We start from the raw sequence: 54,462 nt of genomic DNA, 5'->3' as shown, positions 1-54,462 counted from the left end.
CGTTGATCACCCAGTGAGGCCCAGGGTCTGCGGCCCCCTCCAGGTCGTACACCCCCGCGCCGATGTAAATCTTGCCGCCCACGGGTGTCAGGTTCAGGCCCAAAAGTGCATTTGCCGCCGCTTGCAGCGGGTTATCGCAAGGCTGTTCGCCGTCCGCCAGCGGGTTGCAGTCCGCCGGTGTAAAGGCGTACGTCATGCCGTCCGCCGTAAAGAAAGCCCCGGGGTCGGGGTAAAAAACGGCCTCAGCGTCCATCTCTCCGCCGGGGGGTTCGCTTTGCGCCTGCACCGGGAACTGCGGCAGAAAACTGACCCACACCAGCACAGCTGCCAACAGCCATCGCATCGAAGTGAAACGGGATTGCATCAAAATGCCTCCTGAACCATCCAACCTGAATACGCCGTTACGATTTTCCCCCAGCCAAAAAACATCCTTATAATCTTACCCAAAACCACCCCCGATGACAAATCGAAAGCGGGCAACAGATCGTCTGCCGGCCCTGGGGGTCAGGCGAGCGGTAAATAAATCGGACGCAGCCCGGTGACGGACTGCGCCCGACCGCCCATCTCAGATGCAGTTTACCAGCCGCTGCACACCCCGGGTTTGTAATCCAGGGTGGTTGCGAGACTGAACAAGCGGATATTTACATATGTGCTGGGATCCAGGCGCGTGTTGCCGTCCATCATCCCATTCACAATCTTCACCAGAGCGGCGCCGGTATCCGTTTGCAGACCATCCGCCGGGTTGCCCGTGACCACCGCACAGGTCAGCGTCACGGGAGCGTCCGGCCCGCGCAGGAAAAGCCCCGGGACGTTGCTGTTTTTGCCGTTGCCGCGCACCGAGAGGTAGCTGGCGCTGAAGGATTGGGCGTTGACCACATCCATGCCCAACATGGCGTTGTTGTCAAAGTAGTTCTGGCCCAAGGTGCTCAAGATCTCCACCTTCGCCGTCATATTCGGCCCCCCATTATCGGCGATGACCGCGCCGCTGCCCAGCGCAGAATGAGAAGCGGATACCCCGTTCATCAGCACCGGCCCGCTGGTGCGCAGATCCAACCCATTGACCCCATTGCCGTCAAAATGGGAAGACAGAATCGAAAGGTCCAGTTTGGCCGTGTCGGAATAATTCGTTTGCGCGATCAGCCCTTTTTCAGAGTTGGCGTCCGCGGCTGCATTTTTCAACAGCATTCTCCCGCCTGAGATGGCCAAAATGCCGGTACTGTTATTGGCGTTCGCCTGAACATTGGTGATTTGGAAGTCCTGCGTGGTTGCCCCTATGGCCTGCACGCCGAAAGAATTATTTTGGCCGGCATCCACACCCGAAAGAACCAGTTTGCTCACCCCCAACGCGGCCAAACCCATAGCACCGTTTCTCACAAACCGGTTATCCCCCGGCTTGCCGGTCAGCTGGAAGGGGGCCGGTTCGATATATTCAACCTGCATACCGTATGAGGTATTGTTCGAAGCCGAAATCTTCTTGGCCTGAACACCGCCGGTCGTAGCCACTCTCAAACCATAACCGCCGCTGTTGCCGTTGAAGGTGCTTTGCTGAAGGGTCACCCACCAGCCCGTAGGGTTAACCCCGTTGTTCACCAATTCCATTCCCAACGCCGAGTTATTCGATGCTTCCACCTGGCTGATCTGCGTGCGGCCCAGCGTCGAGATGCTGACCCCCGGGCCGCTGTTCCCGTTGAACTGGCTGCGCAGGATGCGCAAGGAGCCGCCTGCACCAGCGGTCACCAGCGATGCCCCCACGCTGTTGTTCTTGTTCACCCGTACATCCGCAAGGGTGGTCGCCCCACCTGAAATAATGATCAGCCCCGGATGCGACTGGCTGTCGGTGATGCTGCTGCGCATGACCGTCACAGCGGAATTCGGCGCCGTGATTTGGAAACCCTGGCTCCGCACCGCGTTCACGCCTGTCATCGCGACCTTGGAATTGCTCATGATGAAGGAAGGGCCGTCATTATTGGCCAACGTGTTGGCTCCCAGGCGGTTGCTGATTTGGATAGGCAGTGAGCCAGCCATATTATCCAGCGACATCACCGGGGATCCTTGGTTAAATTCGCTGCGCATGCCGTCCACCAGGATGCGCCCGGCGGATTGCACCATCAGGCCTCCGCTGTTGCGGATCCATTGGCTGCGGAAAATATTCACCGGTGCAGGTGATTCGGGATTAATGTTCATCACCATCAATCCCATGCCGCTATTATTCGCAAAGACACTGCGGTCCACCGATACCGCACCAAGGGTGCCGATCTGCACCCCCGTACCCTCATTACGGGTAATGTTCACCGCCGTCAGGGAAACTTTCGGGGCCGAATCCGGCCGGCTTTGAATCACGATCCCGCCCCCTCCATTCATATGGCTGGAGACGTTCAGCAAAGTTACCGGCTCACCGGCAACCAAAAAGAGCCCCTCGCCCGTGGCGGCATTCAAATGGCTGGCGGTCATCTTCAATCCGCCGGTCACGTCGGCAAAAATGCCGCTGCCGCTCGCCGCGCAGCCGTTCACCAGCACCTGCGACGCCGCCACCGATCCCTGGTGAGCGCCAATCGAAATACACGTGCCGGGGCTGTTGAGCACCTGCACCCGATCCAAGGTGATCAGCCCGCTGGTATTGCCGGTGGCGAGGCTACCCCCTTGGATCAGCAGATTCGATACCGTCAGCGCGCCGAGGTTAGACAGGCTGATATTGCCGCGCAGCTCGGTGGTCGCCGCTCCGCCCAGGGCCGAACCCATGCCCACCAGCGTCAGCTTTGGCGGATAGGCGGTCCAAATGCCCCCATCAATACTCCAATTCGACGCGGGGTTTGTGGCCGCCGCCAGGTCGTACACCCCCGCACCGATGTAGATCTTGCCGCTTGCGGGGGTCAGGTTCTGGGCCGTCAAAAATTCCACAGCTGCCTGCAGCGGGTTGTCGCAGGCCTGCTCGCCCGCCAGGGATGGGTCGCAGTCCGCGGCAGTAACCGCGTAGGCCGTGCTGCCCACCTTAAAATACGCGCCGGGGTCGGGGTAAAAACCGGCCTCAGCCTCCAGGTCGCCGCCGGGGGGTTCGCTTTGCGCCTGCGCGGGGAACTGCGGCAGAAAACTGACCAGCAGCACAGCCGCCGCCAGCCACCGGATCAAAGTGAAACGAGATTGCATAACCACGCCTCCTGAATCAAAAAGCCCATGTGCGCCAATACAATTTCCCCCGGTTAAAACCGCTGCTATGATCTTACTCAAAGATCCCCCGGCTGACAATCGAAAACCGGCCTCAATCCCGCCCCTGCAGCTCTGAGAATAGGCAAGAGTCAAAAATCGGGCGCAGCCCGGTGACGGACTGCGCCCGATCCTGAATTCTTAGCGCAGCTTACCAGCCGCTGCACAACCCGGGTTTGTAATCCAGGGTGGTCGCGGGGTTGGTCAAGCGGATATTGGCATACAAGCTGGGATTCAAACGCGTGTTGCCGTCCAGCATGCCGTTGACAATCTTCACCAGAGCAGCGCCGGTCTCCGTCTTCAGGCCGTCCGCCGGGTTGCCGGTGACCACCGCGCAGGTCAGCGTCACGGGGGCATCCGGTCCGCTCAGGTAAACCCCAGGCTGGGTGGTGTTCCGGGCGTTGCCGCGTGCCGAAAGGTAGCTGGCGGTGAACGACCGGGTGTTGGTCACCTCAATGCCCGACACGGCATTGTTGTCAAAGTAATTTTTGCCCAACGTGCTTAAAATTTCCACCTTCTCCGTCACGTTCGGGCCGCCGTAATCGGTGATGGCCGCGCCGCTGCCGACCTGGGTATGAGAAGCGGAAACGCCGTTCAGCAGCACCGGCCTGCTGGTGCGCAGGTCCAGCCCCAGATCAATATTCCCATCAAAATGGCTGGAAAGGATCGAAATGTCCTGTTTGACATCTGCCGAATAGTAGGTGCCGGTGAACAGACCTCTTCCGTTGTTATCGGCGGCGATGTTTTTAAACAGCATTCTCCCACTTCCGGTCGCATAAACGCCAATAAAGCTGTTGCCGTTCGCCTGAACGTTGGTGAATTGGAACTCCTGCGCTGCGGGGCCGTCCACCCGCACGCCCATCACGTTGTTTTGACTGGCGTCTACCCCAGAAACCACCAGTCTGCTCATCCCCACCGCAGACAGCCCCGTACCGAGGTTGCCCACAAACCGGTTGTCCCCCGGCTTGCCAGTCAATTGAAAGGGAACCGGGGCACTGAATTCAACCTCCATGCCGAATGTATTGTTGTCCAAAGCCGAAATCCTCCTGGCCTGAACACCGCCGTTCGAAGTCACTTTCAAACCAGAGCCGCCGGCGTTGGCGTTGAAGACGCTCTGCTGCACCGTCACCCACCAGCCCGTGGGGTTACCCGCGGTATTCACCACTTGCATCCCTAATCCCGCGTTATTCGAAGCTTCCACCTGGCTGATCTGGGTACGCCCCAGGGTCGCAAGGCTGATCCCCAGGCCGTTGTTCCCGTTGAACTGGCTGCGCAGAATGCGCGTGGGGCCGGCAGCGCTGGTGATATTCAGAAACGCTCCATCGCCGCTGTTGCGGTTCACCCGCACATCCGAAAGGGTGGTCGCCCCGCCCGATGTGATCGTCAGCCCCGGATAATCCAGACTGTAGATGATGCTGCTGCGCGCCAGCGTCACCGAGGAATTCGGCGCGGTGATCTGGAGGCCCTGGCTCCTCACCGCGTTCAGGCCGGTGACCGAAACCTTGGAACCGCTTTGGATGATGAAGACGCCGACGTTATTCAACAAGGTATTGGGGCCCAGGCGGCTGCTGATCTGGATGGGCTGCGTGCCGGCTGTATTCAACAGCGCAATGTTCGCGCCTCCGATATTGGCTTCGCTGCGGATGCCGTCCACCAGGATGCGCCCGGCAGATTGTATGTAGATACTTGAGCTGTTGCGGATCCATTGGCTGCGCAGAAGGGTCACCGGCGGAGCCGAACCAGGCTCGATGTTCAACACCACCAAACCCGTGGAGCTGTTATTCGCAAAGTTGCTGCGGTCCACCGATACCGCGTTGGGGGTGGCGATATGCGCGCCGACACTCGTATTGCGGGTGATGCTCACCCCCGTCAGCGAAACGCGCGGGGCGGTATCCGGCCGGTTTTGAATGTACAGCCCATACCCTGCGTTGATATGGCTGGAAACGTTCAGCAGTGTCACTGGTTCCCCGGCGATCAAATAGATTCCATCGCTCGCAGCGGCGTTCACATGGCTGGCGATCATCTTCACTCCGCCGGTCACATCCGCAGAAAATCCGTCGCCCCCCGCCGCGCAGCCGTTCACCAGCACCTGCGACGCCGTCAATGACCCCTGGTGGCCGGCAATCGAAATACAGGTGCTGGGGCTGTTGAGCACCTGCACCCGATCCAAGGTGATCTGCCCGCTGGTGTTGCCGGTGCCGATGCTGCCCCCTTGGATCAGCATATTCGACATCGTCAGCGAGCCGAGGTTAGATAGGCTGACATACCCTTGCAGCAGCGTGGTCGTTGCCCCGCCCAGGGCCGAACCCATGCCCACCAGGGTCAGTTTGGGCGGGTAGGCCGTCCAAACGGCGCCGTCAATGTTCCAATTGGGCCCAGGGTTAGTGGCTCCCCCCAGGTTGTACACCCCCGCGCCCAGGATAATCTTGCCGCCCGCGGGGGTCAGGTTTTGGGCCGTCAAAAATTCCACCGCCGCCTGCAGCGGGTTATCGCAGACCTGCTCGCCTGCCGTCAGCGGGTCGCAGTCCGCGGCGGTAACCGCATAGGCCGTGCTGCCCACCTTAAAGTAAGCGCCGGGGTCGGGGTAAAAAGCGGCCTCGGCGTCAACTTCTCCGCCGGGCGGCTCGCTTTGTGCCTGCACCGGGAACTGCGGCAGAAAACTGACCCACAGCAGCACAGCCGCCAGCATCCATCGGACCCAAATCACACGGGATTGCATGAGATCACCTCCTGATCACCTTACCCTTAATCACCAATACGATTTTCCCTCTGATCAAAACCTATCCTCCTAATATTACACAAAAACACTCCGATTTACAAATCAGAGTCTGCTCAAGCCGCACGGCCCGGTCTCGCGTTGGCCGGGGTTAAAAAACAGCCGCTGGCGTAAGATGCGCCAGCGGCCGTTCATGGATTAGTTGACGGTCTAGTCTTCCTCAGGGGTCCAATTTTTCAGCATGGCTTCCACCGAGCGGGTCATCTCATACGAGAAGGGCGCCACATACTTGCGGAAAAACAGGCTCTGGGCAATGTTCTCCACACCTTCAGGGAAGGCATGGCCGCTGGGTCGGGCCGCCATCAACGGCTGGAACATGGCTTCCTGTTCCTCCGGCCCAAAGCGGCGGTAAGTGTTGCGGTGCAGGATGAATTCCTCTGGAAAGCGTGGAATCCGCCGTTGGTGGGTCAGCGGGGCGGGATGGCCAAAGCACACCATCGTCACCGGGAAAGTATAGCGCGGCAGGTGAAACAGCTCGCGGTGGATCTCATAATTTTCCAGAATGTCGCCGATGTAGCACGAGCCAATTCCCAGCGACTCGGCCGCGATCACCGCCGTTTGAGCCGCGATGAGGGCGTCGCAGCTCGCCAGGAACAAATCCCCCGGCCCCGGCATGCGAAATTCCTGGCCCACAGCCGCACAGCGTTCGCGCACACCGCCGTGAATAAAAGCGTCAAACCAGCGCTGGTAATCGGCCAAAAATACCAGCACCAGGGGGGCCTTGGCGATGAAGGGCTGGTGGTCGCAGGTCTCCACCAGGCGCTGCTTCACGGCCGGGTCGTCCACCTCGATGATTGCGTACAGCATCTGGTTGCCCGCCGTGGGCGCCCGATAGGTGGCCTGCAAAATCGCCTGGCGCTCTTCAGGGGTGATGGGCTGCTCCGAAAAGGCACGCACAGAATGGCGGTTGGCCAGCAGTTCAAGCGTGGAATTCATGCGGTCAAACTCCTTTATGGTAGGTTTGAAGAAGGATAGACTACGCCCGTACGCATCAATCCTCGCCAGGCGCGGAGGCTTTCCAATTGTCTGCCAGGGCTTCCAGCCGCTCCAGGCGTTGGGTCGTGCGCAGCGAACGCTGCATCAGGCGTCCCGCGGTGAAGAGCAGCAGGCTCAGCGCCACCGTCCACAGGGCTGCCGCCACCGCAGCGGTGGTGAGGGCCGGCCGCAGCAGGCCCATCAGAATCTGGCTCAAGGCTTCACCCCCCAGAACAAACAGGCCCATCAGCCGGTTGGGCAAAGAGGCGGCAAACTGCACCAAACCCCACACCAAAACAGCCCCACCCGCCAGGTTAGCCCCCGCGAAGCCGTACAGCACCCAGGCCAACACCTCCATCAGCGCATCAGAAGCTCTGCGTGAACCCGCCATGCTTACACCTCCTGACCCTGCTCCACCGCAGAGGGCTGCGCCGCGCCTTTTTGCGCCCGCTCGCGCCGGTCCACGCGGTACGCCAACACAGCCAGCACAGCCGAAACCACAATCAACCCGGCGGCGATGCGGTAAGTGCCCGCCACGGCAGCCGCCATGGCCAGGGGCGGGGCAGTTGTGGCGTCCGTCCCCGCGGGCAGCCCGCCCAGGGCCAGCGCCTGTGCGCTGAACAGGGCTGCCATCAGCGGCAGGCCGGTGGTGTTGCCCAGGGTGCGCGAAAGCACCATCAGCCCCGAGGCGATCCCCAGGCGTTCTTTGGGAACCGATCCCATGATGGCGCTGTTATTGGGCGATTGGAACATGCCCATGCCGATACCGACCGGGGCCATGCGCACAATGAAGCCCCACAGGCCCACCTCCACCGTCAGGGTAGACATGGCCAGGCAGCCGCCGATGATGATCACCAGACCGATCAGGCTGATGACCCGCGAGCCAAAACGGTCCGAAAGCCAGCCCGCCACCGGCGCCACCACCCCCATCGCCACCGGAAAAGACATCAGCATCAGCCCCACCTGTTGGGCGGGGTAGCCTTTCACCAGTTCCAGGAAAAAGGGCAGCACAAACGAAGCCGGCAGCACCACAAACACCAGAAAAGCCATCAGCAAATTCAGGCTGAACAGGCGGTTGCGAAACAGGCTGAGGTCAATCATGGGCTGGTCGCGGCGCGATTCCACTGCAATGAGCGCGGTGAATCCCAGGGCCGCCGCGCCCAGCACCCCCAGCGTCAGGGGAGCGCCAAAGCCCACCCGCTGCCCCAGGGTCATGCCGAAGGCGTAGCAGGCCAGGGTGATGAATAAGATCACCGCCCCCGCCGGGTCAAAACGCTGATTGGGCCGCGGATTGGAAGGAGCCACAAAGCGCGTCACCGCCAGGAAGGTGAGGATGCCCACGGGCACATTCACCAGGAAAACCGCCCGCCAGCCCACCAGGCCGATGAGCAGCCCCCCCAGGGGCGGCCCCACGGCGATGCCGATGGAGACGATGGAACCCATGATGCCCAGCGCACGCCCGCGCTCTTTGGCTGGAAAAGCCTCGGTCACCATCGCCATGCCCAGGGCCTGCATCATCGTGGCGCCCAGGCCTTGCAGGGCGCGCGCACCTATCAGCCAGCCGATGTTGTCGGCCAGCCCGCACAGCAGCGAGCTCAACGTGAAAAGCACCAGGCCGGTCAGGTAAATTTTGCGCTTATCGAGCATATCCCCCAGGCGCGCCGCGCTGAGGATCAGGGCGGTGAGCACCAGGGAATAGGACAGCACCACCCACTGTACGGTGGTGAAATCGGTATGAAAAACCTCCACCAGGGTCGGCAGGGATATGTTCACAATACTGGAGTCAAGGGTGGCCATGAAAACCCCCAGGCCCAGCCCCGAAAGGGCAAACCATTTGCGGTTGTCCGCCGGTGCGGAAGACGTCACTTGCATAGCACCTCTAAAGGGAAGGATAGGCCCATTATACGCCCAAACCCGGCCGGTTCCTGAAAAAATACCGCTTCCCCCAATCCAACCAGCCGCGGGGCTTACACCGGGGTCAGCAGCGCATCTTCTTCCCGCGCCTCCCAGGCCGCGCACAGCTGCCGCCAGCTTTGCTGGGCCTGGGCGGCCTCCACCGGCTGAAAGCGCACCCGTCCGCGCCCCGGCGGGCACTGCACCAGCAGCGGCAGGCTGGCGCGAGCCACCACCGCGATTTTGGTGTAGCCGCCCGTGGTTTGGCGGTCGGCCAGCAGCACAATTGGCTGCCCGTCGCCCGGAACCTGCACCGCGCCGCGCGCTAACCCTTCCGAAAGCATGTCCGCCGCGCCCGCGTGAATCAGCCTGGGCCCCGCCAGGCGGTAACCCATGCGGTCGCTGGCCGGCAGCACCTGATAGGAGGAATGGAAGAACACTTCCAGCGCCTGGGGTTGAAAGGCCTCGGCCTGCGGCCCCACCACGGCCTGCAGCACCGGCTCCAGGCTGTAGGCTGGGCGCGCACCTTCGGGCAGGCAGTCCCCCGCCCGCTCCCATGCGCCCAGAGAAGGCCGCCCCAGCGGCAGAATATCCCCCGCCTGCAGCGCCCTCCCCTGCACACCGCCGAACCCGCCGCGCAGATAGGTGGTCCGCGAGCCCAGCACCGGCGGCACATCCACGCCCCCCGCGAAGGCCAGCACCCCCCACACCCCCGGGGCGTTTTCGTCCGAAAGGGCGCTCAGCCCCACACGCTGCCCGCGCCGCACGCGCACCGCCATCCACAGCGGAAAACGGCGCCCCTCCACCACCAGGGCAAAACCTGCCCCGCCCGCAGCCGCCAGCGTATCGCGCCCGGCCCGCAGCAGCGGCCCCGCCCCCACACATTCCAGCGCGGCCGCATCGGGCGGGTTGCCCACCAGCCGGTTGGCCGCCGCCAGGGCAAATTCATCCATCGCCCCGCCCACCGGCACGCCAAAACGCTCCAGGCCCCAACGCCCCGCGTCCTGCACGGTGGTCAGGGTTCCCGCGTCCAGCACGCCCAGGCCCGCGGCGATCGCTTGAGCAGACATACGAGATTAAGCCGCCGGGTTCTGCTGCTGTTTTTTCGCCAGGCGTTCGTCAAAGCGCGCCTGATCAATAATAAAGCGCTCGTGTTCGCCCTCAGCAATTTTTTCCACGACGTCCCAGGCTTCCACCTTAAAGCGCGTGCGGCGGCCGTCCACTTCCAGCAGTTCAGCGCGGAAGCGCACCGCCATGCCCACCGGCGTGGCCGCCAGGTGGCGCACGTTCACCACCACCCCCACGCTGCTTTGCCCGGCCTGCAAATGCGGCAGGAGCACCTGATGGGCGGTGCGTTCCAGGTAGCCGATCATGCGCGGCGTACTCAGCACCAGCGGCAGGGTTTCGCCGCCCGAAGCGCGCGCGGTGTCCGTTTCCTGCACAATCAGGGTCGTTTCATGGGTCATTCCAAGTTCAAGGGGCATGAGGGTTCCTCCACAAAGGGTCAATTTGAAGAGATTATATCATCCGCGCTCGCGCAGGCGGCTGTGCAGTACCTGATCCACCCACTGCCCCTGGCGCAGCCAGGAGCGGCGCAAAACGCCCTCTTCCTGAAAACCCAGGCGCAGGGCCACCTTGCGGCTGCGCTCATTATCCGCCGCGCACAAAATCTCCAGCCGTTCCAGGCCCAGGTCGTCAAAGGCATGGGCGATGACCGCCTGCAGGCACTGCGTCACCAAGCCGCGGCCCTGGTAGTGCTGCCCCACCCAATAGCCCAGGCTGGCCTTGCGGTCGTTCCAATCCACACCGTGCAGGCTGACGCAGCCCGCCAGCGCCCCTCGCTGCCAAATCCCCGCGCGGAAGCCCTGATTGGCCGCCAAGCGGTCTAACCCGGCCTGAATGTACTCGCCCACATCCCCCTCGTCGAAAGGCTCCGCCAGCCAGGGCAGCTCCAGCCCCAGATGCTCGCGGTTCTCGGTAAAAAACGCGCACAGTTCCGCCGCGTGGCGCCGTTCGAATAATCGCATGACAATATCGGGTTCGATTTTAAACGTGAACACAGTCCCTCAACCCTTTCTGCTTGGAATCAGTCCTCCGCGCCGCTCAAGGCGCGGGCGGGCTTTTTTTCTTCGGTTTCGCTTTCAAGGCCGCTTTTTGCAGGTTTTCCTGCACGCGAAATTCCACGATGCGGCGGATCAGCTCCAGCGGCAGGGGCTGATCCAGGGGGAACTGCACCGAGCCTTTGGCGTTTTTGTACCCGGCCAGGGCCTCTTGAAAGGCTTCAATGCCGCTGGGGGTGGGGTACACACCGATGTGGGCTTTGTGGGCAGCAAAGTGGATCAAATTCCCGTGCAGGGTAAAGGTGGGCATGCCGTAGGCCATCCTCTCCTCGGCCTGCGGCGCCGCTGCGCGGATGGTTGCGCGCAGCTCCTGCAATACCCGCTGCACCGCCTCTGGAAATGAGGCGATGTAATCATCTATATTGTCAAAACGTACGGATGCGTTTTCCATTTTCCCTTTCCTCAGCGCTGCGCGCCGCGCAGCATGGCTTCCCAGGCCTGTTCCACATCTTTTTGGGTGATGCGCCAGTTGGTCAGCGAGGCGCGCACCGCCGGCACGCCTGCGTAGACCGTGGGGGTCAAATACACGCCGCCGTCCGCCTGCAGCCCGCGCAGATAGCGGCGCACACCTTCCATCGGAACGCAGCCCGCCCCGTCTGCCAGGGCAAAGCACACCCCGTTCAGCCGCACCGGCGCCAACAGGTGAAATTCCCGCGCCCCCTCAATCTGCGCTCCCAGCCACTGCGCCAGCGCGCACAGCCGTTCCACCATCTCGGCGTATCCCTGTTTCCCATAGGCGGTCAGCGTGAACCAGCTGGGCAAGGCCCGCAGGCGGCGCGAATTTTCCGGCGTGAGGTGAATGTATTGGTCCGCGCGCACCTGCGCATCCAGATAGGCCGCCGCGTTTTGGAAAACCTCGGCCTGCAAATCGGTGCGGCGGGTGAACTGCATGGCCGCGTCGTAGGGCACATTCAGGAACTTGTGAGCGTCAATGGTGATCGAATCGGCGGCTTCCAAGCCCTCCACCAGCGGCGCATAGCGCGGCGAACAGGCCGCGAAGCCGCCAAAGGCCGCGTCCACATGCAGCCAAAAGGGGTAGCGCGCGCGCAGCGCGGCTGCGGCTCGCAGGTCGTCAAAATCCACCGTGTTCACCGTGCCGGCGTTGGCCACCACCACGCAGGGCCGCCCCTCCTGGCGCTTCAGGTGCTCTTCCAGGCGGCCCACGTCCGCGGCCTCGCGCCCCGGCAGGCAGGGTGTCAGCGTCAGCGCCTCGCGCCCCATCCCCAGCATGGCCAGGGCTTTATACACGCTGGAATGCGGGCAGGCGCTGAACACGCGCAGCGGTTCCAGGCCCCACAGCCCCTGCGCAGCGCAGTCCACCCCCAGCTGATGCCCCGCCCATTGGCGGCCCAGGGCCAGCCCCACAAAATTGGCCATGGTGGCGCCGGTGACAAAGGCCCCCGAAAATTCGTCCGGCAGGCCAAACAACTGGCGCAGCAGGCCGATGGTTTCCAGCTCAATCTGCGGGGCGATGCTCTCATCCGACCCCACCGTGTTCTGGTCGTACACGCTCACCAGCCAGTCGCCCGCCAGGGCCGCCGGGGTCACCCCGCCGGTCACCAGGCCGTAATAGCGGGGACCGGCGCTGCCGCTGAGCCAGGGGGCAAAGCGCGCCTTGAATTCCTCCAGGCTGCCCAGCGCGCCCAGGCCCTCTTCCGGCAGTTGGGCTGCTTCCAGGCGCGGCGCGCACACCCCCGCGGGCCGCGCCTCGATCTGCGCCAAAAAGCGCGCGGCTTCGGCCAGCGTCTCCGCCAGAACGGCGTCCATCTGGGCAGCATCCTGAGCTAAAGGTGTGTGCATGTGCGTATCATAGCATGATTCCCCCGTCTCAGCCCCGCGGAGCGGCAATAAAAAATCGAAACCATTGTAAAATGAAGCCAACCCACCCGCCCATCCCACGCGGCGGCATCTGGATCGGAGCGCCCCATGCCCATACCCGAAAGCTGGCTTCCTGCGCTGGAAAGCGAAACCACCAAGCCCTATTACCAGCAGCTGTATCAATTCATCGGCGAAGAGCGCCGCAAATACAAGGTCTATCCGCCTGGGCCGGATGTGTTTAACGCCCTGCGCTATACGCCCTTCGAGCGTGTGCGCGTGGTGGTCATCGGCCAGGATCCCTACCATGACGAAAATCAGGCCCACGGGCTGTCTTTCTCGGTGCAGCCGGGGGTGCCCATCCCCCCTTCCCTGGGCAACATCTACAAAGAGCTGCAAACGGACGTCGGCTTTCGCGTGCCCAACCACGGCTGCCTGATCCCCTGGGCCGAACAGGGCGTGCTGCTGCTCAATGCCGTGCTGACTGTACGCGCCCACCAGGCCAATTCGCACCAGGGCAAAGGCTGGGAAACCTTCACAGACGCCGTGCTGCGCACGGTCAACGCCAAAACCAGCCGGGTGGTATTTTTGCTGTGGGGCAGTTACGCTCAGCGCAAGGCCGAAGGCATTGACCCCACCCGCCACACCGTGCTCAAGGCCCCCCACCCCTCGCCGCTTTCCGCCAGCCGCGGGTTCTTTGGCTGCCGCCACTTTTCCAAGACCAACGCAGCGCTAACCGCCGCCGGGCTGCCGCCCATTGACTGGCAGCTCCCCGACCTGTAACCTTCGGCGGCTAAACCTTCAGCCAGCCGCGAAAGCCGCGCACGCCGTAGTACGAATCCGCGCCGTTGTGATACACGAACACACGCCCAAAGCGGCGGTCGCCAAACAGCGCCCCGCCCAATTTGCGCACCTCCGGCGGGGTCAGCAGCCAGCTGGAGGTTTTGGTATCAAATTCTCCCAGGCTTTGCAGGTGGGCAAAATCCGCCTCGCTCAGCAGGGTGATGCCCATGCTCTCTGCCATCTCCACGGCGCTGCTTTCCGGCGGAAACTTCTTGCGACCCTCGCGCGCCTCGCCATCGTAACACAGGTTTCTGCGGCCCGCTGGGGTTTCGGCGGAGCAGTCGAAGAAGAGCATTGCGCCCGTGGCCGCGTCCGCGCCCACCACGTCCGGCTCGCCGCCGGTGATTTCCATGCCGTGCAGCGCGCGCAGCGAATCGGGCTGGGCCTCCAGGCGGGCCTGCACTTCCGCCCAGGTCAGGCCTGGGTGGCGCGCCGGGTGGCGTTCAAAACGGGTTTTCAAGGTGTTCAGCAGCGCCGCGCGCTGCGCTTCGGACCAGGTTTGTTCAAGGGGAGTGTCCATCGTTGTTTTTCCTGAGGTGTGTGCCGATCGGTTAATATCGGATGATTTTTATCTGATTTCAACTGTCTTTATTATACCCACCCCCCGGTGCTTTTCAAGGCGCAAAACGAGCGGACAACGCCATCGCGCGCTGTGCGGCACATCCGTGGAGGCTGCACAACGCGCGATGTTCACTTCATGGAGGGCCGCAGTACGCGGCACACGCTGATTACTGACCGGATGCGGCCGAAGCTGCCAGATTCTCCTTGCGCCCGGGCAGGATAATGCGCCGATAGGCAAAACTGATGGACCAGATCATCAGCAGCGCGGCAAAAACCCCCGGCGCCCAACGGCCCAAAGAACCCAACAGAAAGCCGCCGACCGACGGCGCAATCACGCGGGTGAAGGCTTCCAGCGAGGAGGCGATCCCCAGGATCCCCCCAACTTCATCCCGCCCCACCGATTTGCTGATGCTGCTTTGCAGTACCGTGTTCAACACACCGCCGGAAAGCGCCAGGGGCAGCATGACGATCAGCAGCATCCACAGCTGCGCGGTGAAGGCCCAGGCCAGCAGCGCAAAAGCCATCAGCCACAGCGCGTTGATCATCAGCCAGTTTTCCCGGAAGCGGCGGGTCAGCGCCCCAATCAATCCCGCCTGGGTGATCACCGAAAGGATGCCGACATACGCCAGCACAAAGCCCGTGGAGCGAGAGCTGAGGCCGATGGACTGGGCATACAGGGAGAAGATGGTCTGGAAAGTGGCAAAAGCCATCCCATAAAAAAGGCGCACATGCAGCAGAGGGCCCACCTTCGGGCGGTTGAGCGCCTGCAGCAAGGCGTTGAATGTGAAGGGCGGGCGTTTCTGCAGGGCCATCGCCGCGCGCTGCTCGGAGGTCAGGCTTTCGGGCAGGAAGAAAAAGATGGCCAACCAGTTCAACATGGATACACCGGCAGCCACAAAAGCCGGAACGTTGTACCCCCACTGGCTGAGCGCACCGCCCGCAGCCGGGCCGATGATAAAGCCCAGCCCAAACGCAGCGCCGATCATGCCCAGGCCTTTGGCACGGTTTTGTTCATCGGTGATATCGGTGATATAGGCCTGGGCAACAGAGATGTTACCGCCCGTCAGCCCGTCCAGAATGCGGCTTAAAAACAGCACCCCAAGGATGATCCAATTCACGGCTTGCGGCGCCGTGAACCCGGCGATCCAGCGGCCAAGCGGGGCGGCCAGGCCTAACAGCAGAAAACCCAGGAAGGTGCCCGCCACCGAAAGCAGCAGCACCGGGCGGCGGCCGATCCGGTCGGATAGGCGGCCCAACAGCGGCGCCCCTGCCAGCTGAGCCGCCGCATAAGAAGCCACCAACAGCCCCACCACCGCGGCGGTGGCGCCGAAAGATTCGGCATAATAGGGCAGCAGCGGCAGGATCAGGCTGAAGCCCAACAGATCCACAAAGACAATCAAGAAAATCGTCAGTAAGCGTGAGTTTTTCATAGGGTTTCCTATTCAACATCCCTTAAGAATATGAAGTGCGGTTGGTTTGTGGCCCGTTCAGTTTTGGCATGCCCATTTCAATTGAGCCCGGCCTGAAGGGTGAATCCATCAGCCGTCACCACAACCTCTACGCTTATACTGCGCCGCAGAAATGAAGTATAGCTTTTGTATAACCTTTTTTGCGGTCAGCACATAAAAAAACACCCCCTTTCCAGCCGGAGCGGGGGTGTTCCTAAAAAACCTGCGGATTAACTTTCCATTCGTTCCGCCAGCAGCCGGAAGGCCTGCGCCACCTGCTGCTTTTCCGCGCCGGTCAGTCGCGCGCTGAAGCGGGCAATCCATTCGTTGCGCGCGGCGATGCTCTCCGCGGCCAACTGCCGGCCCGGCTCGGTCAGGTGCACGCGCCGCACCCGCCGGTCGGCCGGATCTTCCACCCGCTCCACCCAGCCCTGCCGCACCATGCGTTCAATCAACTGGCTGGCCCCCGCCGGGGAAAGGTCCAGCACGCGGGTGAAGGCCAACACCTCACACGGCCCGCGGTAATAGAGCTGGTACAGAACGTTGATCTGCGCCATCGAGAGGCCTTTCAGGTGCATAAAGCCCATCAGATCCTGGAGCGAAATGCGCATCAGGTGCGCTGTGCCGTCCAGCAAGCTCTGTGAAAATTCTTCGGTTTCCATACGCGGCCTCTCCCTTCCGGTGCCAGAATTGACAGAAAACCTCAACAGGATTATAGTTAACACCAGTGAATAATATGTATGGATGAATTATATCCAATGGGAGCGAATATGGGTACTCTGGATGGAAAAATAGCGGTGATTACGGGCAGCACGCGCGGCATCGGCCTGGCAATTGCAGAAGCCTATGCCCGCGAAGGCGCGGCGGTGGTGATCTCCTCCCGTACGCAGGCGGCGGTGGACGCGGCCGTCCAGCGCTTGCAGGCAGCGGGATACCGGGCGGCCGGCCTGGCCTGTGATGTCTCGCAGCCGGAGCAGGTCTCGGCGCTGGCCCAACTGGCGGTGCAGACCTTTGGCAAGGTGGACATCTGGTTCAACAACGCCGGGCTCGAAACGGCTTACGGCCCCACCATGAGCTATTCCGCGGAAGATTTCACCAAAGTGGTGCAGACCAACATCCTGGGGGTTTATCACGGCTCACGAACCGCCCTGCAGCTGTTCCTGCCCCAACGCTCCGGCAAACTGATCAACATGGTCGGGAAGGGCTATAAAAGCCCGGCCCCCTACCAAAACGCCTACGGGGCTTCCAAAGCCTGGGTGCTGTCCTTCACCAAGGCGCTGGCGCAGGAGTACGCCGACAGCGGCGTGGACATCCTTAATTTCAGCCCCGGCATGGTCATCACCGACATGCTCACCCAGTTCGATGTCGTCCAGGGCCATGAACACCGCCTGAAGGCCTTTCCCGCAGTGCTGCGCATTCTGGGCCGCAAACCAGATTACCCGGCCCGTAAGGCGGTCTGGGCGGCTTCGTCCGCCACCGACGGCAAGACCGGCCTGCTGGTCAACAGCTTTTCTTTGGGCGTCGTGTTACAGGGCTTATTCAAAGAAATCATCCGCCTCATCGCCCGCCGCCCCTCAGATCTTCCCGAAATTCACATGCGCAGCGTGCCGCCGGTGGAATAAGTTCCCCTCCGGCTCGATTATTGGTATGAAAAGCGCCCTCATGCATTGGGGGCGCTTTGGATTCTGACAGAGGATGGGCCTTACTTTAGCTCGTCCAGCAGGCGGCGTTCACCTTCCAGCTTGCGGATCTCGGTGACGTCCTGGGTCACTTCCAGCGTCCCCTGAAATTTGCCCTGGGGACTGCGCACCGCAAAGTAGCGGATATGGATGAAGCGGCTGCCCTGCTCCGGTTTGGTCTGGATCCAAAATTCAGCCGTGTCGCGCAGCCCAGCGCGGAAATCTTCCAGAATCTGGTAGACGATGTGCACGCTGTCGGGGTGGTGGCAGCTCATCACGTTGCGCCCGATCACGTCCGGGGTGCGCTCAAAAATGCGGTGCGGCCCGCCCGAATAGAAGCGCACATCGTTGCCCTCATCCACAAAGGTCACGTCCACCGGCAGGTGGGTGAAGACCGAAACAATCTGCTCCAGGGTCATGGCGCCCACCTGCATGGGCAGGTAGTTGGCGTTTTGCTCTTCGCCCGCGGCGTTTGTAATTTCAGGTTTTGTCATCCAATTTCTCCCATTTGGGTCTGCAAAAATCGGCGGCCCGCCCTCCGCAATGTGAATTGTATCACACAGCGCTGTCTGGGGGATGACCCTGGGCGGCGAAAGCGGGGTGAAAAACCGCCGTCCCCTGGGGATAGTGCCCGTCAAACGACAGCGCGAAAAAGACCTCCGGCGGCACGCCCTCATGCCCCAGCCCGGGAACGTTGACGAACCCGAACTTGGGGTAATACTCCGGATGCCCCACCAGGCAGCACCCGCGGGCGTGCAGGCCGCGCAGCCGCGCCAGCCCTTCACGGATCAGGGCCTGGCCGACCCCCTGGCGCTGAAATTCGGGCAGCACCGACACCGGCCCTAACCCGTACCAGCCCGGCGTGCCGTCGGAAAGCACCACCGGGGAAAAAGCGATGTGCCCAATCAGGCGGCCGTCCAGCTCGGCCACCAGAGAGACGGCCAGCGCGCCCGCGGCGCGCAGCGTCTCGACGATGAAATGTTCCGTAATATTTTCAGATTTCAGGGTGGCAAAGGCGGCCTCGGTGACCTCCCCGATGGCCTGAATATCCGCCGGGGTCTCATTGCGCAGGATTAGATGATCCAACATACCGCTTCCTTTCGTCAAAAATCAGCGCAGCCGGGGGAGCACCCCGCCGGTCTGGCGCATGTAAGCGCGGTAGGACTCGCCAAAGGTGTCCAGCATCATCTTTTCCTCGGCGCGCACGCGCAGGAAGTAAAAGGGGATGAAAAACACCAGGTCCAAAGGCCCGGCCAGCCAGTTTTGCAGCAGCAGAATTTGGGCGATGACCCACAGCCACTGGCTGGCGTACATGGGGTGGCGGATCAGGCCGTAAATGCCGCCCGTCACCAGGCTGTGCTCCTGGAAGATCTCCAGCGACGGCGACCAGTTGGCTTTCAAATCGCGGTGGGCACGGATGAACACGAACAGCGCCCCCGCCAAAATCACCACCCCGGCCCAGCCCATCCACCCCGGCAGGGTGTAATTGGCAAAATCCAGCCAGGGGGTCAGCGCGTACACCAGCGGCAGGAAGAACATGAACACCGAGAGCAGGCCCAGCAGAATTTTCTCGGTGGCCGACACGCGCGAATCCACTTTGACGCTGCTTTTCCAGGTCTTGCGCAGCGGGGCGCGCACCCCCATTTCAACGAACAGTCCCAGCCAGTAAGCGATTTTGAAGAAGGTCATACGGTCTCCATGCTTTGATTATAGGCCGAGTGAGGGAAAGTGGGGGATTCGGCTGGTGTTCAATCAGGCGAGAAAGGGTTGCATTACGCGGTTTTGATGTGTACTGTTCGAGGCTGACTTCAGCCGTCTTGATGGAGATTAATGAGGAGTGGCAGATTGGAAAAAAATATTGTTCTGGCAAGTCATTTTATTGGAAAAGAACGATGGATGTTTCTGACTCGAATTTATGGAAAAAGATTTACGCGATCAAGAGAATAAATATAAATGGTGGACAATTACAAATAGTGATCCTTTGCTTGTAACTGGAGCAAGTGATTGATATGGAAGGTGGACTTGGATAATGTTTTTGATTTTTCAAAAGCTACAAGTTCCCGCCAATCAAGTTCACACTTTGCTAAGTTGTGGATACTGGAATACTACATTAAGGAAAAAACAAACGCCAAATAGATTCAATCGTCTGAATCGAGATTACGCCTGTCCAAATGAGAATTACTACGATTATTATTAGCCAACCGACAATTATTGACGTAGATTCTTTTGCGTCACTACGTCCAAAAATATCTAGAGCAAATTGTCCAAAATGTTTAGGGGATGTCAAAACAGATATCCAAATTTTTTGACGAGTGATTGGCGGGTGCTGCCTTTCTTGACTCATTGGCGATACAACCCCATCAAGTAAATTTCGAACATCAATATAATCATTTAATTTATCAACAAAATGTTTAAAATCTTTGCGACTTTCTAGGTTGAGAAGTAATTTGTAAGTGACAAAAATATCAGGATGACCAGGAATTGGTACTTGCTCTGTTACTTCTAGTCCGGGAATGGTTTCGTGAATTGCTTTAAGTTGTGAGCGAATCTGTTGTAAGGCATCCCTCTTAAGACCGTCGCCTTCAATTTCTATAGTTATTCTTGATAAATCATAATCTGCTTTAACTCTTATACGTCGGTCATCAACAATGAGAACAACTCCATTCCTCCAGACTGTATTTTTACTTATTAATGGGTGCATCCTAACAATGAAACGCGATAATATGCTGCTCGGAAGCACACTATATTGATACTGAAAGGTCAATGCATTTTGCCAATCACCAGTATCAGGTTCATCCTTCCGTAATAGATCTGGTATTAAGTATTGATTGGCGTCATTGTCAAAAGGATAACATAATTCAAATTTTTGCATAATATCAATAATAAAGGTATATTGAGATCGGGAATATACGCTTGGCGGTAGTATACTTTCCAGATCTTTCAAACTCAAAATGCCATAAGTTTGAAACAGTGAATTGGAATTAATAATTTGGTAAACACCATTTGTAACCCATTCGGGATCTAAAATACCTAATTCTTGTAGACGAGGTTCTTCTTGAAAATAGATCATCGTTCCTAAATCGTGCAAGAATCCAATAAGTGTATGTTGATCTGTAACGGATGAAACTCCTTCTTTCATACAGATTTTCTTGTATTCATCATAAGGTAAATAGCTTTTACCCAAGGCAGAAAGTTTATCCTTGATATCAAACCACTTTTTCGGTACCAAATCAAAAATGTGAGATAAATTCGCAATTTCTTGAGAAATTGCCTCCTTCAATTTCGAAATACCACTATTGTCAATACAAGAAGTATCAATAATTGCTTTTACTTGGGGATATTTATTGAGCAAACCACGTCTATCAATGTCAAATGAGTGCTGATCAATTTTATTACCGACAATTATTACAGGTGAGTTTCCACCAAAAGAACGAATTATTTTTAACCAGTAATCTAATTTGTTATCTGACTCCGAGTTTCTTGCATTACATACTAGCAAATAAAGTGAGCGTTTTGTGAGAAAAAATTGATGCGTAGCGTGCATGATCTCTTGTCCACCAAAATCCCATATGTTGAGACTTATGGTTTCGGACAATTCTCTGTTTTCTGGCTGTACATCAACTCGCCATTTTGTAATTCCAATGCCATTTGTTTTGCCTTCTTGTGGATTATATGTTCCATTTACCAAGCGATTTACTAGGGATGTTTTTCCTACTGAACCTTGTCCAACAAGTATGACCTTTGCTTCACGCAAGGGGAGTGTTTCGTTGGAAAAATAATAATCAAAAAGGCTAACGGCACTTGTAGACTTTGTGAGAATTTCAGGGGGAATACCAAGATTGCTCCCTTGAAGGTCGATTTGTTCTAATTTGAGTGCCCGTAATGATGAAGGTAATTGTTGAATTGGATTTCCTTTTAGGAAGAGACGTTTTAATTTTTTGAGGTTTCCGAGTTCCGTAGGAATATTCTCTATCTGGTTTCCGTTAGCATTTATCTCTACTAAATTAGTCAAATTTTGAATCTCAGCAGGTATACTTTTAATATTATTGTCTGAAATGTCCAACATATGGATACTTGTTAAAGTGCATATATCAAGGGGGAATTCATTTAGTTTTTTGCCCTTAAGGGACAAAAAGCCATGATTACCATCTTTTGCTTGCATTATTAGTTCGGCAACCGAATTTTCCATAATGGAATCACCCTTTTTTGTTGATGATTTTTGATAGATATCTACCAGAGGAATGAACGATCTTTTGAAGAGGGATCAAAAGAAGGTATAACAGGGATTCCATTACCCAAAAGGTAAAAAATATTGCTAAATTCCAAAGAAACAACAATAACCTTATGACATAGAATAGAATATAAAATAGAACAATTACTCCTGTGTGGATGTAATTCGCTGATAACATTAACGTAAGCATTAATGGGATTTGAAGGAAAGCCAAAGCATAATATGGGATTGTCGAATCTTTCATGGTCAACAACAACAAAACGATCAAGGTAAACCCAATACAAACTATTCTCAAAAATAATAACAGTTTCCTAATTCTCCCTCTGTTATGTGATGCGCTAGTAAAGCTGGTATTATTTAGGAGATCAGAAATATAGATTCCGTTAGATACTGCTATCCCAAAAGTATGAATCATTACACGATAGGTCATCTCTAATCTTAGAAATGAAGGAGGATTTTCTTCGATACCGATATTATTTAATGCTTCTGTAAGTTCCAAAGAGTTTACGTAAATCATTGCTAAAAATATTATAGTGCCTAACGTGCTACCGACTATCTTTTCAATTTTAATTTGATTGGCAATTAATGGCTCATCTGTTTTTGCAATGTCAAGCGTGGAGATATTATTTGCAATTACTTCCCAACTTGTATTCTTATTTATGCGCTCATTGATTTCCAAATCAGTAGCGTCGAAATATTTCACAATTTGGGCAAAGGGGGCCACAATTAAATTCGATACCCTTAGAGAAGCCTCCTGATATAATGTTCGTATTTTTGAAAAAGATCTTTCAAAATCCTCGCGGCTGAACATGGCAACCAATAGATAAATAAACAGAAAAATAATAACTATTTCTGTTAATGGCGAAAGATTAATTGTCATTTAGCCCCTCGTTTAATAACATTGATATTTCTGAACAACCAACCTAACTATTAATTATACAGACTTTCGATGTTGATCGCGTAGCTCTTTTTCTATAAATTCGAGTCAGAAACATCCATCGTTCTTTTCCAATAGAATGACTTGCCAGAACAATACTTTTTTCCAATCCGCCACACCTCATTAATCTCCATCAAGACGGCTGAAATCAGCCTCGGACAGTACACCTTATTTGTACTCTAGTGAATCAAGCCTAACATTGTGATCCTACAAAAACCTCAGCTTTGTTCCGTCCGGAAAGACGCGTCTTCGACTTCTGGTAGAAGCATCAATAAGAATTCCTCCATTATCTTCCATTGGAACCAGAACCTTCTTTTTCAAGTGTCCTGTGTGAAAGTCTGTCTGATCAGATGCAACAAAATCCATAACATCTTCGATCTTGACCCATCCTTTTCCCGAAAAGCTTTTTCGTAAGGCGTCCCTTAATTGGGAAAAATCGGTGAAATCTGGACTTAAGGGAAGCTGACCTATATTGGAAGAACAGAACTTGAAGTTTCCAAACGGGGCGACCTTCCAGATTGCCTGCTTCATACAGTCACAACCTTTATTAGAATGTGTACCAAAGAATATCGCGTAAACTAATCTTTGCCCTTCATACAACTCAAAATGAACCACATTCTTTGCACCTGCTTGTCGAAGTTGCGCTTCGTATAAGTCGTAAAAAAATTTCTTCCGAATCGCTGGATCAGAAATCTTGATTCCAGTACGCCACAAAGGTGTGCCAAAAAGCGTATCCAAGTGCTTCTCGAATTCTGGTGTGCATTTGAAACGATTGATCGCTTCATACATAAGCGTTATATACACCTCGGACTTAGGATTCTGAAGGATTCGCTGAATGACGGACATTGGTGTACCTGAGACACCAAAAGGATCAAGCATGACAAAAGCAGGATCAAATCGTGTTGCCTGGGCATCCAACTGATCTAGTGCTTGCGTCATCGTTTCGTCAAAAACTCCATTGATGACATTGATGGAACATTTCGGAGGTAAGCATAGATTTGATGACGAAGTTAGTTTCTCTAGGTGTTTGGCCCTCTCTTGGTTTTCTTCAATGAACATAAAGACAACCTCGGACGAGATTAAATTCTTCGCCCGATGATCGGCCAACGCCTTTAGTGCGATCATTGGCGAGCCATCTTCACCGCCCTGGTACTGGCCTGGCCCTGCAAAGCCGTCGATAATCAAAATACGCTGGTTTTTTTGTCCGAGGATCGGAAACCAGGCATTGAGATAATTACGAAGAACCGAATGCTTACCCAATGTATGTGGATCGAGCGGCCAGAGTATCGTTTTTGGTTCCATTGATGCATTTCCCCTATTCGTCAGGTGTTGATAGCATACGATCAAATTTTGGTGTTGGAAATTCATGCCAGACGACCCCATCTAATGCAGCATCTTCTCCCCCCTTTTTGCCACGCCTCCCCCCAAACTGCTTAAAGAAAAACGGAACATGATTTGTAATGCACTGATCTCGAATTTCAGTAGCCCATTCAACTTCCATCTTCCTTGCGTGCACGCCCGATTCGCCGCCAACGATGACCCAATCGATCCCAGACAAGTTTACATGCGAGATGGATCCAAGAAGCGGCTCAAAACTAATAAAGCGGACGGCTGCGGGAACAGTCTGGAGGTATTGGATTCGAGATTTTTGTTCCTCAGACTCCACGCTGACGCCAACCCATATATTGGGTGACCAGGTAAGTCTAGGACTCAGTTCTACGAGCCGTTCTGAACGTTTGGTCAGTAACTGAAACGTATGACGCTTCTCAGTTACCATTACTTTGAATACCTGATCAATGAATTCAAATGGAACTTGCTCGTGAAACAGGTCGCTCATGGAACAGGTAAATATCTTTCTGGGTGTTTTCCAACGGGCTGGTTCATTTAACTTGTCGGGACGCATCCGAATCTGAAAGCCCAGTTCAAAAGGATGTCCCTTAATACCCACGAATCTTTTGGTGATTGCCTCTGCATAGCAATTCTTACAACCTGGGCTTATCTTAGAGCAGCCAATTATTGGATTCCAGGTCGAATCTGTCCATTCAATAGAGGTACGATAACTCATAATAAGATAGCTTCCTTCAATCCCCTGATTATGAATCTCTCAGCACACTTTGAGTCAAAATTTCTCTCACCCCACCCCTTCATTATACAATCATCGGCCGGGTCAAGGGGGCAAAAAACGCCGCGCACCCCTCTGCGCGGCGTCTCCGGATCCAAAAAAGCCGCCAGGCTGGCGGCTTTTCGGTTCAAATTCCATCTCTATTGCGTGTACGTCCCTTGCACGTCCCGGCAATAGGTTATTCCTTCAGGCGTGTGCACCAGGATGTACACATGTGCGTCGTGGACAGGCGTCTTTGCCAGGAAGGCCTGCGCGCTGGCGGCGTCTGGAGCGGTGTAGATCTGATAGATAAAAGTCGCCCCCAGTTCCGGCGCCTCGATGCGTTCCTCGCGATCAAACACCACATCCCCCGATGGTTTCGTGGGGCGTTTCCCGGCAGGAGAAACATCGGTCTTTTCCATTTTCATAGCGATTCCCTGCGCAGCCCGAACCGCAGCGCCTTGATGAGCCAGAAAATGGGCTTTCACCACCGCCGAAAAATTCGCAAAATCGTCCACCGCGCTTTCTGGGATCAGGAGGGGCGCCTTGGGCGGCAGCAGTTTAATCGTGAGGGCTTTTTGTTTCTGAATTTCCTGATAAACAGCCTCCACCGCTTCAACTTCAGCCCAGGCAGCCGCTTGCCTGACGAGCATTCCCAATCCGATGATCTCTATCCCATCCGCGTTGAGGGTGACCGTCGGCGGATTATTGAGAAGGCTGGTCAGCACCAAAAAATACCCCAGACCTCCGCACACAAGCAGGATCGCCAGGCTGCCGAGGACGGTGCTGAAGGAGAAATTCAGGATCATGTTGGCGACGGCCGCAACGATGCCAAAGATAAAAAATAGCGATAAGCCTATAAAGACACAGCCGATCTTTTTCTTGCGCAGCGCAAATTTCGTTTCCTGCATGCCAACCTCCCTTCAAGAATTCATGATGAAATGAATCAACAAATAGAGTATACAGACACCGCCAGGGCGAATCAATCCTGTTCCCCAATTCCAGCGTCAAAACAAAGCGCCCTCCTGCACGGAAGGCGCTTGCCTGGGGTCAACCCCGGTAAAAAACCGGCGCGTTCACGCCGCGGGTGTGCCGTTTTCCGGCAGGCTCACGGCGGGCTGCGCCCACAAAATCCCCAGGATAACGATGCCCCCCACCGGAACCAGCAGGAACAGCTGCCACCACGGGCTCTTGCCGATATCGTTCAGCCGCCGCACCCTTGACAAAATCTCAAAGGGTAGTAAGATATGTCTTGTATATCTTACTTATCTTGCGAGGATCTGCTCATGCCCAACCCTCCCGACAGTAAACGCTTCTACGGCGCCATCACGGTCAGCGACCGCGGGCAAGTCGTCATCCCCGCCGAGGCCCGCCGCGATTTCAACATCCAGGTCGGCGACAAGCTGCTCGTCCTGGGCGATCTGGAACAGGGCCTGGCCCTCATCAAAGCCTCAGCCCTGCTGGAGCGCAGCCCCGAATTCTTCCAGTTCCTGCTGGGCGGCCGCCCGCCGGAACCCCCCACCCCACCTTCAGAACAGGAGTGACCCGCTCATGGACGCTCTCACCGTCAGCCATTTAGAAAAACGCTACCCCAGCTTTCACCTGCGGGACGTCTCTTTCCGCGTGCAGCCTGGGCGCATCATGGGTTTCATCGGGCGCAACGGCGCCGGGAAAACCACTACCCTCAAATCCATCCTCAACCTGGTGCACCCCGACAGCGGCGCCGTGCAGTTCTTCGGCCTGGATATGCCCGCCCACGAGTTCGCCATCAAACAGCGCACCGCCTGCATCTTCGGCGCCGCCAACTATTACCCCCAAAGCGCGCTCAAAACCATCGCCGCGGTCTACCGCCGCTTTTACCCCACCTGGGATGAGCCCCTCTACCAGAGCTATCTCCAACGCTTCGGCCTCGACCCCAACAAGAAGATCCGGCAGCTCTCGCAGGGCATGAGCATCAAGTTCGCCCTCACGTTGGCCCTCTCGCACCACGCCGAGCTGCTCATCTTAGATGAACCCACCAGCGGCCTGGATCCCGTCTCGCGCGATGAGCTGCTGCACATCTTTGAGGACATCGTGGACCGCGAAGGCGCCAGCATTTTCTTCTCCACCCACATCACCTCCGACCTGGACAAGAACGCCGACAACATCACCTACATCCAGAACGGGCACATCATCGCCAGCGGCGACAAAGACGCCTTCGTGGCCTCCTACCGCAAGGTGGAAGGCCGCAGTGAAGACCTGCCCCCCGCCCTGAAAGAGCGCATCATCGGCTTGCACGAGCGCAAGGGCGAGTTCAGCGGGCTGCTGCGCGCCGCTGACGCCGCGGGGGCCAACGGTCTGGCCGTCACCCCCGCCGATCTGGAATCCATCATGGTTTGCACCGAAAGGGGCTAAGCGATGCTCAACTTGCTCTATAAAGAATGGAAACTGGCCGTGCATCCCACCGGCTACATCTTCCTCAGCATGGGGGCCATGCTGCTCATCCCCAATTACCCCTATGCCGTGGTGTTCTTTTACCAGACCCTGGGAATCTTCTTCACCTTCATGAACGGCGGCGCCACCAACGACGTCTTTTTCACCACCCTGCTGCCGGTGCGCAAACGGGACGTGGTTCAGGCCCGCCTGTTCACCGTGATCGCTCTGGAAGTGCTGCAAATCCTGCTGGCTGTGCCCTTTGCCGTGCTGCGCTGCCAGATCAGCCCCACCCAGAACCTGGCCGGGATGGACGCCAACGCCGCCCTGTTTGGGCTGGTGCTGGTCATGTTCGGTGTGTTCAACGTGGTCTTCCTGCCGCTCTTTTACCGCTCCGGCTATAAGACCGGCACGCCCTATCTGCTGGCCGTCCTGGCCATGACCGTGGTGGTGGTGGCCGCCGAGGCTGTCATTCAACTGACCCCCGCGCTTAAGCAGACTCTGGACACCACCGCCTACCACCCCCTGCAAATGGCGGTGCTGGCCGCCGGTGTGCTCCTCTATGCCGTGCTCAACCTGGCGGCCTACCGGCTTTCGGCCCGCAGCTTCGAGCGCCTCGATCTGTAGGTCTCAGACCACCTCCAGCATTTCGGCAAAACTCATGCCCGCGGCCGCTTCTGCCGCGGGTTTCATTTCTTCCCACAGGCCCAAAAAAGCATCCCTGCGCCGGTGCAGCTCTTCCACCGTGAAGGCCCGCAGGAGCATCACCTCCTGAATCCGTTCCGCAAAGCGGTCAGGCAGCCGCTCCAATTGGGCCGCGCAGTACAGCCGCCATTTCATATCCGCCACCAGGGCATCGTTGAGGCCGAAGAGCAGGTCGTAAAAATACAGCAGGCCCTGATCCACCATGTGGTGCGCACTGGTCAGGCTGCCGCGCTCCACCCACAACTGCGTCAGGCGGTTGACGTACCATTCGGAGAGGGTCAGCCCCGACATCACCAGCCATTTTCGCTCCTCCGCGCGCAAAGGCACCTTCTCGGCGATCAGCCGCGCCGCCGCGCCCTGGGGGTCGTGGTAGACCTGCGCATGGGCGTAGGTCCAGCGCCGCGGCATGTCCCACTCGCTGGTCAGCTCATCCTCGTAATCCGAAAGCCACACCTGAATTTCAAAGCCGTCCACATGGTAAAACTTGTCCTTCAGGGGCAGATCCGTGCCGCGCCGCTTGAAAATGGCGATATCAATATCCGCCGCCGGGTCAAAATAGCCGCGCGCCACCGCGCCCAAAAAGACAATCCCCACCACGCCTTCCATCCGCAAAGGGTCGGCAAAGGTCTGGGCCGTCTGCCGGGCTTTGGCCAGCAGGGCTGGGTCTGAAGACGGAATCGAAAACAGGGAAGTCATCGTCACCCTCCACACGCGGCCGCACCGCGCTCGCTCAGCCCGCCCAGCGGCGCGCCGCCCAACCATACAGGCCTTCGCCCAGGCGGTGCATCCCCAGCAGCAACGGCCCGGCCAGCACAGCGGCCGCCAAAAAATACAGCAGCAAGGTAGGCAGCGTCACCACCCCCGCCGCCAGCAGCCGTGTGAACAAAAGCCCCCCATAGGGCAGCACCAGCAGCCCAGAGGTCAGCAGCGAGGGCACATAGCGGCGCAGCGCCGCCGCCTGACCGATGTGCAGGAAACCGTGCAGGAAGAACAGGCTGCTGGCGGTCAGGAACAATGGGTAAAAATGGAACTGCACCGCCAAAAAAGAGGCCGCCGCCGTCAGGGCAAAGATCAGGCCGATGGGGAAGGCAAATTGCAGCGTGGATTTGTGCAGCACGGTGTGCAGCTGGGCCTCGGCCCAGGGCGGCACCCGGCCGTGGACACGCTCCAAAATGCTCCCGGCGTTCTTTTTCAGCCAGGGTTCAAACAGCAGCAGTTCCTCAAAGTCGTGCAGCATGAAGACAATGGGGAACCACAGCACCAGGCGTTCAATCTCCACGGGCATATCCGCTCCTCCGATCAGCCCATTCCCCGGCCTCACTCCGCAGCCGCGTCCGAGCCGCCGGCCTGACACCCCCGGCGCAAAATCTCCAGGCCGTCGGCCGCCTCTGGCGCCACCATAGCCGTGATGCGCATATTGGCCCCCAGGCGCGTATTGGCCTTGGGCAGCCATTCGCGCTTGCCGTCCGAGCAGCGCACCAGAATGCAGCCCGGCGGCAGCCCCAAAAAGCGCACTTCCTTCCCCACAAAAGGCGCGCCCGCCTGGAGGATAAACTCCACCACTGCGGGTTCTTTCAGCAAATGCGCTTCGCGGCTGCGCCTCAGATCGCGTTCCAGCAGCGCCTCGTAAATGGGCAGGTCCTTCATAAACTCGGCCGCTGCGTAGGAGCAGAAACAGGCCACCAGCAGCGGCAGCATCTGATTGTAATTGCCGGTCATCTCCAGAATGAGCATAATGCCCGTCAGCGGCGCGCGCACGATGGCGGTGAAATACGCCGCCATGCCCACCACCGCAAAAACCGCCGGAAAAGGCACGGCCGCTGGATAGAACTGGTGGGCAATCTCGCCCACCGCCAGCCCCAGCAGCGCGCCCAACACCAGCATCGGCGCAAAGATTCCGCCCGGCGCGCCCGTCCCATAGCTGGCAGCGGTGAGCACAAAGCGAATCAAAAAGAACAGGGGAATGGCTCCCAAAAGCATATCCCCCCGCAGGGCGGTTTCGGCCAGAGTGTGGCCGCTGCCGATCATCACCGGCGAGAACCATCCCACCAACCCCACCAGCGCGCCCGTCAGCGCAGCCGCGGCCAGGGTGAAGCGCGCGGGGATGCGCGCGTACAAAGCCGTCACCGTCAGCAGGCTGCGGTTAAACACCACGCCCAGCAAACCCGCCGAGATTCCCAGCAAGGCGAAGATGGGCAAGGCGGGCAAAGGCGGCACAGGGTAACTGGGGACCGCGAAAATGGGGAACTGCCCCGAGCCAACCCGCGCCACAATATCCGCCAGCACAGCCGCCACGAAGGCCGCCCCAAAGACGATGGGCTGAAAATCGCGCCGCACCTCTTCCAGCACGAAGATGAGGCCCGACAGCGGCGCGTTAAAGGCCGCAGCCAACCCCGCCCCCGCGCCCGCTGAGGTCAACGTCAGGCGTTCTCGTTCCGTAACCTTCAGCAAACGCGAAACCGCGTCACCCACCGCCCCACCCATCTGCACGGTGGGGCCCTCGCGCCCCAAGGCCAGCCCGCTGCCGATGGCCACGACGCCGCCCAAGAATTTCACCGGCAAGAGCCGCTTCCAATCCAATTTTCGAAAACGGTACAGCACAGCTTCCAGATGGGGGATGCCGCTGCCGCTGGCTTCGGGGGCAAAGCGGCGCGTCACCGCCACGGAGATCAAAGCCCCCAGTGAGGCCAACAGCATCGGGAAGAGCCACCCCAGCGCGGGCAGGCTTTGTGCCCAGGTGATGAGCTGATTGCGCAGCGCATCCGCGCCGGTTAAAGCCGCGCGGAACAGCAAAGCGGTGATGCCCGCGCACAGCCCCACCAGCGCGGCGCGCGGAAAGATCCAGCGGCGCTGCTGCCGGGCGGTCAGATATTCTTGAATTTCAGAACGAGCGGGGGCATCTGCCTCTTCGCGGTCAAAAGGGGGTGAAGCGGTGGTTTCGTTTTTCATGGTCATTCAGCGAACGGGTGCACAACCTCCTGTGATGAAGGGATCCGGCTGCGGTATTTTGATTTTGAGATCCCCACCGATTATACGCTGGATCACGCGTTTGGAGAAAAATTCATACCGACAGTATAATAGGCTCTGTTGTCTTCATTCCTGCCCTACGGACACTTTTTATGACGGATTGCATGCTGCAAACGCGCGGCCTGAGCAAGCGCTACGGCGCTGTTCTGGCCGTGGACCGCCTGACCTTAGACGTCCCCCGCGGGGAAATTTTCGGCTTTCTGGGGCCTAACGGCGCCGGAAAGACCACTTCCATCCACATGATGGTCGGCCTGCTCGAACCCAGCGAGGGGGACGTGCTCATCGAGGGGCGCTCGCTGCGCACCCAGCGCGCCGAGGTGCTGCGCAGCCTGGGGGTCTGCCCCCAGGAAAATATCCTCTGGGAAAAGCTCACCTGCCTGGAACAGTTGGAATTCGTGGGCGCCAACTACGGCCTGCCCAACCAGCAGGCGCGCAAAAACGGCGCAGCCCTGCTGGGCGAGCTGGGGCTGAGCGCCAAAGCCAACGAACTGGCCGGGCGGCTATCGGGCGGCATGAAGCGCCGCCTCAACCTGGCTCTGGCCCTGGTGCACGACCCCCAGATCGTCTTTTTGGATGAACCCGAAGCCGGCCTCGACCCGCAAAGCCGGGTCTTGGTGCGCGAGGTGATCCACCGACTGGCCCAGCACAAAACGGTGGTGCTGACCACCCACAACATGGACGAAGCCGAACGCCTGGCCTCGCGCGTGGCCATTATGGATCACGGGCGGCTGCTGGTGGTGGATACCCCCGACGGTCTCAAGCGCAGCCTCGGCGCGGATGAGCTGCTGGAAATCGAGCTGGATTGGCCCGGCGGCGAGGAAGCCAGCCAACGCCTGCTGGACTGCCTGCAGGCGCGCTTCCCGGGGGCGCAGCTCGCCAACGGGCGGCTCTCCCTCCGCGGCGCGCACCTGGCCGAGCAGCTTTCGGACGTGTTGGACGGCATTCACGCGTGCGGCGGGCGCGCCGGGAACATCCACATGCGCGCGGTGACGCTGGAAGATGTCTTCCTCTCCCTCACCGGAAGGGGGCTGCGCGAATGAGACTCCTTAACGTGGTGGTCAAATGTTTTCGCGAGCAAAAGCGCGACCTGTGGGTGTTGGGGCTGTCGCTGGCCTTTGCGCCGCTGTTTGTGCTGATTTATTACCTGATGACCGGCGGAACCGGTTCCACTTCCTACAGCGTGCTGGTGATCAACCGCGACCAGCCGGTGCTGCGCACCAACGGCGTCACCCTGGCGGCCGGGGAGCAGGTGGTGGCCGACCTGCGCGCCATGACCTACAAAAGCGGCAACCCGCTGCTGCGCGTCAGCCTCACCCAGGATGAGGCCCAGGCCGAGCGTCAGGTGCGCGACCGGCAGGCCTCCGTGCTGCTCATCCTCCCGCCGGATTTCTCCGCCACCCTGGCCGCTTACCAGGAGGGCCGCACCCCCGCCCCCGCCCAGGTGACCTTGAAGGGCGACCTGACCAACCCCACCTACACCATCAGCGCCGTGATGGTGATGACGGCCGCCGACCAGTTCGCCAACACCTTCACCCAGGCCCCCCGGCCGGTGGAGCTGAACGAAGTGGCCCTGGGCGATTCCAGCTCGCGCTCCGAATTTGAAAATTACATCCCCGGCCTGCTGGTGATGGCCGTGGTGCTGATGGTCTTCCAGGCCGCCATGATGCCCGCCCGCGACATTGAAACCGGCACGCTGCGCCGTCTGCGGCTGACCTCCCTGCGCTCCGCAGAATACCTGGGGGGCACGGCCCTCTGGCTGACCCTGGTGTCCGTGCTGTCCATCCTGATCACCTTTGCCACGGCGGTGGCCCTGGGGTTCCGTTCTCAAGGCCCCCTGGCGGCCGCCATCCTGATTGACATCATCGCCGCCCTTTCGGTGATTGCCGTGGGGCTGATCGTGGCCTGCCTCTCCAAAACCGTCTCTCAGGCCTTTGTCATCGCCAATTTCCCCCTCGGCTTTCTCATGTTCCTCACCGGCGCAGCCTTCCCCCTGCCGCGCCCCACCCTGCTGACCCTCTTCGGCCACCCCATCAGCTACGCCGATTTCCTGCCCCCCACCCATGCGGTCATCGCGCTGAACAAAATCTTCACGCTGGGCGCCGGCTTTGGCGATGTGCTCTTTGAATTCAGCGCCCTGCTGCTGCTGACCCTGGTCTATTTTTTCATCGCCGTTCTGCTCTTCCGCCGTACGCAGCTCAAGCGCTGAGCGTAAAAAAAGGCGGCCAACACGCACACCGCGGGGCCGCCTTCTACCGTCACCGCGTCAGTCTATCCCTGCCGCACCGGCGACTGCCTCTGCCAGCAAGTCTTCCAGCCACACCCCCGGCTCAAACGCCTGTTCCTTCCACCCCGGGGAAAGACGGTCCAGCAGATAGGCCTGCGCCATGCCGGAATAATAAAAACGTCCATCGCCCTGGTCGTTAAACATCCTCGGCATCTGATCCAGTTCCTGCCGCCAGCGCTGCTCAAAGCCCTGGTAGCGGTTAAAATCGGGCAAATCGGCTGCGGCAGCAGAAGGCTGATATGCCGATCGGCTGCCCTGCCGCCAAATTTCCAGTTCAGCGTAGCGCGCCAGACCTTCCAACCATTCGCGCTGCTGTTCATAGATCACACAGTCCGAGTTCAGCTGGGCTGCTTTGCGCCGCTCAGCGCGCATTTGCAGGAAGCGCTCCGCCTGCCCCGCCAACGCAGCGGGATCCTCTTCGCGCAAAGTGTCCGCCAAGAATTCCAATTCTGCCTTCCAGTCCGCGGCCAACCCCTCATGCTCCCAGGGGTAGCGCTGATCCGTGCTGACGCTCCGTTGGGCAGCCGAAAATTTGGCCTCCGCCGCCAGACCCTGCCAGGCATGAAAGGCTTCGTGCGCGGCCAGAGAGATGTATTGGTCATCGCTGTTGACCATCAAACCGACAAAAAGCGAGTACGGAAAAACGGGCCGGAGGAAAGCGGGCAAATCTCCCCGCACGGTTTCGGCCAGAGAAATCTGCATCCACTCGCGGGTGTTCAGGCTGGAAACCCAATGCTCACCCACGCGCACGGTGAAATTCTCCGGCTCAACTCCGGGGGGCAGCTGCTGCACGTAAACCGCCTGCTCCGCAAAGCGCTTGCCTGCCAGGGTCTGCCAGGCCCCACCGCGCTGCGTCCCTGCGGGCACTTTCACCCAACCGGCCGGCGGCGAACCAGGGTAAGCCAGCAGAAAGGCGTAGGCCTCATTGTAAGTAATGGACGGCAGGGCTGCCGCGCCCCACCCTGGCCAAACCGCATCCCCAACCCGCTGGCGCAGGTGAAAAAATTCTGCCTGGCGTGCCAGCTCGGCCTCCTCCAGGGTGTCGGGGTGAGCAGAGGCAGTCTGCAGCCCAAGGTTAACCCCTGCCGAAAGGGCCAGCAAACCCAGGCACAATCCCATGGGGACAAAGATCAACATCTGCCAGAATCGTTTCGATTTTTTCATGGTCATCTCTGTAGGCCAATGCGTTTTTTCATGCGTTGAGCGGGAATTTCCTGTCCTTCCACTTCAGCCGTTTGTTCCAGATATTTCACAAATCCGGCGCGCTCATACACTTTGATCGCGCGCTGATTAAACTGATACACCCCCAGGCCCACATCCTCCCCCGAATAGTGATACCGCTGGCGGGCAAATTCAACCGCAAAGTCCACACAGGCGTTCACAAACGAAAGCCCCAGCCCCTGCCCGGTCAGCCCAGGCTGCAAGCCAAAGCCAACCCACAAGATACAGCCTTCCAACCGGCCCGCCCGCACATCTTCCAACGGAACCCACTCGTCGGCGGAGTCCAGAAAACCAAAGGACAGCTCCCCCACCAGCTCGCCGCCTTCGTCCAACACCGCAAACAGCGTTGTGCCCCATTCCTCTGTATCGAGGATATGATCGGCTTCATTTTCATAATCATACAGGTCATACGGCGGCGGATATTTCCAGGTCAGGATCCGTTGTGCAAAGCCGCTGGTCATGGGCACCAATTGAAAGCGCATGGTAGATACGTTCCTTTCGACTGCTGTGAGCACAAGTTCAATCGCGCAAGGGCCGGGAAGCTGCCGCATGAACACACTGCAAAAAGCGCAGCTCAAGACATCCCCTGCCGTCCCGCATACTTCCTATTTAAACCGATCTCTCCCCAACGCGCACCGGCAGTTTGGGGAGATTATTGTCTGGCCAACCGGGCAGGTTCGAGCTGGCCTCCTTTTTGCGCATTCAGCGCTGCGGTTGAACCTCAACGGCTAAAGTGGAGCCAAACGCTGCTGCATCTCCCCCACCCAATCCGCGTCCATGCGCATCAGGCGGTTCTTTTTCAGATTCTCGCGAATCACCCAGCGCACATGTTTGCCGGGCAGATCCAGCAAGCCCTCAAACGCGGCTTTGCCGTCCGCCGGGGAGGCCGCCATGACCACGCTCCACCCATATCCCAGGGCTTTGCGCAGCGCCTCGCCCGCGGGAGAGAGCTTCCCTTCAGGTGCCAAGCCCTGGGTGATCTCCGTCAGCAGGCGCAGGATCTGGCGGTTACAGGCCGGGTCGGTCAGCAGCTTTGGCTCGCACAGCCCCGCCACCACTGCACGCTGCTCATACTCGTTCCCGGCGGCCATCTCTGCCAGGCCCGCCAGGGTCTGCGCCACCCGGCCGACTGAAATTTCCTGAATCCCCATCGCCGCCGCCTCGCGGATTCTCCAACTGGCGTGAGCCGCATAGGGCCGCAAAAAGCGGATGACCCCGCGGATGTCCTCCCGGTGCAGCACCGCATAGCCCAAAACGCCGCACATGCCCACAAACTCCTCAGGTGAGTTGCTGACATCTTCGGTGATGTACGCCAGACACTGCTCCACAAGGCCCTCATCCGCACTTTTTGCAAAGGCATACAGCAGTTCCAGGTTCCCCCGCGGGCCGGGCAGGTTGGAATGGGTCAGCAGGTAGTCAATGGTATACATGGTTCACTTTCCTTATCGGCTGCTTGTCTCAGGCGTGCAGGCTGCCCCTGGCCGCAAACACCCCCGAGTCTTTGGTGATGACGATCTGGCCGCCGTGAGCCTGCATCTCGCGCGCCACGAAGGCGGCCAATGCTTCCTGCCGTTCTGCTGAAAGATCGATGCGCCCCGACAGCATATAAGCGGTCAGCAGAGCCGCGTCCGTCACCACCAGCGAATCGGGGTAGCGCTGCACAGAGGCCTGGGCAAAAAACCTGGAGAGCTGCACGCCGCTGCCGAGATGGAAAGAATCCGCGGGCATCTGGCCCCAAAACAACAGGTCTTCGTCAAAGCGGGCCGCCAGCTCTTTCAGCTCCTTCAGGTGATCCAGGCCCACCGTGGAAGCGTAGAAAACCCCGTCCGGCTTGAGCACCCGCGCAATTTCGCCCAGGGCTTTCTCGCGGTCGGGCACGTGGTAAAGCATGTGACTGGCAATCACTACATCAAAAGTGCCTTGCTGAAAGGGGATGGATTGGGCATCCAGCCCCGCAAAGCGAAATTCGGCGCGCACGGACCGCAGGTTTTCCTGCGCCTGGGTCACCATCCCGGCCGACAGATCCGAAAGCGTGATCTCAGCCCCCTGCGGCAGGCGGTCTTGATTTTCCGCCCACAGGCTCCCCGTGCCGCAGCCCAATTCCAGCAACCGGCAAGGTCGGGGAAGTTGGATCTGCTCAAACAACCAGCGGTGCCAGCCTTGCGGGTTGGTGCTGAATTCCTGGTGCAGCCGGAGGCGCACGTTTAAATTCGATGCATCCCGATACTGACGGCTGACGTAATTCGGGTCGGAAATGCCGTGAACTGTGGTCATTTTTTTCTTTCGAATCAAGCTCGGGATAATTTTAAGGCTTCTTCACGGGATAAAGGCTGGTACAGCATCGATGGGTGGCTGCATTCATACAGGGCATTGCGCAGATCTGATTGAATCAATTCGAGCCAGATATCGGAGTTCCAGGATACCGGCAGGGCTTTTTCAGCCGCCTGAATCGCGGCAGCTGCGCGCGGATCTGCATAATGCGCCGCTGCTTTGGCCGCCCGGCCGTACAGCGCCGCCTGGGTCGGGTCTGCCAGCAGGGTTAGCAGGGCTTCCAGCGCCTGCGGATCCGCGGTATCGCCCAACAACTGAACGGCGCGCGAACGACCCGTCCCCTGAGGGTCGAGCGCCATCTGAATCAAGCCCGACACGTCCCCCCTGGCGTACAGCGCATACGCCCTGCGCTGGCCCTCCTCCGCATCCCGCACCGGCTTCAGCGCCAGCAGAGCGGGGTTGGCGCGCAAGTTCAAGGCCCGCCGCATGTCCTTGACGGCCTGGCTCGCCCGGTCGGGGGCAGCGTCCACAGCCGCCTGAATGGCCGGGGTGATGCGCGGGTCATCATAACCTAACAGCGCCAGGGCCAGCCGCCCGTGATCGCTTGTCCGCGCCGGATCCGCCAGCATCCCCAGCAGCGGCTCCAGCGCGTCGGGGTGATTCATCTCTCCCAGCATTTCAATCGCCGTGCCGCGCCCGCCGTTCTTCGGATCCAGAGCTGTGCGCAGCAGCTTCTCCACATTTCCATCCTGCCCCGATTGGTACGCCTGGTTGCTCTGGCTTATGGCTTTTTTAGCGCGGGCTTTGGCCTGCTTCTGCTCCTCCTGGATACGCCGCAGATTCTCCTGCTCTTTGTCCCGCTCCTTTTGGCGTTCCCTGGCCCAATCAAAAGACTGCGCACGGGAGGGCCCCTCGCCGATCTGCCAGCCGGAGGTCAGCGACATGTGCACCTGCGGCCAGGTTTCGCGGTGCTTCAGCGTCAGGTTCTCTTTGCCGCCGTACAGCAGCCGCTCCTGCAGTGCCGCCGCCAGCGCCAGGATCACCACAGCAACCAGAAGGAACCCCGCACCCCAGCCAATCCCTTTAGACAGAGCCAATAGCACCGCACCCAGCACGGCCAATAAACCAGCCGCTCCGATTACGGTACCCAGCGCATTTTCGATCCCATGACGGCGGCGGCAGGCCGCACAGCGCGGGATGGTGAATACGCGTTTCTCATACTGCGCCGTGGAGGTTTTGTACGCCGTTTCGACCCGTTGAATTTTTTCAATCATGAACATGGGCACCTGCAAGGTGCTGTCATCCCGTGAAGCCTCACCGCAAAAATAACAGGGGACTATTTGAGCGCACATTCACCCTCCGATGCACATCCTTCCGAAACACAGCTGAAACGCAGGTGCTGGATTGTTCCTCAGCGCCAGATCTGCACCACATTGTGATCGCACCCGCAGGCCAGCCCTTTCCCGTCCGGCTGCCAGGCCGCAGAGACCACGCGGTTGGCATGTTCCAGAGACTGAATCAGCCGCCCCTGCAGCGCATCCCAGATCCTGGCGGTTTTATCGGCGCTGCCAGATACCAGCCAGGCTCCATCCGGCGACCACTTCACGGCGTTCACGCGGTCGGCGTGCCCCCTCAAGGTGCGGAGTTGTTTTCCAGCGGCGGCGTCCCAAATGGATATCGCGGCATTTTCTTTGGTAAAATCGCCCGCGGCCAAATAGCGTCCATCCGGCGACCAGTCCACGCAGATAACCTCCGCCTTATGCTTCAAAACGCGCAGCAGGGTGCCCTGCCGCACATCCCAAATGCGCACGGTGCAGTCGCTGGCGCCGGAGGCCAGATATTTCCCGTCCGGAGACCAGGCCACATGCACCCCCAACAGGTCTAACCCCGGGGTTTTGGCGGGCTCATGCGGCAGCTCGGCGAAGCGCAGTCCGCGCGCCGCCTCAAATACCCGCACGGTCATATCCCAGCCGCCCACCGCCGCCAGCTCCCCATCCGGCGACCAGGCGACCGAGGACAGCGGCACGCTGCCCACTTTCATCTGCAGGCGCTCTTTTCCCGTATCCGCGGCGATGAAGCTTAACCGCGCGTCCGTTCGCGCCACCGCCAGGCTGCGCCCATCCGGCGACCAGGCCAGAGCGTTGATGCCGGCGCTGCCCGCCTCGCGCTCTCCGAATACAGCGTCCCAAGACTGAACGCTTTCCTCCGAAACGAGCACCGGCTGCCAGTCGGCCGCATTCCAGAGGATCAGTTTATCTGCCCCGCTGGCAAAGCGCTTGCCGTCCGGCGACCAGCCCACCCCCATCACGCTCCCCGGAATATTCCCCGCATGTCCCCGCAGCAGGTGGGAGGTTCCCGCTAAAATGGGGGATGACGGCTGGCCTTCACCGCCTTTGCTTCCAAATAAACCCCGAATGAAATCCATCTTCGCCTCCAATCCTGTGGATCCGCTGTACTGTTGGCTTCCGCGGTCTGCCGCCCTATTTCACCAGACCGCCGTGATACACCAGCTCATACACCTTCTCGCCCTCGCGTAAAATCCACTCGCGCCCCGTGAAGTACGCCTCATCGCCCTCGCTGGTATCCACATAGGTCAGGCCGCCTTCCGTGTGTTCAAACCCGCCCAAAAAACGCCCCTCGGCGTACATTTTCGTCAGGCTGACCTTGATCATCTGCCCGGCCTGGGCCGAGGTGATCCGCTCCGGCCGCAGGATGCGCCCAAAGTAGTTCATGGCCCACACCACCTGACCGCGAAAATACACCGCTTCTTCGCCGATGAAGTCGCTCTCGCCCAAATAGCTGTCGTGATAGGCCCAGTCGCCCTCAAAATATTGAAGGTCGTGTGAGCCCAGGCGGTAAGACAGCAGCTTTTGCCCGCTGCCCACGTAGGTGGCCCGCTTGGCGGCCAGGATAAACGCAAGGAGTTCCGCTGGAGAATAGGAAGTCATTTTTGCACCTCTGGCTTATTATAGAAAGGTCACCGGCTGCCGGAACGCGGGTTCAACGGCGCACGGACGACTCTTTTAGTTTAGATGAATTTCTCCAAACCTGCACGATCAAAGTGCCCATACCTACCAGGGCAATCCCCAGAATCTGCCGCCCGGTCAGCGGCTCATCCAAAAACAGCCAGGCCAAAATGGCGATCTGCGGCAGCATGGTGCTGTTGAGGATGCTTGATTCCACCGCCGTCAGGGTTTGCAGGGAGGAATTCCACCAGGTGAAAGCCAGGGCCGTGTTCACCACCGCCAGCCAGCCGATGATCAGCCATTGGGTGCCGTCCAACCGCCCAAAGCCCTGGGTCAGCATGCCCGCCCCCAGCAAGAGCACCCCGCCGATGCCCATGCTGACCGCCGTCACCACCAGGGGCGCCAACCTGCCTTTGTGATTCATCTGCCGCCCCAACAGCGAGGAGGCCGCGTTGGCCGCCACCCCCACCAGCGCCGCCAGCAGGCCCAGCGTCTGCCCCGCGGGGATGTCCAGCGGGAAAAAATAGACCACCGCGCCTACCGCCGAGAGTAGAATGCCGCCCCACTGCGCCAGGGATGTCGGCTCCTGGTTGATCCAGCCGCTGGGCAGGGCCACAAAAATCGGCGAAAAGTTGAGCAGCAGCGACAGGGAGGCCGCGGGCAAAAAAGCCAGACTGACGAACTGCGCCCCTTGGGTGAGGGCGTAAAAGAGCACCCCCAGAATCGCCAGCTGCCCCCACTCCGCCCGTGAAAGGCGCCGCAGGGTCTGGCGGTGGGCAGGGTTCAGCAGGACAAAGGGCAGCAGGCACACAAAGGCCAAAAAATAACGCAGCCCGGCAAAGGTGAGCGCCGGAAGGCTGGCCTTCAGCCCCATTTTGATCAGCACCCAGGAGGTGGACCACAGAAAAGTGACCAGCAGCGCCAGCAGCGCGGCTTGCAAATGTTTGCGAGCGTTCATAGGTTTGGAGCCTCGATGGTTAAATCCACGCAGAGGGCCGCAGCGGCCCGTCACCCACGGGCGGATCCTGGGCCTTGGCGCTGCATCAGGTCGCGCAGGATGGGCCGCACCGGTGGGCTGATCTCGGCGGGCAGGTTGGACAGGTCAAAGAATTGGTATTCGCTGTGTTCCTCAGGGTTCAGCCGGATGTCGGCCGTCACCCCGCGGGCGATGTACACCGCGGTCACATTATAGACCTCGGCGCCGTTGGGGTACTGGTAATACAGCTCCGGCCCCGAATACACGCCAAACAATGCCGCCTGCGGCACCCACACGCCAATTTCCTCCTGGGTCTCCCGCCGCGCGGTGTCTTCCAGGCTTTCCCCCAGTTCCATCGCCCCGCCGGGGATCCCCCAGCGCTGGTTGTCGGTGCGCCGCATCATCAGCAGCTGCCCTTCTGGATTCAATACCAGCAAGGCGGCGCCCGCCATGATCAGGGGGCGGTTGCCCACCACCTGGCGCAGTTCACGAATGTAGTCCATTGAGAGGTTCCTTTGGTTCGGTTCCCCGCGTGCGGATATCGTAGCGCAGTTCCACCATGCCGCCGCCGTACTGCTGCACCGTGCGCAATTGCAGGGTTGGGCCGGGCACAAAGCGCGGGAAAAAGGGTTTGCCGCTGCCCAGGGTGGCCGAGCCAATCTGGACGATGATCTCATCTAGCAGACCCGCGTCAAAAAACTGCCCGGCCAGGTCGCCGCCGCCCACAATCCAGATGTTTTTCTCCCCCGCCGCCGCGCGCATCTCGGCGTGAACCGGGCGCACGTCGCCCTGCACAAAGCGGATGGGCGCATTGGCCGGGGCGGGGAAAGTTCGCCGGGTGAACACCCAGGCCGGCTGGGTGTACATCCAGGCGGTTTCCTCCGGCGTGCCCAGTTTGAGGGCGTGGTGCAGCAGCCATGCGTAAGTGGATGCACCCATCGCCAGCGCGCCCACCTCGGCGATGAAATCCGGGTAGCTGGTGGCCTCCGGGTCTGCCAGGGGGAACAGCCACTCCAGGGAGTGATCTTCTGTGGCGATAAAACCGTCCAGGCTGGAAGCGGTGTAATACTGTGTTTTCATCGGGTGTCCCTTTCGAATCATCCGTCCGCACAGTTCAAATGCCTGGCAAACCTCCGGGCTGCGGTAATTATAATCCTCGGTTTTCCACGCCCCTGAACCAATGCAAAAAGGGTGCAAATCTGCATTTCAACTGCATATTTGTACAAAAACGAGAGCGCAGATGCGCGTGAAACTTCAATCCTTCGCCCAGAAGCGCGCCAGGTGCTCTTGAATCTCCTGGGTGTCCCGGACGATATGAAAATCGCGCCAGTGCGCGGGGAAGAGCTGGCGGTAACGGGCGTGGGTGAAGCGTTCATCAATCAGCACCATCACCCCCCGGTCGGTCTCCGTGCGGATCACCCGGCCGGTGGCCTGCAGCACGCGGTTAAAGCCCGGGTACTGGTAAGCGTAAGCAAAACCGCTGCCGTGCTGACGGTCAAAATAGGCTTTGATCAGGTCATTTTCCAAACACACCTGCGGCACCCCCACGCCCACCACCACCGCGCCGATCAGCCGGTCGCCCACCAGATCAATGCCCTCTCCAAAGACGCCCCCCATCACTGCCAGGCCGATGACGGTCTCGGTATTGCTAGCCGAAAAGCGTTCCAGGAACGATTCGCGCGCAGCTTCGCTCATGCCGCGGTCTTGAACCAGCAGCTGACCTTCGGGCAGCCGTTCTTTGAGCTGTTCATGCACCGCCGTCAGGTAAGCGTAGGAGGGGAAGAACACCAGATAGTTACCCACCTGCGCGCGGCACACGGCCTCAACGGCATCCGCCACCGCGGCATAAGAATCAGCCCGCTGGGCGTATTTGGTGGAAATGCCGCTGTGGATCAGCAGGCTGACGTTCTCGGTGGGGAAGGGCGAAGGGAAAGTCCGCCGGGGGTGGTCTTCATCGCCGGTGAGCAGTTGGGTGAAGTATTTCATCGGCAGCAGCGTGGCCGAGAAAAAGACCGTCGCCCGGCTGCGCTGCAGCGGGGCGGCCAGCATGGGGGCCGGGTCCAGGCAAAACAATTTGGCCTTGAGGCCGCTTTGGCCCTGACGTTCCGCATACGACACATAGAAGGTGTCAAAATATTCCGCCGTGCGCAGGAAATTGCTGCACAAGAAGTAGAAATCCAATAACGCCTGCCGGAACGGCGCGGCCTGGTTCATCACCAGCCAGTCTTCGGCCTGCTGATGGAAGGCCCGCACCGCCTTCAGCAGCGGCTCCGGCAGCTCATCCGCGGTCAGAGCCGGCTGACCGGCTGCCTGACAGGCTTTGCGCATGTCCAGCAAGGCGGTGTTGACCGCGCCCAGTTTTTTGGCCAGCCCGGGCAGCTGCGCTTTCAGGGCGCGCTGAAGCTCCAGCACGGTGTGTTTATCCAACTCCGCCGAATACATGGCCCGCGCCCGGTCGGGCAGGTTGTGGGCCTCATCCACCAGAAAGATATAGGGTTCGGTGACGATGTCAAAAAAGCGGTGCAAATACACCCGCGGATCAAAGGCGTAGTTGTAATCGCAGAGGATGCAGTCCATCCACAGCGCCAGATCCAGCGAGAACTCAAACGGGCACAGCTCGTGCCGCCGGGCGATGTCTTCGATCACCGGGCGGGTGAAGGCCGAAACCCCGTCCATCTCCGCCAGCGCATTTTTGACCTTGCCGAAGTAATCGCGGGCAAAAACGCACACCTCCGGGTCGCACACGGCTGGCGGGCAAAAGCAGATCTTTTCCTTGGCCGTCAGGGTCACGCTGCGCATCTCCAGCCCAGCGCGGCGCAGATCGTCCAGCGCCTTTTCGGCCGCCAGCCGCCCGGAGGTCTTGGCCGTCAGGTAAAAGATTTTGTCCGCCAGCCCCTGCCCCAGGGCCTTCACCGCCGGGAAGAGAGCCGCGATGGTCTTGCCCACGCCGGTGGGCGCCTGCACATACACCCGCCCCCCATCGCGCACGGCCTTATACACCGCCACAGCCATCTCGCGCTGCCCTGGGCGGTAGGCGCTGTAGGGAAAATCGAGGGTCTGGATGGAGCGATCGCGCCGCAGCTGCCAGGCGGCCGTTTTGCGGAACCAGTCCAGGTACGGGAGGATCAGGCTTTGGAAAAACGTCTCCAATTCCTCCCGCGAAAAACGCCGTTCGAAGCTCTTTTCTTTGCGGCTGTCCAGGTGGTAATAAGTCAGGTGGATGCACACCTCACCGAGCTGGTGCTGGCGGGCATACATAAACGCGTAGCACTGCGCCTGGGCCCAATGCAGCGGGTTGTGATCTTCATGAATCAGTTCCAGGCTGAGCGTGGTGGTTTTGATCTCTTCCAGAATCACCGGCTGGCGGTCAGCGTACACCCCGTCCATGCGGCCGCGCACTTCCAAGGGCGGGTCTGCCTCTTCCACCCGGTAGGCGACCTCCACTTCGGATTGGTAGCCTTCGGGGCGGGAGCGCTGCACGCGCCGGTGGCCCAGGGTGCCCTGCTGGGCGCGGTCGCGCTTTTGAAACCCGCCCGCGGTCAAATCCCCCGCTTGCAGCACAAATTCCACCAGGCTGCGCACGGAGAGAATATAAACTGGGCGTTCTGGGCTGGGGGCTGGGTTGGGTTCCATATTCGCCAGAGATTCTAGCATGGGTTGGCAGAATCCAGCAGAATTGCCCCGGCCAACCCAGCCCTACCGTTTCTGCCGCAGTTCCGTATCTAACGCCAACAGCAGCTGATCCAGGCGGGTCTTGCCCTGGGGCTGGGGGGGCATCTTCTGCAGCAGTTCGCGAACCGCCCGCGGCGCCTGCTCCGCAGCCCAGCGGATGAGCTCATCCCCGCGCTGAGGGTCAGCAGGGTGAGTCTCCACAGCCAGCGCGGCGTGCGCCGCCGGGCCGAGGATGTGCCGAGCCTGGCGCACGTCCGCAAACGGGTGAGTATAGGCGCTGGCCGCTGCCAAACTGGCCGCCTGTGCCGCGGCCGCGGCGGCGGGGTGCGGGCTTTCCAGCGCCGCGCGGTAGGCGTCCAGGGCCAGCACGCGCAGTTTGGCAATTCGTTTGCCGCCGCCCGCAAACCAACGGATGCCCTCCAGCGCTTCCCGCGGGCGGGCATCCCCAGGGACTGCCGCTTCGTAAATGGGCAAAGCCCGCTCGGCGCAGTCCGCCGCCCATCCCCCCAGCAGGCGCAGGGTTTCGATGGACAGGTCAAAATATTCTTTGGGCGGCTTCATCTCATCGGCTCACACAACTTCAGGATGGCCTGCTTCATGGCCGGGTCGACCTCGAAATACTCATCCAAATAGGCCAGCACCGCCAGCGCAGATTCCCGGTTGCGCGCGTAGCCCTGCACAAAGGCGGGCAGCCGCCCGGCCAGGGCCGGGACGCGCTGCTCAAAACGCCGTTCGCGGTTAAACACATCCGCGGCTCCGGCGGCGGCCTGGCTTCTTTCCGCCAGTTCCAGGATGCGGTCCACGGCGTACACCTGAATGAAGCGCATGGCGGAGAGCTTTTCCCCGCGCAGATCGCGCAGCAGGCCCACATACACATTCGTAAGCGCCTCGCCGATCAGCCACGCCGCGGCCGGCGGCGGCCCGGGCAGGTGGGCGCGCTGGGGAACGGCGATCTGCTCCGAGACCCCCGCGGCCTTCCACACCACCCGGCCAGGGGCAAAGACCGCCTGCTGGAGTTCACTTTCTTCAAACACGGCAAATTCACAGAACACGCCGTCTGTGTATAGAAATTTGCAGCCGTCGGGCGTGTTGGCAAAGGAAAACGCCGCGGGCGCAAGCTGAGTCAGCCAGCTCAAATCCTCCAGATACTGCGCCTTATACCCCGCCTGAACGATCACAAAAAAATCCAGGTCAGAGAACGCATCCAGCCGCTCCCGCTCCAACCCCACCGAGCCTAAGCCGATCAGGGCCAATGCGCCCGGCCTTTTGGAGAGTTCCTGGCCGATCTCATCCAATCGCTTAAGCAGTTTTTCGGGTGTGTTCATGCGGATCGTTCCACTCCTTACGCCCAGGGTCAAGATTACTCCGTCACCGTCAGCGGCAGGGGATCGTTGCCCGGCCAATGCAGGGTGTAAGTTTGGTTCACCGGCACGGTGAAGCCGATGACAAAATCCTCCTCCACCCAGCCCCCCATGTGGGAATAAAAGGTCTGCGACCCGTCATCCCCCTGGATATAGATCGCTTCGGAAGCCTCCACCATCATGGTCTGAAAGGCTTCCAGCGAAAATTCACCTGGAATCAGTTTTTGCAGATCGGGCCGCACCAGGCCGATGAGGAGAAATTTCTGCCCATCGGGGGCCTGGCTGTCGTGAACTTCGTCCGCCAGGCGAGCCGAAACAATTCGGAAATCTCCCAGCGTGGTTTTCAGGATGGGTTCCGCCGGTGCAGCCGTGGGCGCCGCCGCAGGTGAGGGGCTGCACGAGGATAAAAACAGCACAGCCAAAACAGCCACCAACCCCCCGATGATCTTCAAGTTGAGCTTCATGGATGTCTGCATCCTTTCGATAGGGTTTGTGTAAGCACGGCGGGCGCCCAGAATTTTCCCTGGGCAGCCCGTATGCCGCCTTCGGCAATGATACCCCATTTTCGGCTCCGCACAGCCCGCCGGCTGCCCGGCGGCTATTCATCCGCCAGGGTGTTCTTGCCCACCAGCACGTCTTGCCGCAGAATCTGCCGCATTTTCTGCGGCTCTTCGAACATGGGGCTGTGGGCCGATTCCGCGAAGGTGTAAAAACCTTTCAGCGGCGCATCCAGGGTCTCTGCATAGGCTTTCGCCAACGGGTAGGCGCAGGTGTAGTCATACAGCCCGTGGAAGAAATAGGCCGGAAGCTCCAGCCGCGGCACTTTCTGGCTCATGTCCACGCTCAGCATGGTGTTCCATAGGCCGAACTCGGGCGAGCGGGAATACACCTTGCCCCGCCACAGCTTGACCTTCTCCGCCAGCGTGTATTCGCGGAACTGCCAGGAGGGCAGGAAGATGCCGGTGATCACCGAATTCATGTCGCGGGTGGTGCCGATGCCGATGCCGTGCATATAAGCGTCGCGCAGAGCTTCGTATTCCGCGGGCAGCGGGGCCGTCTGGCTGGGCGGGACGGCTTCCAGCTTGCGCAGCATGCGCGTATCCCCGCGCGCGCGGTACTGCTCCAGGGCGTAGGCATAGGCCAACTGTTCCGATTCAATTTGATGGGCCATCTGCCCCACGCCGATGTAAGCATGGTACAGCTCCGGGCTTTGCGCCGCCGCCTGAATGCCGATGTAGCTGCCCCAGGAATGGCCCATCAGGTAAATTTTCGGCTGGCCGAAGCGTTCGATCAGGTAACGGGAAACGGCCAGGGTGTCGGCCACAAACTGCTCGGCGGTCATCGTCTCGGCGGGCAGGTCCGCGCGGTACGAAAGGCCCGCGCCGCGCTGCTCCCACCATACCACGGTGAAGTCCTCCTCCAGCCCCGTGGGGTAGCGCTGCGTCAGCCAGTATTCCGGCATGCCTGGCCCGCCGTGCACGAAAAGCAGCACCGGGTTGCGCACATCCCTGCTTTTAATGAACATGCCCTGCGCCGTGCCGTTGATTTCGACGAAGATTTTTTCGGACAGGCTGCCCGCCAGCGGCTCTCCGTTTTCACCGCGCAAAGGCTGCGGCTGGCCGGGGCTCCAGGCCAGAAGGAGAGCGATAAAAACCAGACCCACCACCACACCGGAACCCAGTACGATCCACATCATCTTTTTGATCTTTCGTGATTTCATGAAAATGTTCTTTATTCTAAACGATCGCATAGTTTGACCCGCCTTCGCCGTCAGCGCGCAGTGCGTTGGCAGCGCTGAATCAGGCGGTTGAGAAAGGGCGTGAAATGACCTGCATAGCGGGATTGCAGCTCAGGCCGCTGCCAATCCTGGCTGGTGACCCGTCCGCGGCAGAGGGGAGAGCCGCACCGGCACGGATCCAGGCTCCAATCCTGCTCGAACAGCCACAGAGCGTAATCCGCGGTGATCTCCTCCCCCGCGGCAATCGGCCGCCGGGCGGCCAGGGTGACGGCGTCCAGCATCCAGGCGTTCGGGTCGCAGGAATGGTTCAGAAAGTACTCGTCCGCCAGCGCGGCGTCCGCCGGGTCGGCCAGATACAGATCGCGCTCCAGCACGGCGATGCTCTCCGGGTTGGCTTTCCCGGCCCGCAGGTCGGCCTGGGTATACACCACCCCGCCCCAGCGCAGCAAGGCCTCGCCCGCCGGGATGGGCGCGCAGGCAAACAGCCCCCGCCCGCCGAGCGGCGAGGGTTGAGCCTTCAAGCGTGGATCCACCCACGGGGTCAGGACGTCACCTGGCTGCATTTGCGTTGATCTCCTCTGTGTATCCAGATTCTATCAGTTTCTGCGCAGCAGACGAGGCCAATCGGCCTTCCACAGCAGGGCCGCGCCGAAGAGCAGCGTGGCCGCCATCTCCCAAAGGCTCACCAGGGGGCCAAAGCCAATGCCGCGGTCGAGGGCGTCGCGGACTTCATCATAGGCCGAGTGATACACACTGGCCACCGCCAGACTGCCGGAAGCCGCCCACACGTAGGCAAACAGCACCGCGTTCATCATGGCCGGCAGCAGGCTGACCAGCAGAGTCACCGCCACCGACAGCCAGGGGCTGCCCTGCAGCCAGGGGCTGCCCTGCCCGCCCTGCGCCTGCCAGCCGATCTTCACCAGGGCGGGGATGTGCCAGGCCCACCAGATGAAGGCGTGAATCAGCAGGGCCTTGCGCGGGCTGTGGCGCTGCGCCAGGCGCGGCAGCAGGTAAGCCCGCCAGCCGAACTCCTCGCCAAAGCCGGGGATCAGGGTGAGCACGAAACTGGTGAGAAAACTGCCCAAAAGCGCCCCCACCGAAAAGGTTTCCGGCAGGCTGTGCAGGCCCAGCAGGTTTTCAATCAGCACCGGCGTGCCAAAAATGAACAGCGCCAGAGCGAAGACCGCCAGGTAATGGCGCGGTTTTCCCCAGCGCCAGCCCATGTTCTGGAACCCGTCGCGGAAAACCCAGCGCCCGGCGATGAAGGTGCCCACGGTCACCATCACCATCGAAAGCGAACTGAGCAGGTAGCCGCGGATGGGGTCGTTGCCCCACAGGGCATAGGCAATCTGCGGCGGCCAGGAGAGGGCAAACACAATCCACAGGTAGGTGCGCAGAGAAAAGGGGCGCTGGACGCGGGCGAAAGCGTCCGCAGGGGTCGGTTGAGGGAGGATCATCGTTTTTTCCTTTCAGATTTCTCGGTTTTATGATGATCACAGTGTAAACGCCGGCCGCGTGTTTGTCCCCTATCCACAGATAGGTTGGGCGGGTAGGTTCAATCAAAAAAGCCGCTGGCGCGGCTTTTCTTGAGTCAAAATCACCGTCAGCGCAGGCTGCGCCTAAGACTGATGCTTCCACTTGCACGGGTACGACTCGGCGATGCGCTCGAACCCCAGCTTTTCCAAAATGGGGCGGCTCATGGGCATGGCATCCACGGTGAGATAGCGCACCTGGCGTGCGATGGCTTCCTGGGCGCGCGCGGCCAGCAGCGCCGTGAACAGGCCGCGCTGGCGGAATTGCGGCAGGGTGGACCCGCCCCACAGGCTGGCAAAGGCGTTGCCCGGCGGAAAATCCACCCAGGCCGCGCTGGCGGGCTGCCCGTCCACATACGCCGCATACACGCTCATGCGCGCGGGGTCGTCGCGCAGCACGCTGCCCAACACCTCGAACACCCAGGAGCCGTCCTCGCCCCACACCCCCTCCTGAACGGCCTGCACATCCGCCAGCTGCCGCGGGTCGCTGATGCGGCGCACATCACAGCGCACGGGTTGGCGCAGCACCTCCGGCGCGGCGTTCAGGTCTAACCCCAAAATCACCTCCAGCTCTTCGCTGACGAAGCCCTGACCTTCCAGCCGCGTTTTCAAATCCGCCGGCCGGTCGTAATCGTACACCTTCCATTCAAAATCCTGCCCCAGCCGCTGGAAATACGCCACCTGCTCGCGGATGGCCGCATCGGCGCTGGTTTCGTCCAGCCAGCTGTAGGCGATCATGCCCTCGCCGCCGGACGAAAGATCCGCATGCCGCACCACCTGGGGCGTGACCTCACGGCGCATATTGGGAAACTGAATATGGATGCGGTGATCGGGGTCGTACAGGGCCTGCCATTGGGCCGGGTTCATGGGCTTACCTCGCGGGGGTCGGCTGGGACACTTCGCCTTGATTTTACCGCTTCCAGTTCAGCAGCACCAGCCCGGCCAGGCAGACAAAAATGCCCAGCACATTGACCCACGAGAGCCTGTCCTTAAAGATCAGCACCGCCGCGGGGAGCAGCAGAAGCGCGGCGGCCGCATTCACCAGCACGGCGGCGATGCCCAGATTCCAGCCGGAGCGGTACACCAGCAGAAAGCCAAATTCAATGCCGACAATTGCCACCGCCAGGCCCACGCTGGCCCAGTTGAGCTGTTTCAGCTCGGCGGCCAGCCCGTGCTTCACCGGGAAGAACACAAAGGTGAGCAGGGTGAAGCCGAAAGCCAGGGCGTAGGTCACCAGCAGCGAGACGGTGAAGTTGACATTGGCGGGCGTGATTTTGGCGGTGAAATGGTACAGCGCGCTAGCGCCGATCGCCAGGGCGATGGAGAAGTAGAAGAGGGGCATGGGGGTTCTCATGGGTTGGGGTGGGTAGGGGAAGGAAGTCTTATTTTAAATCAAGGCCATTTTCATGCATCCAATCTAATATTTCTGCTGGGCTCCATCCCGTTAAATCTTTCACTCTTCTTGCGAAGGTCAATGAGGTTGCTTTAACCTGAGGCGTAGTAAAGTCAACTGGTTTCCCAACAGAAAAATCACAAGCCTTCCTGAGTTGAGCCCAGGAATGGTGGTATTTTTTTTTGATTGTCATAATTTCTGCCAAGAATTGTTCACCATTGGCATTAGCATTGGTATCCGCAATTGAATTCATCTCAGGTTCAGTCGTACTTATCAGGTGTTCGACCTGATCATGCCCTTGTTTACTCAGATAAATTGGCGGCCTGCCATCGCGGACGGGGTGATGTAGTTCGCCGTGCTCGTCTATTTTTTCGCCAGTAACCATACAGTGACCCGAAGTGGGCCGGAGCTGTTTTCTCGCAGTGCCTCCTAATAAGTACCGATCCGTAGCGGCCTGTTCGGCAGAGAGCCATTGCTTCAGTGCATTGAGCAGCAAACAAAAGACGCGAAAATCCCGAGGTAAATATTCATCAAGAGGAGAAGGAAGCGGGGTTTCTTTCAGGAACTTTTTTACATCATCGTTATTTTCTGATAATTCTGCCGAGTGTTGAAGCAGAATCGTGCCAATTTGATCGAGTGTCTGTTCAAAAACCTCCCGAGGAATTTTTTTATTCAAACGGGATATATCTTCTTTGGCCTGCTCTTCATAGAATTCGATATACGTTTTTAATAATTCTTTCTTTTCGGCCGGACTGAGCGGCATTGGATTTTTCGGACGAACATATCCCATTTTTCCTCCCTGATTTTGGTGTGAATATTTACCTTCGAGCATAGGCTACCGGATTCTGACCCCCGGCAAACTCGATCCAATTCGAATAGGTCGTCCCAATCTCCTGCAAGTGATTGAAGCGGATTTCCTGTCTTCCGGCCTCTGGCGATTTTCGGCAACCGGCATAGTTCCCCAGAAAAATCCGGTTGATGTTCTCTCCGTCCCGGCGAAGGTAAATAATGACCTTGTCCACATCTTCCAGATTGTCAGGGTTCACCACCCAATTTCCAGTATACCCGTTGCCCAAAGCGTCCACGAAAAAATTATCCCCGTGGGTAAACACAACCACAGCTTCCTGATTAGGTGAGATCACTTCCTGCGCTGTTGAATATAGGGCCATCTTCTCCTCCCTGTGTGATAAAACCGAATGGATACCAAATTTTAACTCCCCGCTCAGCCCTCGCCGCCGCGGTTAATCACATAGCCTAAGGCTTCCGCCTGGGTTATGATCCACTTCAGCATCACAAATTCAAGCGGGCGCTGCAAGGGGATCTTGCGCCGGCCCTCGTCCACCAGGGTCAGCTCAAAGTAGAGCCCTCTTTTCAGCCCATCCTTCAAAAACCAGGCCCCCAAAGGGATTAACAGCAGCAGCAGGAATTCCACATCATAAGCCTTGCCCCCGGCAAAAGCCCACAGAATCAAATGCGGCAGCGGGTACAGGCCGATGAGGATCAGCGCCGCGCTGAAGAGGGTCTGCACCAGCGGCCTTTCGGCCTGATAGCCATGCCGCAGGGTGACGTAGCGGATTTTTTCTTTGGGGACAAACCACAGTCTTTGGCCGCCCTCCATGTGGGCCACGCCCTTCTGACTGAAGCGCACGCCCATGGATTCCACATAGTCTACTGTGAATTCAGATGACTGCGTCATTCTCCATCCCCTTTTCGATCGGCTGTTTGGGTTGGCGCGGGCCGGCCTCACCCCTCCCGGCGCATGGGCTGGCGCAGCACCGTGCGCATTTTCTCCGGCGCGGTGCGGCGCGGGTCGTTCAGGTAAATTTCGTGGTGCTTGCCGCTGCGCACGCAGCCCTGCGCATGGATAAAGGCGTGCAGCCGGGCGATGTTGGGCGCTTCATCCGCGTACGGCCCCCAGTGCATGATCTGCGCAGCCAAACCTTCGGTGTAGGTCTCAAAGCGCACCTTCTCCAGCGCGGGCAGGCCCTTCTTCTTGCGCACCTCCTCCAGCGTCTCCGCCGCCATCGGCGCGGTGATGACCTCCGGCTGCAGGATCATCATGGTCCACAACCACTGCTCCTTATGCTCCACGCTGAACAGGCGCATGTCCTCCGTCCACCACAGCCCTTCCAGGGGCATCACGGCGTAATCCTCGCCGCCGCTCTTTTTCACCTTGAACTTGAGCGCGTAAGCAAGCGCGTAGAGCGCCTCCACCGCCTGGGCATATTCGGCGGCCGTGTTGGGGTCGCCCGCCCCGTCCACCATCAGGAAGTTCAGCGGCGGCACCTCCACCACCGAAATTTCCGCCGCGGATGGGTTGTAAAGGTGCTTCCACTCTTTTTTCAGGTCGCTCTTGCCCATGTTCAGGCTCCTTCGGAGTGCGCGGGGTTTATTCCAGCGGCCGCCGCAAAATTTTCTCCAGGGCTTTGCCCCGGGCCAGCTCGTCCACCAGCTTATCCAGGTAGCGGATGTTCCGCATCAGCTCATCTTCAATTTCCTCCACGCGCACGCCGCACACCACCCCGCGGATCAGCGCGCGGTGCGGGTTCATAGCCGGGGCCTGCTCAAAAAAGGTCTTCAGATCCGCCCCCGCTGCTATCTGCTGGCGCAGCCCCGCCGCGTCGTAGCCCGTCAGCCAGCCGATGACCGCATCCACCTCTTGCGCCGTGCGGTTCTTGCGCTCGGCCTTCTGCACATACAGCGGGTAAATCTGGGCGAACTTCATCGCAAACAGGGATTGCCTGGGCATGGTCATTCCTCCAGCGGGCGGGGGAGTGCCTCACCCTCTCGCCCCATAGGGTTAATTATACAGGCCTCCCGCCCGCCTGCCAAATCAAAAACCCAGTCAGGGGTCTTGCTGGCCGCAGGCGGATGTCATAAGAAAGCATGCAATCTCATAACATTGACTAAATTGATTGTTTTTATAGATCATTTTCACTATACTAAGATCACGTGAACCATATACACAAGGGGTTTTACAAATCATGTCCACCCTCACAGCCATTTCCCTGATTTTGCTCGCTTACGCCTTTGGTTCCATTTCGATTGCCCGGCTGGTGACGCGCCTTTTCGCCCCCAGCCTCAATCTGGAACAGGTCAGCCTGCCGGATGCCCGCACCGGCGGGACCTTCACGCTGAAAACCACCGGCGCCACCACCGCCTCGCTCGTCCTCGGGCCGCGCGTGGGCGGGCTGATCGGCGTCCTCGACATCCTCAAAGGGCTGCTGCCCGCCCTGGCGGTGCGCCTGTTGTGGCCGGAGCAAAGCCTGTATCTTTGGGTGGGCGCGGCCGTGGTCGCCGGGCATATCTGGCCCATCTTTCACCGCTTTCACGGCGGCGGCGGCCTTTCGCCCGCCCTGGGCGTGTTCCTGGTGATCGACCCCTTGGGGCTGCTGGTGTGCGTGCTGGCCGCCATGATCCTGGGGTTGTTTGTTTTTAAAGAGATCACTGTGGTGGTGATGGGTGGGGCTGTCCTTTTTATCCCCTGGGTGCTGCTGCGCTCCGGCGACCTGGCCGCCGCGGCGGCGGTGCTGCTCATCAACGTGCTGCTGGCGCTGGCCGTGCTGCCGGATGTGCGTGTGCAGATGGAGGCGCGCAAGCAGGGCAAAACTGATCTCTCCAATTCGATGGACGTCATCCCGATGGGGCGGATGATGAAAAAAATGATGCTGAAGATGGGGCTGAAGCCGCACCAACGCAAAGTTCAAGACGAGGATCCTACATCAACTGCACCTTGAGGGCTAAACATGAGCAGTGAAACCCTGATCGCCCTGAACGCTCCCAACCTGCCCGACACCCTTGGCAATAAGGCCAAAAATCTTCGCTGTCTGCACAAGAACAAATTCCGCATCCCATACACCTATGTGGTGCCGTGGACGGTGTACCTTCAGTATCAGGCCGGGGATCTCAGCCTGATCGAGCGCATGCAGCAGGTGCTGCGCAAAACCCTTGACCCGCAGAAATCCTACGCCGTGCGCTCATCGGCCACGGTGGAAGACAGCACCTCCCACTCCTTTGCCGGGCAGTTTAAGTCGGTGCTCAACGTGCGCGGGGCCGATGCGGTCTTCGCCGCCGTCTGGTCGGTGTGGGCCACCACCGAAGCCCAGGGGGTCAGCCAGTATACCCAGCGCAAGGCCCACCCGGCCGAACCCGCGCGCATGGCGGTCATCATCCAGGAAATGGTGACGCCGGTGTATTCCGGCGTGGTCTTCAGCCGCAACCCCATGACGGGCACCAGCGAAATCGTGGTCGAAGCCGTGGCGGGCATGGGCACGGCCCTGGTTCAGGAAGGCGTCACCCCGGAACGCTGGGTGCGGCAGCACCA

At 59.3% G+C, this 54,462-nt stretch carries 60 protein-coding genes (2 of these 60 only partly in view); 10 read left to right on the top strand and 50 right to left on the bottom strand.

Annotated features, from left to right (window positions below):
• The 11 genes from ADN01_RS18525 to ADN01_RS18475 all read right to left on the bottom strand — a co-directional run.
• Positions 1-364, bottom strand: the beginning of a protein-coding gene (locus ADN01_RS18525; RefSeq protein ID WP_062417209.1) for a right-handed parallel beta-helix repeat-containing protein. 2,201 nt of this gene lie to the left of the window's left edge; 364 of the gene's 2,565 nt are visible here — the first part of the coding sequence; the start codon lies at positions 362-364; its stop codon lies beyond the left edge, outside the window.
• A 212-nt stretch (positions 365-576) separates the two neighbouring features.
• Positions 577-3,144, bottom strand: a complete 2,568-nt coding sequence (locus ADN01_RS18520) for a right-handed parallel beta-helix repeat-containing protein (RefSeq protein WP_062417208.1) — start codon at positions 3,142-3,144, stop codon at positions 577-579.
• Between the two features lie 208 nt (positions 3,145-3,352).
• Entirely contained in the window at positions 3,353-5,920 is a 2,568-nt protein-coding gene (locus ADN01_RS18515; RefSeq protein ID WP_062417207.1) for a right-handed parallel beta-helix repeat-containing protein, read from the bottom strand.
• Positions 5,921-6,127: 207 nt separating this feature from the next.
• Complete coding sequence (locus ADN01_RS18510) at positions 6,128-6,913, bottom strand: nitroreductase family protein (RefSeq protein WP_062417206.1); 786 nt, start codon at positions 6,911-6,913, stop codon at positions 6,128-6,130.
• A gap of 55 nt (positions 6,914-6,968) precedes the next feature.
• The gene (locus ADN01_RS18505; RefSeq protein WP_062417205.1) at positions 6,969-7,343 is read right to left on the bottom strand and encodes a hypothetical protein; all 375 of its coding nucleotides are present in this window, start codon (positions 7,341-7,343) and stop codon (positions 6,969-6,971) included.
• Between the two features lie 2 nt (positions 7,344-7,345).
• Positions 7,346-8,824: an MFS transporter gene (locus tag ADN01_RS18500; protein WP_062417204.1), complete on the bottom strand. Its 1,479-nt coding sequence runs from the start codon at positions 8,822-8,824 to the stop codon at positions 7,346-7,348.
• A 95-nt stretch (positions 8,825-8,919) separates the two neighbouring features.
• Positions 8,920-9,915, bottom strand: coding sequence for a 5-oxoprolinase subunit C family protein (locus ADN01_RS18495; RefSeq protein WP_062417203.1), 996 nt, complete (start codon positions 9,913-9,915; stop codon positions 8,920-8,922).
• Between the two features lie 6 nt (positions 9,916-9,921).
• Complete coding sequence (locus tag ADN01_RS18490) at positions 9,922-10,329, bottom strand: thioesterase family protein (RefSeq protein ID WP_062417202.1); 408 nt, start codon at positions 10,327-10,329, stop codon at positions 9,922-9,924.
• A 39-nt stretch (positions 10,330-10,368) separates the two neighbouring features.
• On the bottom strand, positions 10,369-10,872 hold the full coding sequence (locus ADN01_RS18485; protein WP_147238977.1) for a GNAT family N-acetyltransferase: 504 nt from the start codon (positions 10,870-10,872) through the stop codon (positions 10,369-10,371).
• Positions 10,873-10,948: 76 nt separating this feature from the next.
• Entirely contained in the window at positions 10,949-11,356 is a 408-nt protein-coding gene (locus ADN01_RS18480; protein WP_062417200.1) for an iron chaperone, read from the bottom strand.
• 11 nt (positions 11,357-11,367) lie between these two features.
• A complete protein-coding gene (locus ADN01_RS18475; protein WP_062417199.1) occupies positions 11,368-12,765 on the bottom strand; it encodes a pyridoxal phosphate-dependent decarboxylase family protein in 1,398 nt (465 codons plus the stop codon).
• Positions 12,766-12,891: 126 nt separating this feature from the next.
• On the opposite strand from ADN01_RS18475, the gene ung reads away from it, so the two are divergent.
• Positions 12,892-13,563 (top strand): uracil-DNA glycosylase, encoded by a 672-nt coding sequence (ung, locus tag ADN01_RS18470; RefSeq protein ID WP_062417198.1) that lies wholly within the window; start codon positions 12,892-12,894, stop codon positions 13,561-13,563.
• Between the two features lie 10 nt (positions 13,564-13,573).
• Here ung and ADN01_RS18465 read toward each other — a convergent pair whose 3' ends face one another.
• The 3 genes from ADN01_RS18465 to ADN01_RS18455 all read right to left on the bottom strand — a co-directional run bounded on the left by ADN01_RS18465 (position 13,574) and on the right by ADN01_RS18455 (position 16,294).
• Positions 13,574-14,143 carry a DUF4256 domain-containing protein gene (locus ADN01_RS18465; protein WP_062417197.1) on the bottom strand — a complete coding sequence of 190 codons (570 nt, stop codon included), beginning with the start codon at positions 14,141-14,143 and terminating at the stop codon, positions 13,574-13,576.
• Between the two features lie 208 nt (positions 14,144-14,351).
• Positions 14,352-15,614, bottom strand: a complete 1,263-nt coding sequence (locus tag ADN01_RS18460; RefSeq protein WP_062417196.1) for an MFS transporter — start codon at positions 15,612-15,614, stop codon at positions 14,352-14,354.
• A 248-nt stretch (positions 15,615-15,862) separates the two neighbouring features.
• Positions 15,863-16,294, bottom strand: a complete 432-nt coding sequence (locus ADN01_RS18455) for a MarR family winged helix-turn-helix transcriptional regulator (RefSeq protein ID WP_062417195.1) — start codon at positions 16,292-16,294, stop codon at positions 15,863-15,865.
• A 108-nt stretch (positions 16,295-16,402) separates the two neighbouring features.
• Between ADN01_RS18455 and ADN01_RS18450 the strand changes: the two genes are divergently transcribed.
• Entirely contained in the window at positions 16,403-17,254 is an 852-nt protein-coding gene (locus ADN01_RS18450; protein WP_160318468.1) for an SDR family NAD(P)-dependent oxidoreductase, read from the top strand.
• Between the two features lie 80 nt (positions 17,255-17,334).
• Here ADN01_RS18450 and ADN01_RS18445 read toward each other — a convergent pair whose 3' ends face one another.
• The 9 genes from ADN01_RS18445 to ADN01_RS18405 form a co-directional block, all read right to left on the bottom strand.
• Positions 17,335-17,805 (bottom strand): PAS domain-containing protein, encoded by a 471-nt coding sequence (locus ADN01_RS18445; protein ID WP_062417193.1) that lies wholly within the window; start codon positions 17,803-17,805, stop codon positions 17,335-17,337.
• Between the two features lie 61 nt (positions 17,806-17,866).
• Entirely contained in the window at positions 17,867-18,400 is a 534-nt protein-coding gene (locus ADN01_RS18440) for a GNAT family N-acetyltransferase (protein WP_062417192.1), read from the bottom strand.
• A gap of 21 nt (positions 18,401-18,421) precedes the next feature.
• Positions 18,422-19,000, bottom strand: coding sequence for a protein-S-isoprenylcysteine O-methyltransferase (locus tag ADN01_RS18435; protein WP_062417191.1), 579 nt, complete (start codon positions 18,998-19,000; stop codon positions 18,422-18,424).
• 421 nt (positions 19,001-19,421) lie between these two features.
• Positions 19,422-21,500 (bottom strand): COR domain-containing protein, encoded by a 2,079-nt coding sequence (locus ADN01_RS18430; protein ID WP_075071341.1) that lies wholly within the window; start codon positions 21,498-21,500, stop codon positions 19,422-19,424.
• 7 nt (positions 21,501-21,507) lie between these two features.
• Positions 21,508-22,422 (bottom strand): hypothetical protein, encoded by a 915-nt coding sequence (locus ADN01_RS18425; RefSeq protein ID WP_062417190.1) that lies wholly within the window; start codon positions 22,420-22,422, stop codon positions 21,508-21,510.
• Between the two features lie 264 nt (positions 22,423-22,686).
• Positions 22,687-23,781 carry a three-Cys-motif partner protein TcmP gene (locus tag ADN01_RS18420; RefSeq protein WP_062417189.1) on the bottom strand — a complete coding sequence of 365 codons (1,095 nt, stop codon included), beginning with the start codon at positions 23,779-23,781 and terminating at the stop codon, positions 22,687-22,689.
• A gap of 13 nt (positions 23,782-23,794) precedes the next feature.
• On the bottom strand, positions 23,795-24,544 hold the full coding sequence (locus tag ADN01_RS18415) for a DUF5131 family protein (RefSeq protein WP_062417188.1): 750 nt from the start codon (positions 24,542-24,544) through the stop codon (positions 23,795-23,797).
• Positions 24,545-24,741: 197 nt separating this feature from the next.
• Positions 24,742-25,491, bottom strand: a complete 750-nt coding sequence (locus tag ADN01_RS18410) for a hypothetical protein (protein WP_062417187.1) — start codon at positions 25,489-25,491, stop codon at positions 24,742-24,744.
• 165 nt (positions 25,492-25,656) lie between these two features.
• Complete coding sequence (locus ADN01_RS18405; protein ID WP_269082039.1) at positions 25,657-25,809, bottom strand: DUF805 domain-containing protein; 153 nt, start codon at positions 25,807-25,809, stop codon at positions 25,657-25,659.
• Positions 25,810-25,866: 57 nt separating this feature from the next.
• Here ADN01_RS18405 and ADN01_RS18935 point away from each other — a divergent pair, with 57 nt between their 5' ends.
• Genes ADN01_RS18935 through ADN01_RS18390 form a run of 3 tightly spaced genes read left to right on the top strand, consistent with a single transcriptional unit; the run spans position 25,867 to position 27,619 of the window.
• Complete coding sequence (locus tag ADN01_RS18935; RefSeq protein WP_082142627.1) at positions 25,867-26,124, top strand: AbrB/MazE/SpoVT family DNA-binding domain-containing protein; 258 nt, start codon at positions 25,867-25,869, stop codon at positions 26,122-26,124.
• Positions 26,125-26,131: 7 nt separating this feature from the next.
• Positions 26,132-26,974 carry an ABC transporter ATP-binding protein gene (locus tag ADN01_RS18395; RefSeq protein ID WP_062417186.1) on the top strand — a complete coding sequence of 281 codons (843 nt, stop codon included), beginning with the start codon at positions 26,132-26,134 and terminating at the stop codon, positions 26,972-26,974.
• Between the two features lie 3 nt (positions 26,975-26,977).
• On the top strand, positions 26,978-27,619 hold the full coding sequence (locus tag ADN01_RS18390; RefSeq protein ID WP_062417185.1) for an ABC-2 transporter permease: 642 nt from the start codon (positions 26,978-26,980) through the stop codon (positions 27,617-27,619).
• Between the two features lie 3 nt (positions 27,620-27,622).
• On the opposite strand, the gene ADN01_RS18385 is transcribed toward ADN01_RS18390, so the two are convergent.
• The 3 genes from ADN01_RS18385 to clcA are packed head-to-tail and all read right to left on the bottom strand — an operon-like array spanning position 27,623 to position 30,646.
• Positions 27,623-28,393 (bottom strand): hypothetical protein, encoded by a 771-nt coding sequence (locus ADN01_RS18385; RefSeq protein ID WP_062417184.1) that lies wholly within the window; start codon positions 28,391-28,393, stop codon positions 27,623-27,625.
• Positions 28,394-28,427: 34 nt separating this feature from the next.
• Positions 28,428-28,982 (bottom strand): HXXEE domain-containing protein, encoded by a 555-nt coding sequence (locus ADN01_RS18380; RefSeq protein ID WP_062417183.1) that lies wholly within the window; start codon positions 28,980-28,982, stop codon positions 28,428-28,430.
• A 32-nt stretch (positions 28,983-29,014) separates the two neighbouring features.
• Entirely contained in the window at positions 29,015-30,646 is a 1,632-nt protein-coding gene (gene clcA / locus ADN01_RS18375) for a H(+)/Cl(-) exchange transporter ClcA (RefSeq protein WP_082142632.1), read from the bottom strand.
• A 182-nt stretch (positions 30,647-30,828) separates the two neighbouring features.
• On the opposite strand from clcA, the gene ADN01_RS18370 reads away from it, so the two are divergent.
• Positions 30,829-31,764 carry an ABC transporter ATP-binding protein gene (locus tag ADN01_RS18370; protein ID WP_201778705.1) on the top strand — a complete coding sequence of 312 codons (936 nt, stop codon included), beginning with the start codon at positions 30,829-30,831 and terminating at the stop codon, positions 31,762-31,764.
• Positions 31,761-32,930, top strand: a complete 1,170-nt coding sequence (locus ADN01_RS18365; RefSeq protein ID WP_082142625.1) for an ABC transporter permease — start codon at positions 31,761-31,763, stop codon at positions 32,928-32,930. The genes ADN01_RS18370 and ADN01_RS18365 overlap by 4 nt, the downstream gene beginning before the upstream one ends.
• Positions 32,931-32,987: 57 nt before the next feature.
• Here the strand turns inward: ADN01_RS18365 and ADN01_RS18360 are convergent, their stop codons facing one another.
• Together ADN01_RS18360 and ADN01_RS18355 are read right to left on the bottom strand one after the other, a co-directional pair.
• Positions 32,988-34,172 carry a hypothetical protein gene (locus tag ADN01_RS18360; protein WP_147238976.1) on the bottom strand — a complete coding sequence of 395 codons (1,185 nt, stop codon included), beginning with the start codon at positions 34,170-34,172 and terminating at the stop codon, positions 32,988-32,990.
• Between the two features lie 2 nt (positions 34,173-34,174).
• On the bottom strand, positions 34,175-34,711 hold the full coding sequence (locus tag ADN01_RS18355; RefSeq protein ID WP_062417178.1) for a GNAT family N-acetyltransferase: 537 nt from the start codon (positions 34,709-34,711) through the stop codon (positions 34,175-34,177).
• 67 nt (positions 34,712-34,778) lie between these two features.
• On the opposite strand from ADN01_RS18355, the gene ADN01_RS19775 reads away from it, so the two are divergent.
• The gene (locus ADN01_RS19775) at positions 34,779-34,961 is read left to right on the top strand and encodes a hypothetical protein (protein ID WP_160318467.1); all 183 of its coding nucleotides are present in this window, start codon (positions 34,779-34,781) and stop codon (positions 34,959-34,961) included.
• Here the strand turns inward: ADN01_RS19775 and ADN01_RS18350 are convergent.
• The 22 genes from ADN01_RS18350 to ADN01_RS18245 all read right to left on the bottom strand — a co-directional run bounded on the left by ADN01_RS18350 (position 34,958) and on the right by ADN01_RS18245 (position 52,887).
• On the bottom strand, positions 34,958-35,659 hold the full coding sequence (locus tag ADN01_RS18350; RefSeq protein ID WP_075071339.1) for a hypothetical protein: 702 nt from the start codon (positions 35,657-35,659) through the stop codon (positions 34,958-34,960). The two genes, ADN01_RS19775 and ADN01_RS18350, sit on opposite strands and share 4 nt — an antisense overlap.
• A gap of 28 nt (positions 35,660-35,687) precedes the next feature.
• Entirely contained in the window at positions 35,688-36,503 is an 816-nt protein-coding gene (locus ADN01_RS18345) for a class I SAM-dependent methyltransferase (RefSeq protein ID WP_062417177.1), read from the bottom strand.
• 14 nt (positions 36,504-36,517) lie between these two features.
• A complete protein-coding gene (locus ADN01_RS18340) occupies positions 36,518-37,852 on the bottom strand; it encodes a HEAT repeat domain-containing protein (protein ID WP_062417176.1) in 1,335 nt (444 codons plus the stop codon).
• Between the two features lie 59 nt (positions 37,853-37,911).
• Complete coding sequence (locus tag ADN01_RS18335) at positions 37,912-38,925, bottom strand: WD40 repeat domain-containing protein (protein ID WP_062417175.1); 1,014 nt, start codon at positions 38,923-38,925, stop codon at positions 37,912-37,914.
• A 55-nt stretch (positions 38,926-38,980) separates the two neighbouring features.
• Positions 38,981-39,448 (bottom strand): DUF5680 domain-containing protein, encoded by a 468-nt coding sequence (locus ADN01_RS18330; RefSeq protein ID WP_062417174.1) that lies wholly within the window; start codon positions 39,446-39,448, stop codon positions 38,981-38,983.
• A 52-nt stretch (positions 39,449-39,500) separates the two neighbouring features.
• Positions 39,501-40,424: a DMT family transporter gene (locus ADN01_RS18325; protein ID WP_062417173.1), complete on the bottom strand. Its 924-nt coding sequence runs from the start codon at positions 40,422-40,424 to the stop codon at positions 39,501-39,503.
• A 50-nt stretch (positions 40,425-40,474) separates the two neighbouring features.
• The gene (locus ADN01_RS18320) at positions 40,475-40,945 is read right to left on the bottom strand and encodes an NUDIX hydrolase (RefSeq protein WP_062417172.1); all 471 of its coding nucleotides are present in this window, start codon (positions 40,943-40,945) and stop codon (positions 40,475-40,477) included.
• Positions 40,929-41,522, bottom strand: a complete 594-nt coding sequence (locus ADN01_RS18315; protein ID WP_062417171.1) for a dihydrofolate reductase family protein — start codon at positions 41,520-41,522, stop codon at positions 40,929-40,931. The genes ADN01_RS18320 and ADN01_RS18315 overlap by 17 nt, the downstream gene beginning before the upstream one ends.
• Before the next feature lie 174 nt (positions 41,523-41,696).
• Positions 41,697-44,075, bottom strand: a complete 2,379-nt coding sequence (locus ADN01_RS18310) for an ATP-dependent DNA helicase (RefSeq protein ID WP_075071357.1) — start codon at positions 44,073-44,075, stop codon at positions 41,697-41,699.
• Between the two features lie 63 nt (positions 44,076-44,138).
• The gene (locus ADN01_RS18305; protein ID WP_062417169.1) at positions 44,139-44,675 is read right to left on the bottom strand and encodes a putative immunity protein; all 537 of its coding nucleotides are present in this window, start codon (positions 44,673-44,675) and stop codon (positions 44,139-44,141) included.
• Positions 44,672-45,439: a hypothetical protein gene (locus tag ADN01_RS18300; RefSeq protein WP_062417168.1), complete on the bottom strand. Its 768-nt coding sequence runs from the start codon at positions 45,437-45,439 to the stop codon at positions 44,672-44,674. The genes ADN01_RS18305 and ADN01_RS18300 overlap by 4 nt, the downstream gene beginning before the upstream one ends.
• 35 nt (positions 45,440-45,474) lie before the next feature.
• Positions 45,475-45,939, bottom strand: a complete 465-nt coding sequence (locus ADN01_RS18295; protein ID WP_062417167.1) for a hypothetical protein — start codon at positions 45,937-45,939, stop codon at positions 45,475-45,477.
• Between the two features lie 134 nt (positions 45,940-46,073).
• Positions 46,074-47,195, bottom strand: a complete 1,122-nt coding sequence (locus tag ADN01_RS18290; RefSeq protein WP_062417166.1) for an alpha/beta fold hydrolase — start codon at positions 47,193-47,195, stop codon at positions 46,074-46,076.
• A 50-nt stretch (positions 47,196-47,245) separates the two neighbouring features.
• Complete coding sequence (locus ADN01_RS18285; RefSeq protein ID WP_062417165.1) at positions 47,246-47,776, bottom strand: SET domain-containing protein; 531 nt, start codon at positions 47,774-47,776, stop codon at positions 47,246-47,248.
• Positions 47,777-47,809: 33 nt separating this feature from the next.
• On the bottom strand, positions 47,810-48,670 hold the full coding sequence (locus ADN01_RS18280) for a CPBP family intramembrane glutamic endopeptidase (protein ID WP_062417164.1): 861 nt from the start codon (positions 48,668-48,670) through the stop codon (positions 47,810-47,812).
• A 162-nt stretch (positions 48,671-48,832) separates the two neighbouring features.
• Entirely contained in the window at positions 48,833-49,612 is a 780-nt protein-coding gene (locus tag ADN01_RS18275) for a GNAT family N-acetyltransferase (RefSeq protein WP_062417163.1), read from the bottom strand.
• A 43-nt stretch (positions 49,613-49,655) separates the two neighbouring features.
• A complete protein-coding gene (locus ADN01_RS18270) occupies positions 49,656-50,087 on the bottom strand; it encodes a hypothetical protein (RefSeq protein ID WP_062417162.1) in 432 nt (143 codons plus the stop codon).
• 40 nt (positions 50,088-50,127) lie between these two features.
• Positions 50,128-50,970 carry a hypothetical protein gene (locus ADN01_RS18265; RefSeq protein WP_147238975.1) on the bottom strand — a complete coding sequence of 281 codons (843 nt, stop codon included), beginning with the start codon at positions 50,968-50,970 and terminating at the stop codon, positions 50,128-50,130.
• Positions 50,957-51,307, bottom strand: coding sequence for a hypothetical protein (locus ADN01_RS18260; RefSeq protein WP_062417160.1), 351 nt, complete (start codon positions 51,305-51,307; stop codon positions 50,957-50,959). The genes ADN01_RS18265 and ADN01_RS18260 overlap by 14 nt, the downstream gene beginning before the upstream one ends.
• A 53-nt stretch (positions 51,308-51,360) precedes the next feature.
• Entirely contained in the window at positions 51,361-51,834 is a 474-nt protein-coding gene (locus ADN01_RS18255) for a hypothetical protein (RefSeq protein ID WP_062417159.1), read from the bottom strand.
• 47 nt (positions 51,835-51,881) lie between these two features.
• Positions 51,882-52,499 carry a GyrI-like domain-containing protein gene (locus ADN01_RS18250; protein ID WP_062417158.1) on the bottom strand — a complete coding sequence of 206 codons (618 nt, stop codon included), beginning with the start codon at positions 52,497-52,499 and terminating at the stop codon, positions 51,882-51,884.
• Positions 52,500-52,527: 28 nt separating this feature from the next.
• The gene (locus ADN01_RS18245) at positions 52,528-52,887 is read right to left on the bottom strand and encodes a DUF2200 domain-containing protein (RefSeq protein ID WP_062417210.1); all 360 of its coding nucleotides are present in this window, start codon (positions 52,885-52,887) and stop codon (positions 52,528-52,530) included.
• A 235-nt stretch (positions 52,888-53,122) separates the two neighbouring features.
• On the opposite strand from ADN01_RS18245, the gene ADN01_RS18240 reads away from it, so the two are divergent.
• Complete coding sequence (locus ADN01_RS18240; protein WP_062417157.1) at positions 53,123-53,875, top strand: glycerol-3-phosphate acyltransferase; 753 nt, start codon at positions 53,123-53,125, stop codon at positions 53,873-53,875.
• Positions 53,876-53,884: 9 nt separating this feature from the next.
• Positions 53,885-54,462: the start of a PEP/pyruvate-binding domain-containing protein gene (locus tag ADN01_RS18235; protein ID WP_062417156.1), read on the top strand. Its footprint extends 1,762 nt past the window's final position; the window shows 578 of its 2,340 coding nt (coding positions 1-578); its start codon is at positions 53,885-53,887; its stop codon lies off the right edge, out of view.

This window comes from Levilinea saccharolytica (assembly GCF_001306035.1).
Taxonomy (GTDB): Bacteria; Chloroflexota; Anaerolineae; order Anaerolineales; family Anaerolineaceae; genus Levilinea; species Levilinea saccharolytica.
Note: the sequence above shows the minus strand (reverse complement) of the source record. Positions and strands in the feature narration are given on the sequence as shown.

What these genes read in the sequence shown, in the direction of transcription:
- ADN01_RS18310 (WP_075071357.1), bottom strand. Translation starts at nt 44,075, where the DNA reads ATGGAACCCAACCCAGCCCCCAGCCCAGAACGCCCAGTTTATATTCTC.
- ADN01_RS18355 (WP_062417178.1), bottom strand. Translation starts at nt 34,711, where the DNA reads ATGCGCTTTCAATTGGTGCCCATGACCAGCGGCTTTGCACAACGGATC.
- ADN01_RS18365 (WP_082142625.1), top strand. Translation starts at nt 31,761, where the DNA reads ATGAGACTCCTTAACGTGGTGGTCAAATGTTTTCGCGAGCAAAAGCGC.
- ADN01_RS18505 (WP_062417205.1), bottom strand. Translation starts at nt 7,343, where the DNA reads ATGGCGGGTTCACGCAGAGCTTCTGATGCGCTGATGGAGGTGTTGGCC.
- ADN01_RS18430 (WP_075071341.1), bottom strand. Translation starts at nt 21,500, where the DNA reads ATGGAAAATTCGGTTGCCGAACTAATAATGCAAGCAAAAGATGGTAAT.
- ADN01_RS18515 (WP_062417207.1), bottom strand. Translation starts at nt 5,920, where the DNA reads ATGCAATCCCGTGTGATTTGGGTCCGATGGATGCTGGCGGCTGTGCTG.
- ADN01_RS18445 (WP_062417193.1), bottom strand. Translation starts at nt 17,805, where the DNA reads ATGACAAAACCTGAAATTACAAACGCCGCGGGCGAAGAGCAAAACGCC.
- ADN01_RS18305 (WP_062417169.1), bottom strand. Translation starts at nt 44,675, where the DNA reads ATGAAGCCGCCCAAAGAATATTTTGACCTGTCCATCGAAACCCTGCGC.
- ADN01_RS18295 (WP_062417167.1), bottom strand. Translation starts at nt 45,939, where the DNA reads ATGAAGCTCAACTTGAAGATCATCGGGGGGTTGGTGGCTGTTTTGGCT.
- ADN01_RS18285 (WP_062417165.1), bottom strand. Translation starts at nt 47,776, where the DNA reads ATGCAGCCAGGTGACGTCCTGACCCCGTGGGTGGATCCACGCTTGAAG.
- ADN01_RS18465 (WP_062417197.1), bottom strand. Translation starts at nt 14,143, where the DNA reads ATGGACACTCCCCTTGAACAAACCTGGTCCGAAGCGCAGCGCGCGGCG.
- ADN01_RS18335 (WP_062417175.1), bottom strand. Translation starts at nt 38,925, where the DNA reads ATGGATTTCATTCGGGGTTTATTTGGAAGCAAAGGCGGTGAAGGCCAG.
- ADN01_RS18260 (WP_062417160.1), bottom strand. Translation starts at nt 51,307, where the DNA reads ATGGCCCTATATTCAACAGCGCAGGAAGTGATCTCACCTAATCAGGAA.
- ADN01_RS18240 (WP_062417157.1), top strand. Translation starts at nt 53,123, where the DNA reads ATGTCCACCCTCACAGCCATTTCCCTGATTTTGCTCGCTTACGCCTTT.
- ADN01_RS18360 (WP_147238976.1), bottom strand. Translation starts at nt 34,172, where the DNA reads ATGAAAAAATCGAAACGATTCTGGCAGATGTTGATCTTTGTCCCCATG.
- ADN01_RS18490 (WP_062417202.1), bottom strand. Translation starts at nt 10,329, where the DNA reads ATGCCCCTTGAACTTGGAATGACCCATGAAACGACCCTGATTGTGCAG.
- ADN01_RS18380 (WP_062417183.1), bottom strand. Translation starts at nt 28,982, where the DNA reads ATGCCCGTGGAGATTGAACGCCTGGTGCTGTGGTTCCCCATTGTCTTC.
- ADN01_RS18460 (WP_062417196.1), bottom strand. Translation starts at nt 15,614, where the DNA reads ATGAAAAACTCACGCTTACTGACGATTTTCTTGATTGTCTTTGTGGAT.
- ADN01_RS18325 (WP_062417173.1), bottom strand. Translation starts at nt 40,424, where the DNA reads ATGAACGCTCGCAAACATTTGCAAGCCGCGCTGCTGGCGCTGCTGGTC.
- ADN01_RS18275 (WP_062417163.1), bottom strand. Translation starts at nt 49,612, where the DNA reads ATGAACCCGGCCCAATGGCAGGCCCTGTACGACCCCGATCACCGCATC.
- ADN01_RS18455 (WP_062417195.1), bottom strand. Translation starts at nt 16,294, where the DNA reads ATGGAAACCGAAGAATTTTCACAGAGCTTGCTGGACGGCACAGCGCAC.
- ADN01_RS18485 (WP_147238977.1), bottom strand. Translation starts at nt 10,872, where the DNA reads ATGCGATTATTCGAACGGCGCCACGCGGCGGAACTGTGCGCGTTTTTT.
- ADN01_RS19775 (WP_160318467.1), top strand. Translation starts at nt 34,779, where the DNA reads ATGAACACACTGCAAAAAGCGCAGCTCAAGACATCCCCTGCCGTCCCG.
- ADN01_RS18350 (WP_075071339.1), bottom strand. Translation starts at nt 35,659, where the DNA reads ATGTATACCATTGACTACCTGCTGACCCATTCCAACCTGCCCGGCCCG.
- ADN01_RS18330 (WP_062417174.1), bottom strand. Translation starts at nt 39,448, where the DNA reads ATGACTTCCTATTCTCCAGCGGAACTCCTTGCGTTTATCCTGGCCGCC.
- ADN01_RS18440 (WP_062417192.1), bottom strand. Translation starts at nt 18,400, where the DNA reads ATGTTGGATCATCTAATCCTGCGCAATGAGACCCCGGCGGATATTCAG.
- ADN01_RS18475 (WP_062417199.1), bottom strand. Translation starts at nt 12,765, where the DNA reads ATGCACACACCTTTAGCTCAGGATGCTGCCCAGATGGACGCCGTTCTG.
- ADN01_RS18510 (WP_062417206.1), bottom strand. Translation starts at nt 6,913, where the DNA reads ATGAATTCCACGCTTGAACTGCTGGCCAACCGCCATTCTGTGCGTGCC.
- ADN01_RS18450 (WP_160318468.1), top strand. Translation starts at nt 16,403, where the DNA reads ATGGGTACTCTGGATGGAAAAATAGCGGTGATTACGGGCAGCACGCGC.
- ADN01_RS18390 (WP_062417185.1), top strand. Translation starts at nt 26,978, where the DNA reads ATGCTCAACTTGCTCTATAAAGAATGGAAACTGGCCGTGCATCCCACC.
- ADN01_RS18410 (WP_062417187.1), bottom strand. Translation starts at nt 25,491, where the DNA reads ATGCAGGAAACGAAATTTGCGCTGCGCAAGAAAAAGATCGGCTGTGTC.
- ADN01_RS18395 (WP_062417186.1), top strand. Translation starts at nt 26,132, where the DNA reads ATGGACGCTCTCACCGTCAGCCATTTAGAAAAACGCTACCCCAGCTTT.
- ADN01_RS18340 (WP_062417176.1), bottom strand. Translation starts at nt 37,852, where the DNA reads ATGTGCGCTCAAATAGTCCCCTGTTATTTTTGCGGTGAGGCTTCACGG.
- ADN01_RS18315 (WP_062417171.1), bottom strand. Translation starts at nt 41,522, where the DNA reads ATGAAAACACAGTATTACACCGCTTCCAGCCTGGACGGTTTTATCGCC.
- ADN01_RS18265 (WP_147238975.1), bottom strand. Translation starts at nt 50,970, where the DNA reads ATGCTCGAAGGTAAATATTCACACCAAAATCAGGGAGGAAAAATGGGA.
- ADN01_RS18420 (WP_062417189.1), bottom strand. Translation starts at nt 23,781, where the DNA reads ATGGAACCAAAAACGATACTCTGGCCGCTCGATCCACATACATTGGGT.
- ADN01_RS18250 (WP_062417158.1), bottom strand. Translation starts at nt 52,499, where the DNA reads ATGGGCAAGAGCGACCTGAAAAAAGAGTGGAAGCACCTTTACAACCCA.
- ADN01_RS18290 (WP_062417166.1), bottom strand. Translation starts at nt 47,195, where the DNA reads ATGAAATCACGAAAGATCAAAAAGATGATGTGGATCGTACTGGGTTCC.
- ADN01_RS18370 (WP_201778705.1), top strand. Translation starts at nt 30,829, where the DNA reads ATGCTGCAAACGCGCGGCCTGAGCAAGCGCTACGGCGCTGTTCTGGCC.
- ADN01_RS18520 (WP_062417208.1), bottom strand. Translation starts at nt 3,144, where the DNA reads ATGCAATCTCGTTTCACTTTGATCCGGTGGCTGGCGGCGGCTGTGCTG.
- ADN01_RS18345 (WP_062417177.1), bottom strand. Translation starts at nt 36,503, where the DNA reads ATGACCACAGTTCACGGCATTTCCGACCCGAATTACGTCAGCCGTCAG.
- ADN01_RS18270 (WP_062417162.1), bottom strand. Translation starts at nt 50,087, where the DNA reads ATGCCCCTCTTCTACTTCTCCATCGCCCTGGCGATCGGCGCTAGCGCG.
- ADN01_RS18320 (WP_062417172.1), bottom strand. Translation starts at nt 40,945, where the DNA reads ATGGACTACATTCGTGAACTGCGCCAGGTGGTGGGCAACCGCCCCCTG.
- ADN01_RS18385 (WP_062417184.1), bottom strand. Translation starts at nt 28,393, where the DNA reads ATGACTTCCCTGTTTTCGATTCCGTCTTCAGACCCAGCCCTGCTGGCC.
- ADN01_RS18300 (WP_062417168.1), bottom strand. Translation starts at nt 45,439, where the DNA reads ATGAACACACCCGAAAAACTGCTTAAGCGATTGGATGAGATCGGCCAG.
- ADN01_RS18500 (WP_062417204.1), bottom strand. Translation starts at nt 8,824, where the DNA reads ATGCAAGTGACGTCTTCCGCACCGGCGGACAACCGCAAATGGTTTGCC.
- ADN01_RS18425 (WP_062417190.1), bottom strand. Translation starts at nt 22,422, where the DNA reads ATGACAATTAATCTTTCGCCATTAACAGAAATAGTTATTATTTTTCTG.
- clcA (WP_082142632.1), bottom strand. Translation starts at nt 30,646, where the DNA reads ATGAAAAACGAAACCACCGCTTCACCCCCTTTTGACCGCGAAGAGGCA.
- ADN01_RS18280 (WP_062417164.1), bottom strand. Translation starts at nt 48,670, where the DNA reads ATGATCCTCCCTCAACCGACCCCTGCGGACGCTTTCGCCCGCGTCCAG.
- ADN01_RS18480 (WP_062417200.1), bottom strand. Translation starts at nt 11,356, where the DNA reads ATGGAAAACGCATCCGTACGTTTTGACAATATAGATGATTACATCGCC.
- ADN01_RS18935 (WP_082142627.1), top strand. Translation starts at nt 25,867, where the DNA reads ATGCCCAACCCTCCCGACAGTAAACGCTTCTACGGCGCCATCACGGTC.
- ung (WP_062417198.1), top strand. Translation starts at nt 12,892, where the DNA reads ATGCCCATACCCGAAAGCTGGCTTCCTGCGCTGGAAAGCGAAACCACC.
- ADN01_RS18435 (WP_062417191.1), bottom strand. Translation starts at nt 19,000, where the DNA reads ATGACCTTCTTCAAAATCGCTTACTGGCTGGGACTGTTCGTTGAAATG.
- ADN01_RS18415 (WP_062417188.1), bottom strand. Translation starts at nt 24,544, where the DNA reads ATGAGTTATCGTACCTCTATTGAATGGACAGATTCGACCTGGAATCCA.
- ADN01_RS18495 (WP_062417203.1), bottom strand. Translation starts at nt 9,915, where the DNA reads ATGTCTGCTCAAGCGATCGCCGCGGGCCTGGGCGTGCTGGACGCGGGA.
- ADN01_RS18245 (WP_062417210.1), bottom strand. Translation starts at nt 52,887, where the DNA reads ATGCCCAGGCAATCCCTGTTTGCGATGAAGTTCGCCCAGATTTACCCG.
- ADN01_RS18255 (WP_062417159.1), bottom strand. Translation starts at nt 51,834, where the DNA reads ATGACGCAGTCATCTGAATTCACAGTAGACTATGTGGAATCCATGGGC.